The 57512-nt window shown below is 72.5% G+C and carries 48 protein-coding genes (1 of these 48 cut by a window edge); 22 read left to right on the forward strand and 26 right to left on the reverse strand.

Annotated features, from left to right (window positions below; all coding sequences use genetic code 11):
• The 5 genes from FHR36_RS12315 to manA all read left to right on the forward strand — a co-directional run.
• Positions 1-503 carry the end of an ABC transporter substrate-binding protein gene (locus FHR36_RS12315; RefSeq protein WP_253796367.1) on the forward strand. The gene continues 757 nt to the left of window position 1, outside the view, so only the last 503 of its 1260 coding nucleotides appear in the window; the start codon falls outside the window, past its left edge; it ends in the stop codon at positions 501-503.
• Positions 504-586: 83 nt separating this feature from the next.
• Complete coding sequence (locus FHR36_RS12320) at positions 587-3481, forward strand: ATP-binding protein (protein WP_253796369.1); 2895 nt, start codon at positions 587-589, stop codon at positions 3479-3481.
• 256 nt (positions 3482-3737) lie between these two features.
• Positions 3738-4751: a LacI family DNA-binding transcriptional regulator gene (locus FHR36_RS12325; protein ID WP_253796370.1), complete on the forward strand. Its 1014-nt coding sequence runs from the start codon at positions 3738-3740 to the stop codon at positions 4749-4751.
• A gap of 2 nt (positions 4752-4753) precedes the next feature.
• A complete protein-coding gene (locus FHR36_RS12330; RefSeq protein WP_253796372.1) occupies positions 4754-5674 on the forward strand; it encodes an ROK family protein in 921 nt (306 codons plus the stop codon).
• A gap of 151 nt (positions 5675-5825) precedes the next feature.
• Entirely contained in the window at positions 5826-6992 is a 1167-nt protein-coding gene (manA, locus tag FHR36_RS12335) for a mannose-6-phosphate isomerase, class I (RefSeq protein WP_253796765.1), read from the forward strand.
• A 104-nt stretch (positions 6993-7096) separates the two neighbouring features.
• Here the strand turns inward: manA and FHR36_RS12340 are convergent, their stop codons facing one another.
• Both FHR36_RS12340 and FHR36_RS12345 read right to left on the reverse strand, forming a co-directional pair.
• A complete protein-coding gene (locus FHR36_RS12340) occupies positions 7097-8335 on the reverse strand; it encodes a hypothetical protein (protein ID WP_253796373.1) in 1239 nt (412 codons plus the stop codon).
• Positions 8336-8683: 348 nt separating this feature from the next.
• On the reverse strand, positions 8684-8860 hold the full coding sequence (locus FHR36_RS12345; protein ID WP_253796374.1) for a hypothetical protein: 177 nt from the start codon (positions 8858-8860) through the stop codon (positions 8684-8686).
• Between the two features lie 356 nt (positions 8861-9216).
• Between FHR36_RS12345 and FHR36_RS39865 the strand changes: the two genes are divergently transcribed.
• The 4 genes from FHR36_RS39865 to FHR36_RS12365 all read left to right on the forward strand — a co-directional run bounded on the left by FHR36_RS39865 (position 9217) and on the right by FHR36_RS12365 (position 18388).
• Positions 9217-12099 carry an ATP-binding protein gene (locus tag FHR36_RS39865; protein ID WP_253796376.1) on the forward strand — a complete coding sequence of 961 codons (2883 nt, stop codon included), beginning with the start codon at positions 9217-9219 and terminating at the stop codon, positions 12097-12099.
• Positions 12100-12566: 467 nt separating this feature from the next.
• Positions 12567-14714 carry an alkaline phosphatase family protein gene (locus tag FHR36_RS12355; protein WP_253796379.1) on the forward strand — a complete coding sequence of 716 codons (2148 nt, stop codon included), beginning with the start codon at positions 12567-12569 and terminating at the stop codon, positions 14712-14714.
• Positions 14715-14867: 153 nt separating this feature from the next.
• Positions 14868-16835 (forward strand): glycoside hydrolase family 5 protein, encoded by a 1968-nt coding sequence (locus tag FHR36_RS12360; RefSeq protein ID WP_253796381.1) that lies wholly within the window; start codon positions 14868-14870, stop codon positions 16833-16835.
• 395 nt (positions 16836-17230) lie between these two features.
• Complete coding sequence (locus tag FHR36_RS12365) at positions 17231-18388, forward strand: GDSL-type esterase/lipase family protein (protein ID WP_253796382.1); 1158 nt, start codon at positions 17231-17233, stop codon at positions 18386-18388.
• 92 nt (positions 18389-18480) lie between these two features.
• Here FHR36_RS12365 and FHR36_RS12370 read toward each other — a convergent pair whose 3' ends face one another.
• The 4 genes from FHR36_RS12370 to FHR36_RS12385 form a co-directional block, all read right to left on the reverse strand.
• Positions 18481-18888, reverse strand: a complete 408-nt coding sequence (locus FHR36_RS12370; RefSeq protein WP_253796384.1) for a recombinase family protein — start codon at positions 18886-18888, stop codon at positions 18481-18483.
• Between the two features lie 15 nt (positions 18889-18903).
• A complete protein-coding gene (locus tag FHR36_RS12375; RefSeq protein ID WP_253796385.1) occupies positions 18904-19377 on the reverse strand; it encodes an ATP-binding protein in 474 nt (157 codons plus the stop codon).
• A gap of 347 nt (positions 19378-19724) precedes the next feature.
• Positions 19725-20003, reverse strand: coding sequence for a MarR family winged helix-turn-helix transcriptional regulator (locus FHR36_RS12380; protein WP_301330192.1), 279 nt, complete (start codon positions 20001-20003; stop codon positions 19725-19727).
• 35 nt (positions 20004-20038) lie between these two features.
• On the reverse strand, positions 20039-20899 hold the full coding sequence (locus FHR36_RS12385) for an NAD(+)/NADH kinase (RefSeq protein ID WP_253796389.1): 861 nt from the start codon (positions 20897-20899) through the stop codon (positions 20039-20041).
• A gap of 209 nt (positions 20900-21108) precedes the next feature.
• On the opposite strand from FHR36_RS12385, the gene FHR36_RS12390 reads away from it, so the two are divergent.
• On the forward strand, positions 21109-21468 hold the full coding sequence (locus FHR36_RS12390) for a UBP-type zinc finger domain-containing protein (RefSeq protein WP_253796390.1): 360 nt from the start codon (positions 21109-21111) through the stop codon (positions 21466-21468).
• Between the two features lie 12 nt (positions 21469-21480).
• Here the strand turns inward: FHR36_RS12390 and FHR36_RS12395 are convergent, their stop codons facing one another.
• Complete coding sequence (locus tag FHR36_RS12395) at positions 21481-22425, reverse strand: DUF5996 family protein (protein WP_253796392.1); 945 nt, start codon at positions 22423-22425, stop codon at positions 21481-21483.
• A 159-nt stretch (positions 22426-22584) separates the two neighbouring features.
• Here FHR36_RS12395 and FHR36_RS12400 point away from each other — a divergent pair, with 159 nt between their 5' ends.
• Positions 22585-24423, forward strand: coding sequence for a glycoside hydrolase family 15 protein (locus tag FHR36_RS12400; protein WP_253796394.1), 1839 nt, complete (start codon positions 22585-22587; stop codon positions 24421-24423).
• Here the strand turns inward: FHR36_RS12400 and FHR36_RS12405 are convergent.
• Positions 24398-24940: a MarR family winged helix-turn-helix transcriptional regulator gene (locus FHR36_RS12405; RefSeq protein WP_253796397.1), complete on the reverse strand. Its 543-nt coding sequence runs from the start codon at positions 24938-24940 to the stop codon at positions 24398-24400. The genes FHR36_RS12400 and FHR36_RS12405 overlap by 26 nt on opposite strands.
• Positions 24941-25070: 130 nt before the next feature.
• Here FHR36_RS12405 and FHR36_RS12410 point away from each other — a divergent pair, with 130 nt between their 5' ends.
• Positions 25071-25646 carry an NADPH-dependent FMN reductase gene (locus tag FHR36_RS12410; protein ID WP_253796399.1) on the forward strand — a complete coding sequence of 192 codons (576 nt, stop codon included), beginning with the start codon at positions 25071-25073 and terminating at the stop codon, positions 25644-25646.
• Positions 25647-25803: 157 nt separating this feature from the next.
• On the forward strand, positions 25804-27105 hold the full coding sequence (locus FHR36_RS12415; protein WP_253796400.1) for a cation:proton antiporter: 1302 nt from the start codon (positions 25804-25806) through the stop codon (positions 27103-27105).
• Positions 27106-27127: 22 nt separating this feature from the next.
• Here the strand turns inward: FHR36_RS12415 and FHR36_RS12420 are convergent, their stop codons facing one another.
• Together FHR36_RS12420 and FHR36_RS12425 are read right to left on the reverse strand one after the other, a co-directional pair.
• Positions 27128-27397: a P-loop NTPase family protein gene (locus FHR36_RS12420; protein WP_253796401.1), complete on the reverse strand. Its 270-nt coding sequence runs from the start codon at positions 27395-27397 to the stop codon at positions 27128-27130.
• A gap of 61 nt (positions 27398-27458) precedes the next feature.
• Positions 27459-28082, reverse strand: a complete 624-nt coding sequence (locus tag FHR36_RS12425; protein ID WP_253796402.1) for a TetR/AcrR family transcriptional regulator — start codon at positions 28080-28082, stop codon at positions 27459-27461.
• 268 nt (positions 28083-28350) lie between these two features.
• Here FHR36_RS12425 and FHR36_RS12430 point away from each other — a divergent pair, with 268 nt between their 5' ends.
• From FHR36_RS12430 to FHR36_RS12440, 3 genes are all read left to right on the forward strand, one after another.
• Positions 28351-28980, forward strand: a complete 630-nt coding sequence (locus FHR36_RS12430; protein WP_253796403.1) for an HAD family acid phosphatase — start codon at positions 28351-28353, stop codon at positions 28978-28980.
• Between the two features lie 111 nt (positions 28981-29091).
• Positions 29092-30024: a sugar kinase gene (locus FHR36_RS12435; protein ID WP_253796404.1), complete on the forward strand. Its 933-nt coding sequence runs from the start codon at positions 29092-29094 to the stop codon at positions 30022-30024.
• 77 nt (positions 30025-30101) lie between these two features.
• Entirely contained in the window at positions 30102-30824 is a 723-nt protein-coding gene (locus FHR36_RS12440) for an aminoglycoside 3'-phosphotransferase (protein ID WP_253796405.1), read from the forward strand.
• A 17-nt stretch (positions 30825-30841) separates the two neighbouring features.
• Here the strand turns inward: FHR36_RS12440 and FHR36_RS12445 are convergent, their stop codons facing one another.
• The 6 genes from FHR36_RS12445 to FHR36_RS12470 form a co-directional block, all read right to left on the reverse strand.
• Positions 30842-31216, reverse strand: coding sequence for a hypothetical protein (locus FHR36_RS12445; RefSeq protein WP_253796406.1), 375 nt, complete (start codon positions 31214-31216; stop codon positions 30842-30844).
• A gap of 51 nt (positions 31217-31267) precedes the next feature.
• The gene (locus FHR36_RS12450) at positions 31268-31789 is read right to left on the reverse strand and encodes an ATP-binding protein (protein WP_253796407.1); all 522 of its coding nucleotides are present in this window, start codon (positions 31787-31789) and stop codon (positions 31268-31270) included.
• Positions 31790-31923: 134 nt separating this feature from the next.
• Complete coding sequence (locus FHR36_RS12455; protein ID WP_253796766.1) at positions 31924-34332, reverse strand: ATP-binding protein; 2409 nt, start codon at positions 34330-34332, stop codon at positions 31924-31926.
• A gap of 113 nt (positions 34333-34445) precedes the next feature.
• Positions 34446-35231, reverse strand: coding sequence for a L,D-transpeptidase family protein (locus FHR36_RS12460; RefSeq protein ID WP_253796408.1), 786 nt, complete (start codon positions 35229-35231; stop codon positions 34446-34448).
• A gap of 631 nt (positions 35232-35862) precedes the next feature.
• Entirely contained in the window at positions 35863-37665 is a 1803-nt protein-coding gene (locus tag FHR36_RS12465; protein WP_253796409.1) for a sensor histidine kinase, read from the reverse strand.
• Complete coding sequence (locus tag FHR36_RS12470) at positions 37665-38354, reverse strand: response regulator transcription factor (RefSeq protein ID WP_253796410.1); 690 nt, start codon at positions 38352-38354, stop codon at positions 37665-37667. The genes FHR36_RS12465 and FHR36_RS12470 overlap by 1 nt, the downstream gene beginning before the upstream one ends.
• A gap of 477 nt (positions 38355-38831) precedes the next feature.
• On the opposite strand from FHR36_RS12470, the gene FHR36_RS12475 reads away from it, so the two are divergent.
• Both FHR36_RS12475 and FHR36_RS12480 read left to right on the forward strand, forming a co-directional pair.
• Positions 38832-39746 (forward strand): C1 family peptidase, encoded by a 915-nt coding sequence (locus tag FHR36_RS12475; protein ID WP_253796411.1) that lies wholly within the window; start codon positions 38832-38834, stop codon positions 39744-39746.
• A 350-nt stretch (positions 39747-40096) separates the two neighbouring features.
• On the forward strand, positions 40097-42253 hold the full coding sequence (locus FHR36_RS12480) for a DUF5054 domain-containing protein (RefSeq protein WP_253796413.1): 2157 nt from the start codon (positions 40097-40099) through the stop codon (positions 42251-42253).
• Here the strand turns inward: FHR36_RS12480 and FHR36_RS12485 are convergent.
• The 6 genes from FHR36_RS12485 to FHR36_RS12510 form a co-directional block, all read right to left on the reverse strand.
• Positions 42243-42962, reverse strand: a complete 720-nt coding sequence (locus FHR36_RS12485) for a GntR family transcriptional regulator (protein WP_253796416.1) — start codon at positions 42960-42962, stop codon at positions 42243-42245. The two genes, FHR36_RS12480 and FHR36_RS12485, sit on opposite strands and share 11 nt — an antisense overlap.
• A 91-nt stretch (positions 42963-43053) precedes the next feature.
• The gene (locus tag FHR36_RS12490) at positions 43054-43683 is read right to left on the reverse strand and encodes a bifunctional 4-hydroxy-2-oxoglutarate aldolase/2-dehydro-3-deoxy-phosphogluconate aldolase (RefSeq protein ID WP_253796417.1); all 630 of its coding nucleotides are present in this window, start codon (positions 43681-43683) and stop codon (positions 43054-43056) included.
• A 17-nt stretch (positions 43684-43700) separates the two neighbouring features.
• Positions 43701-44741 (reverse strand): sugar kinase, encoded by a 1041-nt coding sequence (locus FHR36_RS12495; protein WP_253796418.1) that lies wholly within the window; start codon positions 44739-44741, stop codon positions 43701-43703.
• A gap of 148 nt (positions 44742-44889) precedes the next feature.
• Positions 44890-45840: an aldose 1-epimerase gene (locus FHR36_RS12500; RefSeq protein ID WP_253796420.1), complete on the reverse strand. Its 951-nt coding sequence runs from the start codon at positions 45838-45840 to the stop codon at positions 44890-44892.
• Between the two features lie 7 nt (positions 45841-45847).
• Complete coding sequence (locus tag FHR36_RS12505) at positions 45848-46711, reverse strand: SMP-30/gluconolactonase/LRE family protein (protein WP_253796422.1); 864 nt, start codon at positions 46709-46711, stop codon at positions 45848-45850.
• A 34-nt stretch (positions 46712-46745) separates the two neighbouring features.
• Positions 46746-47516 (reverse strand): SDR family oxidoreductase, encoded by a 771-nt coding sequence (locus FHR36_RS12510; protein ID WP_253796424.1) that lies wholly within the window; start codon positions 47514-47516, stop codon positions 46746-46748.
• A 120-nt stretch (positions 47517-47636) separates the two neighbouring features.
• Between FHR36_RS12510 and FHR36_RS12515 the strand changes: the two genes are divergently transcribed.
• The 3 genes from FHR36_RS12515 (at position 47637) to FHR36_RS12525 (ending at position 50141) form a co-directional block, all read left to right on the forward strand.
• A complete protein-coding gene (locus FHR36_RS12515; protein ID WP_253796427.1) occupies positions 47637-48356 on the forward strand; it encodes a GntR family transcriptional regulator in 720 nt (239 codons plus the stop codon).
• 70 nt (positions 48357-48426) lie between these two features.
• Positions 48427-49044 carry an SDR family NAD(P)-dependent oxidoreductase gene (locus FHR36_RS12520; protein WP_253796429.1) on the forward strand — a complete coding sequence of 206 codons (618 nt, stop codon included), beginning with the start codon at positions 48427-48429 and terminating at the stop codon, positions 49042-49044.
• A 62-nt stretch (positions 49045-49106) separates the two neighbouring features.
• Complete coding sequence (locus FHR36_RS12525) at positions 49107-50141, forward strand: mannonate dehydratase (RefSeq protein WP_253796432.1); 1035 nt, start codon at positions 49107-49109, stop codon at positions 50139-50141.
• 61 nt (positions 50142-50202) lie between these two features.
• Here FHR36_RS12525 and FHR36_RS12530 read toward each other — a convergent pair whose 3' ends face one another.
• The 4 genes from FHR36_RS12530 to FHR36_RS12545 all read right to left on the reverse strand — a co-directional run bounded on the left by FHR36_RS12530 (position 50203) and on the right by FHR36_RS12545 (position 54688).
• Positions 50203-51504: a Gfo/Idh/MocA family protein gene (locus FHR36_RS12530; protein ID WP_253796433.1), complete on the reverse strand. Its 1302-nt coding sequence runs from the start codon at positions 51502-51504 to the stop codon at positions 50203-50205.
• A gap of 35 nt (positions 51505-51539) precedes the next feature.
• Positions 51540-52394: a carbohydrate ABC transporter permease gene (locus tag FHR36_RS12535; RefSeq protein ID WP_253796434.1), complete on the reverse strand. Its 855-nt coding sequence runs from the start codon at positions 52392-52394 to the stop codon at positions 51540-51542.
• The gene (locus tag FHR36_RS12540) at positions 52391-53311 is read right to left on the reverse strand and encodes a carbohydrate ABC transporter permease (protein WP_253796435.1); all 921 of its coding nucleotides are present in this window, start codon (positions 53309-53311) and stop codon (positions 52391-52393) included. Before FHR36_RS12540 ends, FHR36_RS12535 begins: the two co-directional genes overlap by 4 nt.
• A gap of 81 nt (positions 53312-53392) precedes the next feature.
• Positions 53393-54688, reverse strand: coding sequence for an ABC transporter substrate-binding protein (locus FHR36_RS12545; protein WP_253796436.1), 1296 nt, complete (start codon positions 54686-54688; stop codon positions 53393-53395).
• Between the two features lie 257 nt (positions 54689-54945).
• Here FHR36_RS12545 and FHR36_RS12550 point away from each other — a divergent pair, with 257 nt between their 5' ends.
• Positions 54946-57384, forward strand: coding sequence for a SpoIIE family protein phosphatase (locus tag FHR36_RS12550; protein ID WP_253796437.1), 2439 nt, complete (start codon positions 54946-54948; stop codon positions 57382-57384).
• Positions 57385-57512: the final 128 nt, after the last annotated feature.

A 57512-nucleotide genomic window follows, 5' to 3' on the forward strand; every position in this document is an offset into this window, starting at 1 on the left:
CTCCCTTCATCCAGGGCGCCGTCGCCATGCAGTGGTGCGGCCTGTGGGCGATGCCCGCCATCGACAAGCAGCTCGAGGACGACTACGGCGTCCTCCCCTGGCCCGCCTTCGGCACCTCCGGCGCGCCCGTCACTCGCGTCGGCGGCTGGTACCAGCTCGTCAACGCCAAGAGCGCCCACCTGGAGGAGGCCAAGAAGTACGCCGCGTGGCTGTGGCTGCAGCAGAGCGCCATCCAGAAGGACTTCTCCGTCAGCTACGGCTTCCACGTCCCCGCCCGCTCCACCGTGGCCGCCACCACCGTGCAGCTGGTCAGGAACGCCGCCGCCGACAACACCGTCGACCTCGCCCGACGCTACGGCCGGTCCTTCCCCAACATCTGGAACGCCGGCGGGACGGCCTTCGACACCGCCCTCACCGCCATCGCAGCCGGCTCCGACCCGGCCGGAGAGCTGTCGAGAGCCTCGGCCTCATGCCAGACCGACCTCGACCGCCAACAGGGCTGACCGCCGCCCCGCCGACGTCGCGCCGACCGGGCTGCGACGGACGGTCCGGGGGCCGGAGCCAGCGTCGGACGACAACAGGTCAGGTGATCGCAGTGCCGGGCGCGTACGCCCACCCCGCAGGTCGACCGGGAGCCATCCGGTTCGTCGGCCGTCGAAGAGAGCTCGACCTGCTCCTCTCCGCCCTGCGGCATCCCCCCGCGGTGGTGCTGGTCGAGGGCGAGGCGGGCATCGGCAAGTCCCGTCTGCTCAGCGAGGCGACCGCCGTGCTCCGCGACGAGGGCCGCCCGGTACTGACCGGCTTCTGCCACCCGCTGCGCGAACCGCCGCCCTACGGCCCGGTGGTGGACGCCCTGCACAAGTCCGCCCCCGGGCCGCCCGCGACCTTCCTCCCGCCGGCCACCGGCGCCCTCGCCCGGCTGCTGCCCGACCTCGCGCACCTGTGGCCGCCCGCGCCCCCGTCCGCGCAGAGCGCCCGGTCCGGGCAGGACGCCTGGGCCGAACGCCGCGAACTGCTCCAGTCCGTCCGCTCCTACCTGACCGCGCTCGGATCGGCGGTCCTCGTCGTCGAGGACGCGCACTGGATCGACGGGTGCAGCCGGGACCTGCTCCTCCAGCTCGCCCGCGACCTGCCCGAACGGCTCGCGCTGGTGATCAGCTACCGCGCCGAGGACCTGCCGCCGAACACCCCGGTCCTCGGCACCGCCTACCGCCACCAGCCCGGCACCGGCGGAACGACCCTCCGCCTCGGCCCGCTCACCAGGGCCGACGTACGGGAACTCGCCACCGCCGCACTCGGCCACCCCGCCACCCCGGCCCTGAGCGCGCTGCTGTACGAGCGCAGCGAGGGGCTGGCGGTGGTCGTCGAGGAGGATCTGATCACCCTTCGGGACCTCCCGGACGGCCCGCTCACCGGGCCGGAGGCCTCCGCCCGGCTCCGGGAGGCCGGTGTCCCGCGGGGCCTGATCGAGGCCGTCGTCGAACGGTGCTCCGGGCTGTCGCCGGCCGGCCGGGCGATCGTCTCAGCGGCCGCGGTGCTGGCGGTCCCGGCACCCGAGGCGCTGGTCAGCGCGGTGGCCGGGCTCGATCCCGAGCCCGGTGCCGAGGGCCTCGTCGAGGCGCTCCAGGCCTCGCTCCTGCACGAGTCCGGCAACCAGCAGTACGCCTTCCGGCGCCACCTCGCCCGGCAGGTCGTCTACCACCGCATCCCCGGCCCGCGGCGGTCCCGCATGCACGCCCGCGCCGTCGCCGAGCTGGAGCGCCTCGGATCCGCGCCGTCGGCCCAGCTCGCCCGGCACCAGCTGGCGCTCGGCGACCGGCAGAGCTGGCTGCTGCGCGCCCGCGAGGCGGTCGACCACGCCGTCGCCACCGGCGACCTCGAGGCCGCCGCGCCGCAGCTGCGCCGGATCCTGAGGCGGCCGGAGACCGATCCCGCGCTCCGCTCGCACGCCGCGACGGCGCTGGCGAGGCTCACCGCCTGCGGCACCGCCCACGAGCCCGACCTCGCGCTGCTGCGGCAGATCCTGGCCGATCCCCGGCTCCCCACCGAGGTCAGGGGCGAGATCCGGCTGGGGCTCGGCCTGTTCGAGGCGAACCGCGCCGGGGTGGCGGCCGGGTCCCGCGACCTCGCGACGGCCGTCGAGGAGCTGGCCGACCGGCCGGCGCGGGCCGCGCGGGCCATGATCGCGCTGGCTGTCGACGAGCGGACCGATCCGGCCGTCCGTCGCGGCCGGCTGGAGCGGGCCGAGCGGGCCGTCCGCGACACGCCGGACGGCGCCGAGGCCGCCGCCGTCCGGGCCACCGCGCTGACGCTGCGGGCCTGGCAGGCGGACCCGTCCGTGTGGGCCACGCTGGCGCGACTTCCCCGGCAGGCCGCAGACCTCGCCGTCCTCCAGCAGACCGCGCGGGCCCTGCACAATGCCGCCGACGCCGCGACCGAGCTCGGCCACGACCGGCGCGCCGCCGATCTGCACGCCGAGGCGATCCAGCTGGCGAAGACCGCCTCCTACCCCGTCGTCGAGTCCTACGCGGAGGTCGGCCTGCTCCGCCTGGACGCGCTGGCCGGCCGCTGGGACGGCCTCTGCGAGCGATATGCCGCCGTCGTGGACCACCAGCCGGCCGCCGCCCTCGCCCGGGCCGAGGACGCGCTGTTCCGCGGCGTCCACGCCGCCGCACACGGTCGGCGCGCCCGCGCGGTCGAGTACTTCGCCCGGGCCGCCGAGGCCGGCCGGTACCGGCACACCCTGAGCGTGGCCACCCGGGCGGCGGCCGGACTGGCCGGCCTCGAACTCGCCCGCGGCGCCGCCGACCGGGCCCGGGCCGTCGCCGACCCGGCCCTCGCCGAGGTCCGCCGCGCCGAGGCCTGGCCGAAGGCCGGCGGACTGGTCCCCGTCGCCGTCGAGTCGGCGCTGCTGCACGGCGAACCGGAGGCGGCCCGGCGGCTGGTCGACGAGGTCGAGCGGAGCCTGGCCGGCCGGGACGCGCCCGCGGCCACCGCCGAACTGCGCCTGGCCCAGGGCCTGCTGCGGGAACTCGCGGCCCCCGACGCGGCCGCCGAGCACTTCGCGGCCGCCCGCCGGATCTGGCAGGAGATGGGCCGCCCCCACCAGGCGGCCCGCGCGGCCGAACTCCAGGCCCGCGCCATCGCCCGCACCTGCCCAGAGCGGGCCGCCGAGCCACTCGCCGCAGCCGTCGACGGCTACGCCGCGCTCCAGGCCACCGCGGACCTCGCCCGGACCCGCCGAATGCAGCAGCAGCTTGGCCTCGCCCGGCCTGCGGCCACCGGCCGACGCGGCTACGGTGACCAGCTCTCCCCGCGGGAACGCGAGGTCGCGGCACTCCTCGCCCAGCACGCCACCAACCAGGAGATCGCCGACGCGCTCTTCCTCTCGCCCCGGACCGTGGAGCAGCACGTCGCCAAGGTCCTCAAGAAACTGGACACCACCCGGAGTGCCATCGGAACCACCCCGCCCAGCACCTGATCACCGTCCGAGCCGTGGCCCTGGTATCGATACCATCCGGCGACCGAAAGAGGAGCTGCCTCCCAGCATGACGCTGCAGGTACGGCCAACCCCGGGGGTGCGAGGAACTGCGCGACCAGCCCGGCAGCACGTGGTTGCACGGCTGGTCGCGCAGTTCCTCGCGCCCCTGAGTGGGTGGCCGCACATCTGCCCTCTTGGTAACGTTACCGAACGCGCCACTCGGCCCGCGAGGACGACGAAGGGGGTTGGCACCACCATGGCCACCCGGCCCACGATGAAGGACGTCGCCGCCGAGGCGGGTGTCGGCGTGATGACGGTCTCCCGGGTCGTCAACGGCGACCCCGGGGTCGCCCCGGCGACCGCCGCCCGGGTGGAGGAGGCCGTCCGCAAGCTCGGCTACCACCGGGACGACGTGGCGCGCCAGCTGCGCCGCACCAACCAGCTCAGCCAGACCATCGGCCTGATGGTGGACCATGTCGCCGACCCGTTCATGGCCGCCATCGCCTCGGCCGCCGAGGACGTCGCCCGCCAGCACGGGAGCGTGGTCCTCATCGGGTCCAGCCGCGACGACCTCCGGCGGGAACGCGAGGTCGTGGCCGCCTTCACCGCCCGCCGCGTCGACGGCATGGTCCTCACCCCCGTGGTCGGCAGCCACCGCTTCCTGCGGTCCACGATCGAGCAGGGCACCAAGGTCGTCTGCGTGGACCGTGCCGCTCCCGGACTGGACGTGGACACCGTGGTCGTCGACAACTTCGACGCCGTACGGGACGCCGTCCAGCGGCTGATCGCCAACGGCCACCGGCGGATCGGATACCTCGGCGACCGCCAGGAGATCTGGACGGTCGGCGAGCGCCACCGGGGGTACCTCGCCGCGCTGGAGGCCGCCGGTATCGACGCCGACCCGGCGCTCGTCCGGCACGGGCTGCGCTCCGGCCCCGAGGCGGCCACCGCCGTCACCGAGCTCCTCGCAGCACCCGAACCCCCCACCGCCCTCCTGGCCGGCAACGTCGTCGTCGCCATCGGCGCCCTGGCGGTACTGCCACCGGACATCGCGTTCATCGGCTTCGACGACTTCGCCCTCGCCGCGCGGATGACGCCTCCGGTGACGGTCATCGCCCAGGATCCGGTCGCGATCGGCACGACCGCGGCCCACCTGCTCTTCGCCCGCATCCACGGGGACACCTCCCCGCCCCGCACCGTCGTCATGCCCACCACCCTGATCCCGCGCGGTTCCGGCGAGATCCCCGGGCCCTACGCACAAGGAAGCTGACCATGGCTCCACTCGACCACTACCTCGCCGTCGACATCGGCGGCACCAAGCTCGCCGCAGCCGTCGTGACCGGCACCGGCCAGGTGCTGCACCACCACGAGGTGCCCACCCCCTCCGCAGGCCCCGACCAGGAGCGGCTCGCCGGCCGCGCCCTGGTGGCACTGGTCGAACAGGTCACCTCCGCCGCCGACGTCGCCGAAGGGCCGGCCGGAGTCGGCATCGCCTCCGCCGGCCCGATCGACATCGCCCAGGGCACCATCAGCCCGGTCAACATCCCGGCCTGGCGCGACTTCGACGTCGTCGGCGCCGTCGCCGGGGCCATCGGCGGACCGCAGCCGCGGCTGATCCACGACTCCACCGCCGCGGCGCTCGGCGAACACTGGCTCGGCGCCGGACAGGGCAGCAGCGCGCTGCTGGGAATCGTCGTCTCCACCGGCATCGGCGGCGGCCTCGTCATGGACGGACGGCCGATCGCCGGCGCCGCGGGCAACGCGGGATTCATCGGCCACATCACCGCCGACCCGGCGGGCGAGCGCTGCGCCTGCGGCCGGATCGGCTGCGTGGAGACCGGAGCCAGCGGGCCGGCCATGCTCCGCTGGGCCCGCGCCAACGGCTGGGCCGGCGACACCACGCCCGGACTCGCCGAAGCCGCCGCCGACGGTGAGGCCGTCGCCCTCGCGGCGTTCCGCCGGGGTGCCGACTTCCTCGCCGGCGCCATCGCCACCAGCACGATCCTGCTCGACCTCGACCGCGTCGTCATCGCGGGCGGCGTCTCCGCCGCGGGCGAGGTGCTGCTCGGTCCCCTGCGGGAGGCACTCGCCCAGCACGACTGCGCCGCCGTCCGCAGGCTCACCGTGGTCCGCGCCGCCCTCGGGCGCCGCTCCGGGCTGATCGGCGCCGCCCGCCACGCGATGCTCCCCTGATCCACCGGTCCCACCACCGGCATCCCGAGCAACGGCGCTCGCCTGCCCGCCGTCCCCGGCCCGCCCGAACGGCAACCGCCCCTTCCCGCGCCAGGCCGCCCCAGAACCGGCCGCGCGGGCCTGCTCGCCCTCCCTGGAAGCGCCCATGACGCTGTTTCGCCTCCACAACCCCATCCGCGACTACGCCTGGGGATCCCGCACCACCCTCGCCGAACTCCAAGGCCGCCCCGCACCCACCGCCGAGCCCGAGGCCGAACTCTGGATCGGCGCCCACCCCACCGCGCCCTCCCTCATCGACGGCGGAGGCGGCACCACCCTCCTCGACCTCATCGGCTCCGATCCGACCGGAACGCTCGGCCCCGACCTGGACCGGCTGCCCTTCCTGCTCAAGCTCCTCGCGGTCGAACGCCCGCTGTCTCTCCAGGTCCACCCCGACGCCGCACAGGCCGCCGCCGGATTCGCGGCCGAGCAGGCCGCCGGCGTCGCGCCCGACGACCCGCACCGCTCCTACCACGACGACCAGCCCAAACCCGAGTTGATCTGCGCGCTGACGCCGTTCACCGCCCTGTGCGGCTTCGCCGACCCGGCGCAGTCGGCCGCCCTGCTCGGCTCCCTGCACATCGACGCCCTCCACGGCGTGGTCCAGTACCTGCGAACCGGCGACCTCCGCGGCGCGGTCACCACCCTGCTGAACTGGCCGGAAGCCGAACGGGCCGGTCTGGTCGCCCAGGTCCTCGCCGCCTGCACCACCCGCACCGGCCCGCGCGCCGCCTGGACGGCCGCCCTCGCCCGGGCCTACCCGCACGACACCGGCGTCATCACCTCGATGCTGCTCAACCTGGTGGAACTGCGGCCCGGCGAGGCCCTCCACCTCCCCGGCCGCACCCTCCACGCCTACCTGTACGGCACCGGCGTCGAGATCATGGCCGCCTCCGACAACGTCCTGCGCGGCGGCCTCACCTCGAAGTACGTCGACATCGGCGAACTGCTGACGATCACCGACTTCCGGGCGACCCCACCGGGGCGCATCCACCCCGCTCCCACCGCGAACCACGGCGAGACCTACCCCGCCCCCGCCCCGCAGTTCCGCCTCAGCCGCTACCAGGTCCGCCCGCAGCGGCCGATCACGCTCCACCGGCCCGGCCCCGGCGTGCTGCTCTGCCTCGGCGACGAGATCACCGTACGAAGGGACGCCGACGCCACCACCTTGACCCCCGGCCTCTCCGTCTTCCTTCCCCACCGGGGCGGCCCCGTCGAACTGACCGGCTCCGGCGTCGCCTACCACGCGACCCCTGGCTTCCACGGCGCGCACACCTGATTCAGTGCAGGTCGTGGGCGGGAAACCGAAGGCGCGGACCGCCGCTGAGGCGGTCCGCGCCGTTTCAAGCCGTCGGGTCAATCCTGCCCGGCCGCCCGGCCGCCTTACCGGGTGGCGTGCAGCAGCCGCTGTTCCCGGTTGTAGATGGTGAACGGGAGGTCGCGCTCGAACAGGGTGGCGCCCATGATCTTCAGGCGGGCCAGCAGCGAGCCGCCGATGTTCAGGCCGCCGTACATGTCGACCGACCCGCGGAGGCTCTCCACGGTGCCGTCGTAGTCGAGGACGGCGCGGCCGGAGATGACCGTGCGCAGGTAGGGCTCGACCCCGACCTTCACGCCCAGGCTGTTGTAGAGCGCGATGGTGCCCTCGGTGAGGAGGCCGGTGTGGATGTCGCCCTTGCCGGAGACGGTTCCGGTGGCCGGGTCGTGCGTGGTGGAGCCGCTGTCGGTGCTCTTGGTCCAGCCGCCCTGCTTGGTGTAGTCGGCGTGCACGCCCCAGGAGCCGTCGTAGCTGTCCTCGGTGTCGACGGTGACGGTGCCGTTGGCCGAGATGTGGGCGTAGAGCGTGAGGTCGACGTTGACGACGACCGGGATCGGGCCCGCCCAGACCACCGGCGCGGCGTTGAGGCTCGCGATCGGGATCTTGATGTCGCCGGTGCTGCCCTTGAAGGTGCCCTGGACGTGCCAGTCGGCCCTGGCGTCGGTGGTGAAGCCCACCCGGGCTTGCTTCAGGTCGAAGGCGGTGCCCGTGTAGTCGAAGTCGACGCCCGCGTCCAGCTCCATGGAGCCGGAGAAGGCGGCCGACGTGCCGTCCGGCAGGTCGAGGTCGGTGTCGGCGTTCAGCTCCAGTCCGGCCGAGGCCGAGCCCGACGCACCGTCGATCCGCGGCTTGTAGGTCACCTTGAGCCCCGGCAGCTGCGGGGTGACGGCGATGCTGGAGGGCGCCACCTCGGTGTGCAGGGAGGCGGTGTTGGCACCCAGCAGTTCGTTGACGGCGGCCGGGCGCGTGCTGACGGCGACCTGGCCGTCGGTGGCCTTCTGCACGCCGGTGACCATGAGCAGCGCGCCCTTCGGCGCCACCGCGGAGGGCAGGCTGTCGATCACCTGGCCGACCTTGACGGCACCGGCCGCCGAGCCGGAGCCGCCGGTGGCGACCACGGCCTGGCCGGTCGCCGGGTCGTACGAGGTCAGCCGGGCGCCGCCGGCGTCGGTGACGACGGGCGCGGCGGGCGGGGTCGATCCGCCGGCGTCGGCCGCGCTCGCCGAGGGGGCCGCGCCCAGGCCGCAGAGTACGAGCAGCGAGGTGGCTGCGAGGGCGGACGCGGTCTTTCTGGTTGTCGACATGACGGTGGGATCCACTTCGGGTGGGGGGTGGATTGGGACGGCGCGTCGTACCTGACGGACGGGCCGGCGGAGCATCACTTCGCGGACGGGACCGGCCTTCGAGCGGGAGGGGCAGACAATCGGCCGTCCTCCGCGTTGCACCGCCGCCACATCATCGGAGGCGAACCATCAGGGTTGCCATCCGTGGACCGGTCCGCCGCCTACGTAGAAATGCTTCCGGCACCACGTAATGACGGATCATCAGCTGACATGTACGCACCGGACCGGGCAGGGTGGGCCACACCCGCCGGGCACGGCAGACGCCCCCCACCGTCTGCCGCGCCGGCGGCCCATCGCGTGGCGGGCCCGCTAGCCCAGCAGCGCCATGACCTCGGTCAACCGGCGGCGGGCCCAGTCGTACTGCGCGGTGTCGGTGTGGCCGCGGTAGGAGGTCTCGATCACCATGACGAGCACCAGGTGAAGGCAGTACAGGCGGCGGCGGACCGTCTCGGTCCCGGCCAGTGGGGGGTGTCCGTAGCCGTGCATGAAGCGCGTGGAGTCGCCGAACGCGCCGGCCCGCGCCGTGCTGCGCCCACCGTATGCTGCTGGTGCCCCGGCGCCGGGTGCTCGTCGACAGCGAAGTCCTCGTCCACCTCGCCGTTCGCGTGCTCACCGCGGCCGGCGGCGGCCGCATCCCCGTGCGGCCCGCTCCCGGAGGCCCGTCTCGGCCGGGCCCGGCCCGGCAGGCCGCACCACCGGCCCGGCATCCCGTAGCGGCGACGCCACCCGCCCTCTCGATCAAGGGCGCCGTAGCATCGACATCAGGGTGCCGGCCCGTCCCGTACCTGGACCGCCGGCCGGCCGGACCGGCTCGGCACCGCACTGCAGGAGGCTGACTTTTCGTGACGAACGTCCTCGCGCACGGCACCGCCCGACCGGACCGGGATTTCCCGTTCGTGGGCCGTCAACGCGAGCTCGACCTGCTGCTGGCCGCGGTCCGGCACCCTCCGGCGGTCGTGCTGGTCGAGGGCGAGGCCGGAATCGGCAAGTCCCGGCTGGTGCACGAGGCGGCACTCGTCCTGTCCGGGGAGGGGGAGCGGGTCCTCACCGGCTCCTGTCAGCCGCTGCGCGAGCCCTTCCCCTACGGCCCGGTGGTGGACGCGCTGCGCAAGGCGGGCGACTGGCTGCCCGCCACTGGCATCCCGCCGACGGCCGGCGCCCTCGCCCCGCTCCTTCCCGACCTGGCCGACCGCCTGCCTCCCGCCCCCGCCCGCGTCGAGGACCCGCACACCGAGCGCCACCGCCTGGTCCAGGCCGTCCGGTCGTTCCTCGCCGCGCTCGGTCCCGCCGTCCTGATCGTGGAGGACCTGCACTGGGTCGACGAGGCCACCCGGGATCTTCTCCTGCTGCTCGCCCGCGACCTGCCCGACCGACTCTCCCTCGTCCTCACCTACCGGGCCGAGGACCTCCCGCCCGGCACGCCCGTACTCGGCGCCGCCTACCGCCACCCGCCGGGGGTCAGCGGGACCACCGTCCGCCTCGGCGCGCTCACGGAGGAGGACATCCGCGAACTGGCCACCGCGGCCCTGAGCCATCGCACGCCCAAGGCGCTGGGCCGGGCACTCCACCAGCGCAGCGAGGGGCTTCCGCTGGTGGTGGAGGAGGACCTGATCTCCCTGCGGGAGCAGGTTCGGCAGCGGGACTTCGACGAGGCCGTGCAGCGGCTGCACCGCTCGGACGCACCGCACGGCCTGCGCGAGGCCGTCACCGAGCGGCTGGCCGTGCTGTCGCCTTCCGCTGCGGCTGTCGTGGACGCGGCCGCGGTGCTCGCCGTCCCGGCCTCGGAACCGTTGCTCGCCAAGGTCACCGGGCTCGGGCCGGACGAGACCGCCGACGGGATCACCGAGGCGTTGGCGGGATCGGTCCTGCGCGAGTCGGACCCCGGCCAGTACGGCTTCCGGCACGTGCTGGCCCAGCAGGTCGCCTACCGGCACGTTGCCGGGCCGCGCCGTCGGCGGCTGCACCAGCGCGCGATCGAGGAACTCGAGGCCCGGCAGCCGGTGCCACTGGTGCAGGTCGCCCACCACACGCTCGCCCTCGGCGACCGGGAGGGGTGGCTCCGGCGGACCGAGGAGGCCGCCGACCAGGCCATCGCCATCGGCGACACCGGAACCGCGGCCACCCTGCTGCGGCAGATCCTCGAAGAGCCGCAGCTAGACGACGACCTCCGCTCGCGGACCGCACTCGCGCTCGCCCGGATCGCCACCTTCGGCGCCGACTACACCGCCAACGCCGCGCTGCTGCGCCGCATCCTGTCCGACCCCCGCCTGGCCGAGGCCACCCGCGGCGAGGTCCGGCTCGGCTTCGGCCTGCTGATGGCCACCCAGGCGGGCGACCGCGCCGGCTTCCGGCAGATCGAGCGGGCGGCGACCGAACTGGCGAGCCGTCCGGAGCGGGCGGCCCGGGCGATGGTGGCGCTCGCCATGAACGAGTGGGACGGCGAGGTCGAGCACGCCGAAATGTGGATGGAGCGGGCCGAGGCCGCGGTCGCCGAGAGCCCGGACGAGGGCATGCGGGCGGCGGTCCGGGCATCCCGGATCACCCTCATGGCGCGGGAGGGCGACCCCGCGCTCTGGTCACTGCTGGAGCAGCTGCCGCTGGAGTCGGACGACCAGGAGATCGAGCGGCAGACCGCCCGCGCCGTGCACAACGCCGGTACGTTCATCTCCGAACTCGGCCACGACGCCCGCGCCCGGCAGCTCCTGGCCGGCAACCAGGACCGTGCCGACCGCTCTGGCATCCCCTACCTGGGGGTCTACGGACGCACCACCCTGCTGACCCTGGACTTCACGGGCGGCCGCTGGGACGGCCTGGAGGAACGGCTGGCCGGGCTCGCCGACGAGTACCCCGACCTCATCCTGGTGAACGTCGAACGCGCCCTCATCCTCGGCGGACTGGCCGCGGCCAGAGGTCAGAACAGCCAGGCCGTCGAACACTTCGGGGCCGCTGCCGCGTACGGCGACATCCACTCCGAGGTGAGCGTGGCCCTGCGGGCGGCCGCCGGGCTGGTCGGCCTCCGGCTGGCCCAGGGAAGCCCGGAGGAGGCGGCGGCCACGGCCGTGCCGGCGGTCGCCCTGCTGCGCGAGACCCGGGCCTGGCCGCGGAACGCCGGCGTGGTGGCGGCCGCGGTCGAGGCCGCCCTGGCCGTCGGCAACCGCGGTGACGCGGAGCGGCTCGCGGACGACGCGGAGCGCGAGCTGTCCGGTCGGCAGACGCCCGCCGCGGACGCCGGTGTCCACCTCGCCCGTGGACTGCTGCTGAGCGACGCCGCGCCCACCGAGGCGGCCGACCGGTTCGAGCAGGCCCGCCTGACCTGGCGGGAGATCGGCCGCCCGTACGACGCGGCCCGCGCCGCCGAGCGGCTGGGCCGCATCGAGACGGTCACTCGCCCCGGCACCGATCCGCGGCACCTCGCCGAGGCACTGGAGACCTACACCCGGCTCGGCGCCCTGGCCGACGCCGCCCGCTGCCAACACCTGCTGCGCGAACTCGGGCTCGCCGGGACGGCGTCCCACGGCCGCCGCGGCTACGGCGACCGGCTCTCCCCGCGCGAACAGCAGGTCGCCGAGCTGCTGTCCAAGGGGGCGACCAACCGGGACATCGCCGGAGCGCTCTTCCTGTCGCCCCGGACCGTCGAGCAGCACGTCGCCCGCGTCCTGCACAAGCTCGGCGCCACGCGCAAGGCGGTGGGCGAGGCGCTCCGCGACCTGGAGGACCGTCTCTGACCCCGGACCGCGTGCTCTGCCCGGAAGTGACGGCCCGTCGGCCGCTCCGGGTACGTATCCCGTCCTGCGGCGCCGACTAGGGATACGTATTTCAGCGGCCCTTATTGTCCCCCTGAGGTCAAGAACGGAATATTCGGAGCCGTCGCGTTCACACCACCCACGTGCAGGACTCGCCAGGAGTCGACACCACTCGCTTCTGCGCGCCCGCCCGGCTCACGCGTCAACCCCTCCCCGCCCTGCCCGACGCCAGTCCGCCCGTTCCGCCTGCGCAGGCACGCATCACGCCCGCGCCGGTACCGGTTCGAGCACCCGGGTTCCCTGTTCCTCCTGACCGCCTGCCGACGGCCTGCCCCCCGATCAGGGCCGCCGGCGCGGCCGACCCCCCACGTGGCAGCTGCTCCACCAGCAGATCCGTCCGTTCTTGTCGCCCCCCGCACGGCGACTCGACTCACCGGAAGACATCCACGATGCGACTCCGCCCCATCCCGCTCCCCTCCTCCCGCGCCGTCGCGAGAGCCGCCGCCTTCCCCGCGGCCGCCCTGCTCCTCGCCGCGCCCCAGCTCGCGGTCCCCGCCGCACACGCAGCCAGCAACTCCGAGGTCGTCAGCGGCAACCTGCTGAAGAACGCCGGGGCCGAGGACGCGGACCACTGCACCAACAACGGCACCGACTCGATGTCCGTCAAGGGCTGGACGATCACCTCCGGCGCACCCAACGTGGTGTGCTACGGCGCGAACGACTACCCCGACGCGTCGTCACCGGGCTCGCCCAACCGTGGCAAGCAGTTCTTCGCCGGCGGCGGCGAGGGGGACTCCCAGCTGTCCCAGACCGTCGACGTGTCGGCGGCCCACGCCGCGATCGACCAGGGCGAGGTGCCGTTCAAGCTCTCCGGCTGGCTCGGTGGCTACTGGAACCAGAACGACCGCGTCGGCGTGACCCTCACTTACCTCGACGCCAACGGCGACCAGATCGAATCCGACGGCATCGAACCCGTCACCAGCAGCGACCGCGGCAACAAGGGCGGCATGCTCTACCGCGAAACGACCGGATACGTTCCCACCGATACCCGGAAGATCCGCGTGGACCTGGACTTCACCTGGACCTCCGGTAAGACCACCGACGGCTTCGCCGACGACCTCTCCCTCGTGATCGGCGCGAAGCTGCCGACCCCGAAGCCGCCCGTCACCAGCGCGAACCTGCTGCAGGACCCCGGCGCCGAGGACACCGCGGAGTGCTCGAAGTGGGGCAAGGACGGCATGACGCTTCCCGGCTGGACGATCACCTCCGGTGAGCCGAACGCGGTGTGCTACGGCGCGCCCGACTACCCTGACGCGTCGTCGCCGCGCTCCCCCCACTCCGGCAGCCGGTTCTTCGCCGGCGGCGGCACCGGGGACTCCGGGCTGTCCCAGACCGTCGACGTGTCGGCCGCCCACACCGCCATCGACCAGGGCGGCGTGCCGTTCAAGCTCTCCGGCTGGCTCGGCGGCTACTGGAACCAGAACGACCGCGTCGGCATGACTGCCACCTTCCTCGACGCCAACGGCGACGAGATCGAATCCGACGGCATCGAACCCGTCACCAACGGTGACCGTGGCAACAAGGGCGGGATGCTCTACCGCTCCGCGACCGGAGAGGTTCCCACCGGCACCCGGAAGATCCTTGTGCAGCTGGACTTCACCTGGACCTCCGGGAACACCACCGACGGCTTCGCCGACGACCTCTCCCTCACGATCGGCGCCAACCTGCCGGCCCCGAAGCTGACCGCCCCGGTCTCCAAGGTGCCCGGCTTCGACCACGTGTTCGTGGTCTACCTGGAGAACCAGAACTACGAGGACATCATCGGCAACACCTCCGATGCCCCGTACATCAACAGCCTGCTGCGCTCCGGCACCTCGCTGACGGAGTCGTACGCCACCACCCACCCCTCGGACCCGAACTACGTCGCGCTGGCGGCCGGTGCTCTCCACGGCCTGTACGACAACAGCATCGGCAGCACGCGGATCAACGCTCCGCACATCGGCAACAGCGTCGACGCCGCCGGCAAGACCTGGAAGGCCTACGTCGAGGACGCCAACGGCAACTGCGACGTGAACTCGCACGGCGAGTACTGGGCCGACCAGCTCCCGTTCAACTACTTCACCAACATGCGCGACGACACCTCGCCGGGCGGCTACTGCGCCCAGCACGAGCAGCCGCTGACCCGGATGTTCTCGGACCTGAAGTCGACCTCCACCACGCCGAACTTCGCCTGGTTCGAGGCGAACGAGTGCCACGACATGGAGGGCTGCGGCACCCGCGCCGGCGACGACTGGCTCAAGAACACCCTGCCCGCCATCCTCAACTCGCCCGCCTGGACCCAGCAGAAGTCCCTGGTGATCGTCACCTTCGACGAGGGCCGGAGCAAGTCCTTCGGTCCGGGCTACCCCAACAAGGTGCCCACCATCCTGCTCGGCTCCAAGGGCACCGTGAAGGCCGGGTACGAGAGCTCGCAGCGCACCGACCAGTACGGCCTGCTGCGCACCATCGACCGGGCGCTCGGCCTCAAGCCGCTGACCAACAACGACGCCTACGCCGCGACGGTCAACGACGCCTGGACGCACCCGGCCGCCGGCTAGCCGAACGCGCCGGCAGCGAGGTCCGCCGTCTCCTGGACCGGCTGCTGCCGGTTGCTCCGCGGGGCCCCGGATCCCTTCCCCGGGGTCCCGCGGGGCGTACATCGCCACTCGCCCACATGAACGGCTTCACGTCCCCCACCCTGGAGTGAACCCATGCGATCCACCATGCCCAACCGCTTCCTCGGAGCAGCCGTCGCCCGGGCCCTGCCCGTGACGCTGGCCGCGGGAGCCCTGCTGATCGGCGCGATCCCCGGTCCGGTGGCCGTCGTGACCCCGGCGGCCGCGGCCGGCAGCGCCCCGGTCGCGCTGACCGGCAAGCAGCTGGCCGCGTCCTGGACCGGCCCGCTCTCCACCCGCGGCCGCTACATCGTCGACGCCAAGGGCAACCGCTTCAAGCTCAAGGCCGGCAACTGGTCCGGCGCCCAGGGCACCTGGGAGGGCAGCGGCAGCGAGAGCGACGTGAACAACCACCAGGCCCACCAGATGTCGAACAACATCCCGCTCGGCCTGGACCGCACCCCGATCAAGCAGATCCTCGCGGACTTCCACGCGCTCGGCCTCAACGCCATCCGGCTGCCCTACGCCGACGCGATGATCAACGACGACTCCACGGTGCCGAACTACGCCGTCGCGGCCAACCCGCAGCTGGAGGACAAGACGCCGCTCGAGGTGTACGACGCCGTCGTCAAGGCGCTCACCGACGACGGCTTCGCCGTCATCCTCAACAACCACACCACCACCTACCGCTGGTGCTGCTCCCTGGACGGAAACGAGCGCTGGAACACCAGCCAGTCCACCGAGGACTGGATCGACAACTGGCTGTTCATGGTGAACCGCTACAAGTCCAACAAGCGGGTGGTCGGCGCCGACCTGCGCAACGAGGTCCGTCGCGACTGGAACGACAACCCCAACTGGGGCTGGGGCAACGACAAGGACCTGTACGAGGCCTTCCAGCAGGCCGGCAACGCGATCCTCGAGCAGAACCCCAACATGCTCATCATCATGGAGGGCATCAACTGGCAGGGCATCCCGTCGGGCATCACCTCCCACGGCCGGCCGATGCTCACCCCGGTCCGCAACCTCTCCAACACCCTGATCAACTCCGGCAAGCTGGTCTACTCCGCCCACTTCTACGGCTTCACCGGGCCCAACCACACCGGCGCGTCCGGCGGTTGGCAGAACGGCGAGACCAACGACCCGCGCTACCGCGACCTCAGCCCCGAGACCCTCGAGAAGGCCGTCAACGACGAGGCCCTGTTCGTCACCGAGTCCGGCCAGCACTTCACCGCACCCGTGTGGGTCAGCGAGTTCGGCACGGGCGGGCGCGGCCAGACCGACGCCAAGGAGAAGGACTGGTTCAACCGGTTCACCGACATCCTGGTCAGGAACGACACCGACTTCGCCGTCTGGCCGCTGGTCGGCTGGACCACCAACGGCAAGCCCAACGACAACTGGGCGATGATCTCCTACGACCAGAACGGCAAGCGCACCGGCATCGAGGACGGCGGCGACTGGCGCGCCCCCGCCTGGAACAAGCTCGTGAACGCCACCGGCAAGACCGGAAAGGTCTCCCAGGTCAACCACTGGAACATGCTCGACCTCGACTACGGCGACCAGATGTTCTCCCTCGACCTGGGCCGGACGATGGAGTGGAGCGAAGGCAACCGCAAGGGCGTCTGCCCCGACGGCCAGCACGTGGTCGGCCTCGCCCGCAGCAACAACCGCGGCCTGTGCACCGACTCCAACCAGCCCCCCACGGTCTCCGGCGACCCGATCACCGTCCACGACGAGAGCACCGTCACGACCGACTGGGCGAGCGGTTACAACAAGCTCGAGTGCCCCGCGGACACCTTCGCCATCGGCTACAGCGTCAACGGCAACTCGATGGTCGCCCTGCTCTGCAGGCCCTCCACCCGCTCCTTGTCCACCGACAACCGCCTGATCTGGTTCGACCACGGTGACAACAAGCCCTCCAGCGGCGGCTCCACCGACAGCGACTGGGCCCCCGGCGCCTACAAGGGCCAGTGCCGCGACGACGAGTACCTCGCCGGCGTCGCCTTCACCTGGAAGTGGAGCCACGGCGGAGCCCCCGACGCCCTCCTCTGCCGCCCCCTCGACTGACCCGGCCGATACCGCCCGGCCGAGGCATCCCGGCGGACCACCGGCGCCCGTCCGGTGGTCCGCAGGACCATGGCCGCCGTAGGCATCGGACTTGTCCCGGAAGGCCTCTCCGACCCGTTCTCCACGCAACTCGGCCGGGAGCGGAACCGGCCACCGACTTCTGCGCACGCCGGCCGACCGGCCGACCGACCGGCCGACCGGCCGACCGGCCGACCGGCCGACCGGCCGACCGGCCGGCGCCCTTCCCATGCGGTCGGACCCGCGCCGCCGGCAGCGGCCGGGGCCACCCCACCTGATGTCCCGGCCGTTCCTGGGCCGGGAGCGCTCCACCCTCACACCCCCCACCCATTGCGCCTCCCCGCCCCTGCGGAGGCGGGGACGAACCAGGAGCCCAGATGAACCGCACACGCGTCCCGGCCGCATCGCGCCGCCGCGCACGCCTGATCGCCACTGCCCTCGCCCTCCCGCTGGCCGCCGCCGGCCAGCTCAGTGTGGCGGTGCCCGCCCACGCGGACACCAAGATCGCCGTCTCGTTGGGAGACAGCTTCATCTCCGGCGAGGCCGGCCGCTGGAAGGGCAACAGCGACACGTTCACCGGCAGCCGGGCCGGTACCGACCGCGCGTACTCCGGGTCGTACGACGCCACCCGGGTCTACGGCGCCAGCTACGCCGACGGCTGCGACCGCTCCGACTCCGCCGAGGTGAACAGCGCGTTCGGCAGAGCCAAGGCGGTGAACCTCGCCTGCTCCGGCGCGAAGACCGAGAACATCTTCCGCGCCGGCCACGGCGGCGTCGACTTCAAGGGCGAGAAGCCGCAGGCCGACCAGCTCGCCGCCATCGCCTCCAAGCGGACCGTCGGTGTCATCGTGCTGTCCGTGGGCGGCAACGACCTCGGCTTCTCCGACGTCATCGCCAAGTGCGTCGCGGACTACGAGGTCTGGTCCTCGTGCCGGGAGGACCAGCAGGAAGCGGTCGACTCCAGGATCGACGACGCGATGGACAACGTCGGCAAGTCCATCGACGAGATCCGCGCCGTCATGGACCGCGCTGGGTACCGGCGGTCCGCCTACCGGATCGTGCTCCAGTCCTACCCGTCCCCGATCCCGCGGGCCTCCGAGAACCGCTATCCGGCGTCCGGCTGGAGCCGCACCAACAACGGCGGCTGCCCGGTCGGCAACAACGACGCGGACTGGGCCCGCGACCGGCTGGTCCCGCAGATGTCCAGCCGGCTGTCCGACGTCGCCGCCGACCGCGGCGTCCAGTTCCTCGACCTGCAGGACCTGCTGCAGGGCCACGAGGTGTGCTCGAAGAGCACCGCCCTGGCCACGTCGAGCAACGGTCCCTCGGAGAGCGGCAGCGAATGGGCCCGCTTCCTCACCCTCGGCGTGAGCCAGGGCATCCGCCAGGAGTCCATGCACCCCAACTACTACGGTCAGTTGGCACTCGGTCGCTGCCTCTCCCTGATCAGCGCCCAGCCGGCCGACCGCAACTTCACCTGCCTCAACACCCCGGGGGAGGACACCGACGGCGTCTACCTCGACGAACTGGACTGACGGGACGGGAAGTCCCGTCGCCGACCGTAGGACACCGCCGCAGGAGGACCACTGGTCCGCCTGCGGCGGTGCGGCTCAGTCGGACGGGGGGCTCAGTCGGCTCCGTCGGGTGCTTCGTCGTCGATCATCCGCCGCAGGCGGGCCGATTGGCCGGGGGCGGGGAGCACGAGAATGCGGCCGCAGCCGGCTGCGTGCAGCACGTGGACCGCGAGCCGGGCGCGGACCTCGCCACCGGAGAACACCCAGGGCCCAGGGATCAACAGCAGACGGTGGGAGCCGTCCAGCACCGCGTGGACGAGCGCTTTGAACTGCGGCGGGCAGCGGATGGCATCCGCACCAGGGCTCGTCCGGTCCTCGTAGAAGACGGGGGTGGGGACGCCGAGGCGGGCGGCGAACCGCCGCAGGGCCTCGCGCTGACCGCGTACGGCCGACCCGTCGAGGCGGCGCCGCAGGTAGGCGGCGGGCGGCAGGACGATGGGAGCGTCGGGTGTGATCGTCATGGCTCTGTCCTCGTTTCAGACAGTCTGCGGATGAACGGCCAGGCAGGCGACGACGCGGGTGCCCAGCGGGGAGAGGAAGGCGCGCCACCAGGTGCTGGAGCGCTCGACCAGGTCCAGGCCCCGCCCGCCGGTGACGCCGTCCTCCGCGATGCGGCGGGCGGAGCGGCGGCTGCGCCACATCCCCGTGTCCTTGACCTCGACGGTCACCACCGCGCCGTCGAACTCGATCGCGACGGCGACATCGGGGCTGTCGCTGTGCAGCACCGCGTTGGTGACCAGTTCGGTGACCACCAGGGCCACCCGGTCGACGGCCTCGTCGGGGAGCTCCCACAGCCGGGCCGCGTCCCGGGCGAAGCACCGGAGGACGGGGACTGCAGCCGGTGACGACGGAGCGTCGCGGAGCGTGACTGCCCGTGGACGGCAGTGAGGCGGGCGGGACGGGTCCAGGTCGTGCTCGGCCGGGTTGATGCGAAGTGAGGAAATGGCCATGTCAGCTCCTGGAACGGTCCCCCGCCGGTGGCGCGTGTACGAGGTACTTCCGACACTGCCGCCGTCGAAAGAGGGGGACAATCAGGGCCGGCCGAAGTACGTATACGTAACCGTGGGTGGGCGCCGCCGATCGTCGACTACGGGGCGGAGTGGGCAGGGCGCCACGTCGGGGTGATCGGAGACGCGGACGGTGTGGCCGATGGGCAGCTGGTTCCAGCAGCCGTCCCGCGTGGGTCCGCTCAGGAGCGCAGCGTCCTCGTTGCCGTCGGCCATGCCTCCGATTCGACTTGAATGCTCAAGTCATGGAGGGGTTGGACCGGGGTGAGCCGAGCGCGCGTGGGGGCTTTTCAGCGGGCGGGGGAGTCGATGCGCTGCAGGATGCGGTCCGCGTCCTGTCCGAGCCGGCGCAGGCGCTCGGCGGAGAGGTTGTCCACGACGAGGCGGCGGACGTGGGCGACGTGCCCGGGGGCGGACGCCTCCAGCTTGGCCATGCCGTCGGGCACCAGGACGGCGTTGGTGAAGCGGCCGTCGCACGGATCCGGCTCCCGCCGCACGTAGCCACGGTTCTCCATCCGCTTCACCAGGTGCGACAGGCGGGACCGTGACGTGCTGGCGCGATCGGCCAGGACGCTTACTCACGTCAGGCGGGCGCGCGCGACGGTCAGGCGTGTTCCGCCGAGCCGGTGAGCCGGAGTTTGCGCTGGGCCCGCTGGTAGAACGTGGTGCGGCCGAGCCGTACGACGTGTGCGGCGGCGGGCAGCATGGTCACCGCCACGACGTCGCCCGGTGAGACGTGGCCGACCAGGAGGCCGTCGGCCTCGATGGCGAGGTCACCGCTGTGCGGCAGGACCTCCAGGTCGAGCCGCTCGCCGCTGGAGAGGAACACGGAGCGGTTGAACGCGGCATGCGGGGCCACGGGCGTGATCAGCAGACCCTCCGCGTTGGGGGAGACGATCGGGCCGCCGGCGGAGAAGCTGTACGCGGTGGAGCCGGTCGGCGTGGCGACGACCACCGCGTCGGCGGTGTACGCCACGAAGGACTCGCCCTGGACCCGTACGGCGACCGCCGCGGACTTGTGCCCCGGGCTGCGCAGCAGCACGACGTCGTTGAGCGCCGTCTCCCGGGCGTCCCCGAAGCGGGCGTGGACGGCGGAGCGGACCTCCACGGTGAAACGGTGGGCGTCGATGGCATCCAGCGCGGCGGGCAGCTGCGGGATGTCGACCTCGGCCAGGAAGCCCAGGCGTCCCACGTTGACGCCCAGCACCGGCGCGTGGCCCCCGGTCGCGAGGCGCATGGTGCGCAGCATGGTGCCGTCCCCGCCGAGGCTGATCAGCAGGTCGGCGCTGGTGGTCATCTCCTCGGCCTCGACCGGAATGGCCTCGCAGCCGATCCGGGCCACCTCGGCCGCCAACCCCAGGACCTTCGTCCCCCGGGCCCGGCTCCACCGGACCACGGCGTCCACAGTGGGCGCGCAGGTGCGTTCCGGGTGGAGTACCAGCCCCACCGTGCCGATGAATCCCATCCTGGGCACCTCGATGTCGGCCGTGCCGCTGTTCCTCCCTCCAGTCACGCACAGCCCGCCGCCGGCTTCAAGGTCACCGCCGGGGCCCCGCAGCCGCGCCGGCCGCGGAATCTCCGTACGCGGCGACTGGTTGGGGTTCGGAGAGACAGTCCGACGGCTTCGGCGGCCGCACCGGCGCCCGGCCGAGCCCTCGTCGGGAGGTGGATCCGATGGCTGACAGCGAGATCCGGGGGATCGATCCGTCCGTACGGCCGAGCGGGGACGGGTGCGTGGAGTGCCTGGCGGGGGAGGGGCCGGGGTGGTGGTTCCACCTGCGGCGGTGCGCCGCGTGCGGGCACATCGGCTGCTGCGACTCCTCGCCCTCACAGCACGGCACGCGCCACGCCCGCGAGGCGGGACACCCGTTCCTGGCCAGCTTCGAGCCGGGTGAGGAATGGCTGTGGAACGTCGAGACCGAGGAGTACTACGAGGGGCCGGAACTGGCGGCGCCCGCCGCGCACCCGCTCTCGCAGCCGACGCCGGGACCGCTGGGCAAGGTCCCTGCCGACTGGCAGGCGCACCTGCACTGACCCGGTCGGAGGTCAGAGCGGCGAACCGGGCAGGTGCGGGTCGGTGACTCCGCCCGGGCAGGCGAGGCTTCCGACGTCCCAGCCGGCCCGGACGGCTCCGGCCCGGTACGCGCTCTCGAAGAAGGCGAGGACGGCCGCCCTCGGATCGGCCTGCGTCCGGGCCTCCGCGTAGCGCAGGACGGCCAGGTGGCTGTCGCCCAGCACGGTCCACTCCGCGGATGCGGGTGTGAGCGGGTCCTCGGTCAGATGGGCCGGTTCGGGGGCCGTGTACGAGTAGAAGGCGGGTTCGCCCAGGGTGTCGTCCCCGAACCAGAACCCGAAGCTGATCAGCTCCCGGGAGTACGCCTCGCGGGTCACCGGGTCCACCTGAGGAGGCTGGTCCACCGCGCGTCCGGAGAACCGGCTGTGCGCGAGGTCGTACGAGTGCCAGAACAGGTGAACGGGGCTGACCTTGCCCGAGAAGCGCGCCGCGAACTCCTCCAGCACCAGGGCGACCTGGCTGAGCACCTGCCAGTGGCGATTCGCCCACACGGGGTCGTAGGCCGCGTGCTCGACGTCCTCGGCGAACGGCCGGTCGGCGTCGGCCAGCCGGTAGGGCCGGGGCGCCTTGATCTCCGCCCGGACGCCCAGCGCTGCCAGCGCCGCCATGGTCTGCCGGTGGAACGAGGCCACCGACTGGCCGACGAGCGGGAAGGACTCCGTCCCGCCGTCCGCCGTCACGACGATCAGCCGGTGGTCGACGAAGTCGAAGTCGATGGTGAAGATCGGGTTTCCGTCGACCTGGCCCATGGGCCGCGTGGTGATGCCGCGGCCGGTGAGGTGGAAGGGGACGTTCCACCAGTGGTTGCGCCGCACGCTCGACGCCAGTCGGATCTTGCCCACCACCTGCGCGAAGCGGTGCACCGTCTCCTTCGTGTCCCGCCACTCGGCGAGCGGCATCGGCGGGAACAGCTCCATCGCGTGTGCCTCCCTCCTGCCGTTCGGCCTGCCCGTTCGGCCGCAATTCCAGGATGAGCGCGGCGGTCCGAACCCGCGCTGTCGACCATGGGCGCGGCCTCCGGCTTAGCATCAAGAGGTTCGGCTCGATGCCCCGTACCACCGGGTGAGGAGGCCGCCATGGCGCAGGACGGCAGCGGCGGATTCGGACAGCTGAACGGGTCGCGGTACCCGCCGATCTCCGAGCACGGCCTGATCGGTGATCTCCGTACCGCCGCGCTCGTCGCCACCGACGGCACCATCGACTGGTACTGCTGCCCGCGCTTCGACGCACCCAGCGTGTTCGCGTCGATCCTCGACGCCGACCGGGGCGGCTGCTTCGAACTGGCCGCGGACGTGCCGGCCCGGACCCGGCAGTTCTACTTCCCCGACACCAACGTCCTGATTACGCGGTTCTTCGCCGCGGACGGGGTCGCGGAGATCCAGGACTTCATGCCGGTCGTCGACGAGTCCCGCGAGGCGGACCGCCACCGGCTGATCCGGCGGGTGATCTGCGTCCGCGGGACGCTCCCGTTCCGGGCGCGGATCGCCCCGCGCTTCGGCTACGGCGCCGAATCGCACACCGTGCACCTCGAGGACCACCAGGCCGTCTTCCGCGCCCCGTCGCTGACGCTCGCCCTGACCTCCACCACACCCCTGGAGAGCGACGGCCCGGACGTGCGGTCGCAGTTCAAGCTGTTGGAGGGCGAGTCCCAGGTGTTCGCCCTCGACCGGATCGGTGACGACGTCCCGACCCGGGCGTGTCCGCGCGCCGAGGCACAGGACCAGGCCGAGGCGACCGTCCGGTTCTGGCGCCACTGGCTGTCCGGTTCCCGCTACCACGGGCGGTGGCGGGAGATGGTGAACCGCTCCGCGCTCGTGCTGAAGCTGCTCACCTACGCGCCGACCGGCGCGATCATCGCCGCGCCGACCACCAGCCTCCCCGAGCGGATCGGCGGTGAGCGCAACTGGGACTACCGGTACGTCTGGGTCCGCGACGCCGCCTTCTGCATCTACGCCCTGCTGCGCCTCGGCTTCACCTCCGAGGCCGAGGCGTTCATGGGGTTCCTCGGCGAGCGCGGCATCATGCGCGGCACCGGTGCGGGCGGCCCGCTGCAGATCATGTACGGCATCGACGGGCGCAGCGAGCTGCCCGAGTACGAGCTGCCGCACCTGGAGGGTCACCTCGGCTCCGCACCGGTCCGGGTCGGCAACGCCGCCACCGGCCAGCTCCAACTGGACATCTACGGGGCCCTGATGGACTCCGTCTACCTGTACGACAAGTGGGGACAGCCGCTCAGCAGCGACGGCTGGGAGGCGGTCGGCGCGGTGGCGGACTGGCTCTGCGACCACTGGGACCAGCCCGACGAGGGCGTCTGGGAGACCCGCGGGGGCCGGCGGAACTTCGTCTACTCGCGGCTGATGTGCTGGGTCGCGCTGGAACGGGCGATCCGGATCGCGAACCGGCGCGGCCTGCCCGCCGACCTGCCCCGCTGGCGGCAGTCCCGCGACGCGATCTACCGGCAGATCATGGCCCGCGGCTGGTCGGCCGAGCGCGGCGCCTTCGTCCAGGGCCTGGACGACCAGGTCCTCGACGCGTCCCTGCTGATGATGCCGATGGCCAAGTTCATCTCGCCCACCGACCCCAAGTGGCTCTCCACCCTGGACGCGCTCACCTCGGACCTGGTCTCCGACTCCCTGGTCTACCGCTACGACCCCGAGGCCAGTCCGGACGGCCTCCACGGCTCCGAGGGCACGTTCTCGATCTGCTCCTTCTGGTACGTCGAGGCGCTGGCCCGAGCGGGCCGGCTGGAGGAGGCGCGGCTGGCCTTCGAGAAGATGCTCACCTACGCCAACCACGTCGGCCTGTTCGCCGAGGAGATCGGCCGGACCGGCGAGCAACTCGGCAACTTCCCCCAGGCGTTCACCCATCTCTCGCTGATCAGCGCCGCTTTCAACCTGGACCGGGCGCTGGGCTGACGGTGGTGTCGTCGCAGGGGTCGGCATCGACCTCGCAGGAGGGACCGCCCGGCTCGCCGTCCGCGGCCGTGCGGGCGAGCCGGACGAGCAGGGTACGGAACACCTCGCGTTCGTCCTCCTCGAGGCCAAAGAGCAGCCCGTCCTCCGCCGCCCGCACCTGTCGCTGCAGGTCACGGAGGGTGTCGACGCCCCGGCGGGTCGCCACGATCCGGCGCCGACGACGGTCGGCCGGGTCGAGCCGCCGCTCCACCAGGCCCGCCGCCACCAGGTCGTCGAGCAGGTAGGTCATCACCGTGCGGTCGATCCGCAGGTAGCCGGCCAGCGTCACCTGGTCCGGCCCGTCGCCCTCGACCACGGCTGCGAGCGTCTGAAAGCCGCGGGCGCCCTGGGCGACTCCCGCGAGCACCGAGGAGACGGCGGTCCGGTAGGCGTGCGCCACCGCCATGAGTGAGAAGCCGAAGTCCTCCGCGAGGTCGGCACACCCGGTGACCGGCACGGTCCGTGGCTCGCTGCCCATACCAGGAATGATACGCAGCGGCCCGCTGTTGGGAAGATTGTCTGCTCAGCAGACGATCTGCCGGGCAGCACAACTCCGCAGGTGCCCCCCATCACACCGAGCACCGCGTACGAGGAAGGCCAAGCCCGTCATGTCCAAGATCGGCATCATCCTCGGCAGCACCCGCCCCAACCGCAACGGCGAACAGGTGGCGAAGTGGGTGCTCGACCTCGCATCGCGCCGCGACGACGCCGAATTCGAACTCATCGACCTCCGCGACCACCCGCTGCCGCACCTCGACGAGCCGCTGCCACCGTCGCTCGGCCAGTACCAGCACGAGCACACCCGGCAGTGGGCGGCCGAGATCGCGTCGTACGACGGGTTCGTCATCGTGACACCCGAGTACAACCACGGCATTCCCGCCGTACTCAAGAACGCACTCGACTTCCTCTACGCCGAGTGGAACAACAAGGCGGTCGGCTTCGTGTCCTATGGCGGTGTCGGTGGCGTCCGAGCCGTCGAGCAGTTGCGCCTGGTCGCCGCCGAGCTCCAGATGGCCGACGTACGCCAGCAGGTCGCGCTGTCGATGATCACCGAGTTCGAGAACTACAGCGTCTTCAAACCCGGCGACTACAACGTGCCCGCCCTGAACACGATGCTCGATCAGGTCATCGCCTGGAGCGCGGCACTGGCGCCGCTGCGCGTCCCGTCACCCGTCGCGGCGTGAGCGGACCGGACGACCCGTAGCGGCGGGCCGGACCCGGCGGGGCCGTGTCGCTCGCGGTGCGGTGCTGCCCGGTGCCGCACAGTGGGGGACCACGGCACCTACGGACAGCGAGCGGCGATGGGACTTCGGGTCGGACGCGGCGGATGCGCGCGGTGGCATGAGTGACAACGCGTGGACCGGCGCGGCGGTGGCCGGCGTCGTGGCCGCGTACGCGCTCGGGTCGGGCCGACTGGCCCGGTCACCGGTGTCCGCCGCGATGGTGTTCGTCGGTTGCGGGATCCTGATCGGGCCGGTCGGCCTCGACCTGGTGACCCTGGAGACCGACGGCGGGCCACTGCTCACGCTGCTGGAGGCCGCCCTCACCCTGGTGCTGTTCACCGACGCCATGTCGGTTCGCCGCGGGGACCTGCGCACCGGCGGAGCGCTCCCGGGTCGGCTGCTCGGGATCGGGCTGGTGCTCAGCATCGGGGCGGGCTGGCTGCTGGCCTGGCCGCTCCTGCCGGGACTCACCGGCTGGGAAGCGGCGCTCGTCGGCGCGATCCTCGCACCCACCGACGCCGCGCTCGGCGCGAGTGCCGTCTCCGACCCGCGGGTGCCGAGGCTGGTGCGTCAGACGCTCAACGTGGAGAGCGGACTGAACGACGGCATGGTGCTGCCCCTCTTCGTCCTCTTCCTGGCGGCCGTCCCGGGCACGTCCTACGCGGCCGAGGGAGCTTCCGGGACCCTCTGGCGGGCGCTCCTGCTCAGCACCGCGCTCGGCCTGGCCCTCGGCTGGGCCGGCGGCCGGCTCCTTCGACGGGCGACGGCGCGCGGTTGGGTCACGGCCGAGTGGCGCCAGATCTACGTCCTCGCCGTGGCCGCCGGCCCCTACGAGCTGGCCGTGGTCGCGGACGGCAGCGGCTTCATCGCCGCGTGGGTGGCGGGCTTCGCGTTCGCGCAGGGGCTGGGGACGGCCGAATCCGCCGGCCGCGACGAGCACACCACCGATCTGGCGGAGTACCTGGGCGGCCTGCTGGCCATGCTGAGCCTGCTGTTCTTCGGCGCGGTGCTGCTCGGCCCCGCGCTGGAGCACCTCAGCTGGCGGCTGGTCGGATACGCGGTGCTCAGCCTCACCGTGGTCCGCCTGGTGCCGGTCGCCCTCGCCCTCGCCGGCAGCGGACTTCGCCTGCCCACGGTGGCCTACATCGGCTGGTTCGGACCGCGCGGACTCGCCTCGATCGTGCTCGGGCTGCTGGTCGCCGAGGAGCACGTCAACGGGGTGGAGACGATCGCGCGGGTGGTCGCGATCACCGTCGGCCTGAGCGTGCTGCTCCACGGCATGTCCGCGGTGTGGGCCGCCGGCCGCTACGGCGCGTGGTACCGGCGGGCCGCCGCTGAACCCGGACTGCGGGAGAGCGCCGCCGTCCCGGCCGTGCGCGGGCGCCGCAGGATCGCCCTGCTCCACCGATCGGACAGCTGAGCCGAGAGGTGCGGACCGGCGTTCAGGGACGGGGTGTCCAACCGGGCGGGGTGAGGGCGGTGTCGGTGAGGATCCGTTCGACCGTGGCGTCGAGGGTGCTCTGCTGGCCGATGACGTGTTCGAGGCCGGAAGGCAGGAGGTCGTGGGCCCGGTACCAGCCGGCCATCTGCTCGGGGGAGACCACAGTGGCCAGTGGACGGGTGGCGTGCCGTCGTACGGTTTCGTCGAAGTCGACGTCCAGGTAGTACAGGTGGCTGCTCCCGTGGTGGTCGGCGGCGAGCCGGGTCAGCATCGGCCCGTAGCGGTCGGCGGCGAGGATGCCAGGGGCTGTCTGCCGCGTCGTTGACGGACGGTCAGCCGGTTTCCCCGGCCTGGAGGTCGTGCAGGGTCTGGCGGAAGCTGCGGAGCAGTGCGGCGAGCCCGGTCTCGAAGGCCTGCTCGCGGAAGTCGGGCGGGGCGCTGCGCAGTGGTTCGAGGCCGGGTGGGAGCGTCTCGTCCGTCCAGGCCGTGCCGTGCGGGTGGTCGAGGTGGAGTGCGGAGCCGATCAGGAGGTACTCGAGGGACTGGACGATTGGGAGGATGTGGTCCTCCGGCCAGCCGGCCTGCCGCAGCATGGTGAAGGCGCAGGCGTAGGCCTGGAGGGCGGCGAGGGACCGGGTCGGCCGGGAGGCGAGAAGCGGCACCATGTTCGGGTGGCGGGTGAGGGCGGCGCGGTAGGAGCGGGCCCAGGCGTCCAGGGCGGCGGTCCACGGCTGGACGGTCGGGTCGAGGTCCATCTCGGCGACGATGAGGTCGCTGACTCCGGCGATGATCTCGTCGCGGCTGGAGACGTAGTTGTAGAGCGAGGGCCCCTTCACGCCGAGCCGGGCCGCGATGCGGGTGGTGGAGAGCGCGGCGGCGCCCTCCTCGTCGACCAGGGCGAGAGCGGCCCGCATGATTCCGTCCCGGGTCAGCAGCGGCCGTGACGGCCTGCCCATCTGTTCGTCCTCTCGCCTGCTGTTTGTTACCCCCGGGTATTGGCGCTCGCCGTTCACTAGTGTACGTTCTCGCTCAGGCAAAACTACTGGTTCTAGTTTTAGGGTCGACCTTCCGGCGGCATCCCTGTCCGCCGTGTGCCGAAGGCGGCCCTCCCTCGCCGTGGACGGAGCCGTGCCGGTGGGGGGTCGCGAGTACCGCCGCACGAGCCCGAGCGCCGCACCCACCACCTGACCGGCCATCCACCAAGTCGAAAGCGGAGTTCCTCCCATGAGCATCAGGACCAAGCTCGCCGTCACCGCGACCCTGACGGCCGCGATCACCGCCGGTCTCGCCGCCCCCGCGGTCGCCGCGCCGGCCGCCCCCGCGCCTGCCGTCGCCCCCCAGGGCACTGTGGCCAGCAGCGGCAGCACGGTGACGGAGCAGCAGTGGCTGGCCGACGTCGCCGCCGCGATCGCACCCGCCCGCGCCTACGTCGAGCAGCGCACGGCCGAGCCGACCGACGGGACGCCCGCGATCGTCTTCGACATCGACAACACCACCCTGGCGACGCACTTCCACCCCCTCACGATGCCGGGCATCTCGCCGGTGCTGGAGCTGGCGCAGTACGCCCACGAGCGCGGCGTCGCGATCATCTTCGTCACCGCCCGGGTGGACTTCATCGAGCCGGTCACCCGGTACAGCCTGGACAAGGCGGGCTACACCGTGGACGAGCTGCACGGGCGCGGCCTGTGCGATCTCTTCAAGTCGGTGCAGCAGTACAAGACGGACGAGCGGATCGCGGTCGAGAACGAGGGCTACACGATCATCGCCAGCGTCGGCAACAACTGGACCGACCTGGACGGCGGCCACGCCGAGCGGACCTTCAAGCTGCCGGACTACAACGGCCTGCTCTCCTGACCCACTTCGCAGGGACGCACGTCGAACCGCCCGGGGCCGGCAGACCTGCCGACCCCGGGCGGGGTTCGGTCCCACGTTCCCGCTGCACAGCACCACCCGAGGAGCAAGACCGTGACACGAGTCGGCGCCACCACCGGCCGGCCGCCCGAAGTACTGTGCCTCGGCGAGTCCATGGCCGCTCTGCTGCCCGGCACCCCGGGTCCGGTCAAGACGGTCGACACCTTCCACCTCGCCTTCGGCGGCGCCGAATCCGATGTCGCCTGCGCCCTCGCCGGTCTCGGCGTGCCGAGCGCCTGGATCAGCCGGGTGAGTGACGACGGCCTCGGACGACGCCTGCGCAGCGAGATCGCCTCGCGCGGCGTCGACGTGTCGGCCGTCGCCACCGATCGGCTCCGGCACACCGGGCTCTACGTGAAGGAGACCGGCGCGACCGGCCGACCGCACTCCTACCGCTCCGGATCCGCCGCCTCCGCCCTCGGCCCCGAACTGCTCGACGACCCGGCCTTCCGGCGGCTGCTCCGCGGGGCCCGCGTACTCCACCTGTCCGGCATCACCCCGGGCCTGTCGGACAGCTGCCTCGCCCTGGTCCGTGCTCTGTTCACCGTCCGGCGTCCGGACCTGCTGATCAGCTTCGACCTCAACTGGCGCCCCGCGCTGTGGAGCCACCGCGATCCGGCGGTGCTCCCCGAACTCCTCGACCGGGCCGACCTGTTGCTGCTCGGAGCCGACGAGGCCGCGGCCGCGTTCGGCACCGGCGACCCCGCCGAACTCCGCAGGCTCCTCCCGTCCCCGGGCACCATCGTGGTGAAGCACGCCGACCACCACGTCACCGCCCTCGACCGCGACGGGACCGCCGTCACCGAGCAGGCACCGCACGTCGAGACCGTCGAGCCCGCCGGCCTCGGCGAGGGCTTTGTCGCCGGCTATCTCGCCGCAACGCTGCGCGGGCTCGACCGGCGCGCCCGGCTGCGCCTCGGCCACCTCGCCGCCGCCCGCGAAATGGTTGGCCGGCCGGCGGCCGCTCCGGTGAGAATGAGCGGATGATCGCCAGTTCGCCCCAGGGGCCTCTCCAACATCCGTCTGTCGTAGCCGAGTTCGCAGCGGGGCGCCCGGTACGGGCCGTGTGGCAGAACGAGCGCGGCGGGTTGACGTTCCAGGTCGGCTCGGGAGGGACCCGGCAGTTCGTGAAGTGGACACCGGTCGACAGCGGTATCGACCTTGCGGCCGAGGTGGCCCGCCTGCGGTGGGCGGCGAGGTTCACCGTGGTGCCACGGGTCCTCGGTGAGGGCGCGGACGAAACGGGGTCCTGGATCATCACCCAGGGCGTGCCCGGACGCATGGCGGTGGACGACCACTGGAAGCGCGACCCCGGCACCGCGGTACGGGCGATCGGCTCCGGGCTGCGCGCGCTCCATGACGAACTGCCAGTCGCGGACTGCCCGTTCGACTGGTCGGCCGAAGCGCGAGTGGAGCGCGCGCGGTCACGAGCGGCGGCGGGACGGACCGATCCGGCGGACTGGCACCACGACTTTCAGCACGTCGGCACGGTCGAGCGCGCGCTCGATCTGCTCACCGACATCCCGCCCGTCGACCGGCTCGTCGTCTGCCACGGCGACGCCTGCGCTCCCAACACCCTGGTCGGTGACGACGGCACGTGCACGGGACACGTCGACCTCGGCGCGCTCGGTGTCGCCGACCGCTGGGCCGACCTCGCCGTCGCCACCTGGAGCACGCAGTGGAACTACGGGCCGGGATGGGAAGAGCCACTGCTCGAAGCCTACGGAGTCGAGCCGGACCCGGAACGGATCGCCTACTACCGGCTGCTGTGGGACCTGTCGGACTGAGCGCCGCAAGCCGCGGGTCAGGTCGCGATGCGGCGCCGGACCGGCCTCAGGGCGGCGGGGAGCGTGATGATGCGGGCGCAGCCGGCGGCGGTGAGGAGGCGGACGGCGATGCGGATCCGGGCTTCGCTGCCGGCCAGGGTCCAGGGGCCGGGGACGAACAGCAGGCGGTGGGCGCCGTCCATGATGGCGCGGGTGAGGTCCTCGAAGCGGGGCGGGCTCAGGGCGGGGTCGGTGTCCGGGCGGATGCGGTCCTCGTAGAAGACGGGCGCAGGGACGGCGAGGCGGACGGCCAGGCGGCGGAGGGCCTCGCGCTGGTGGGGCAGGGCGGCCGCGTTGCCGTGGTGGCAGCGCAGGTAGGCGGCGGGCTGCAGGGTGACGGGGGTGGTGCTCATGGGACTGTTCCTCGCATCGGGTGGCAGGCGAGTGGATGGGGACTGCGGAGGTCAGGGGGCGGACAGTTCTGCCCAGTAGGTGGTGCCGAAGGGGTGGGCGTGGCTGCCGTGGCGGGTGGCGGTCAGGTCGACGATGTCGTTGCCGCGGCCTCGTTCCTCGGGTCGGCAACTGGTGGTCCAGGCTCCTTCGCGGGTGGCGGGGCCGCCGTCGTGGACCTCGATGCGGACGGTGGCGACGGCGGGGTGGTGCACGCGCAGGACGATGGGCGGCTGGGCGTGCTCGATGGCGTTGGTGACCAGTTCGGAGACGACGAGCAGGGCCCGGTCGACGGTGTCGCGGTCGGTGCCGCGGCAGCGGAGTGCGGCCTCGACGATGCGACGGGCGGCGCCGGCGGACTGCGGGCGGTGGGGCAGGATCCAGATGCTCGGGCGCTGGGCGGTCCGGATGCCGCGGGCGCGGCGCATGCGGGGCAGGTGGGGCATGCGGGGCGCGGCAGGCAGGGCCGGGATGGGCGCCGGCACCGGCCCGGTGGGGCCGGTTCGCAGCTGTGGGGCGGTTGCGATGGCGTCCATGGGGGGCTCCCGGGTGCTGTGGGTGCGGAGCGGTCTTCTTCCACGCTCCGTGACCACCGCCGTGACGACCACGGGGAAACTACTCAGATTCGGTACCCGTCGTGCGGGGCGACACCGACTGCCGTCACCAGGTGTTACGGACGGTCCGCCGCGTGTTGCGACACCCAGACCGCGACCTGCGTCCGGGAGGAGAAACCGAGCTTGGCGAGGACGTGCTCGACGTGGTTCTCGACGGTCCGCAGCGAGATCACCAGGTCCGCGGCGATCTCCTTGTTGCTCATGCCCTGCGCGACCAGCTTCGCGACCTGCAGCTCGCGCCGGGTCAGCCGGGCCCCCGGCGCGCCGACGGCGGTCGGGGCCGTCTCGTCCCGCAGGATGTCCTCGACGATCTGCTCGGGGGTGAGCCGGGCACCGCGTTCGGAGGTCTGTTGGAGGGCCCGGCCTCCCAGGGCCTCGCGCACCTGTGCCACGTACCGCTCGTGCCCCTCGATCATGAACGGGACGGACTCCTCCAGCGAGGCGCCGAGCCCTTCCCACAGGGCGTGCAGGGCGCCCAGGAGGTAGGCCGCGCGGTCGTAGTGCCCGTCCTCGGCGGCGGTCCAGAAGGTCAGCTCGACGCAGAGCGCCAGCCCCCACCGGTCGTGGAAGGACTGCTTGAGCTTCACCGCCTCGCGCACCAGGGCGGTGGCGGCCGCCCGGTCCCCGTTCCGCCAGGTGGCCAGGGCCATGGAGAAGATCGCGTAGGAGCGGACGAACGACTCGCCCGCGGCGTCCGAGAGCGACACCGCTTCCCGGCTCAGATCCAGGGCCCGGCCGACATCCCCGATGAGGGCTTCGCCGATCGCCTGCATGAAGAGGTCGGAGGTGAGCCCTTCCATGTCGTCGAGTTCGCGGTGGCCGGCGGCCGCCCCCTCGAAGAACGTGATCGCATTGGTGTCGTCGGGATTCGCGAAGCCCATCGCCGCGCCGATGTACTGGAGTGCCCAGGCCGTCTCGGACGCGTCGGCCAGCCGCTCGGCGCGCTCCACGTGCTGGGTGAGCAGCGGCTCGGCCTCGTTTTCGTTGCCCTGCAGCACCGCGAACCAGGCGTTCAGCCCCATGGCCCGGGTGCGCACCGGGCCGCTGTCGTCCGGGGCAGCGGCCAGCAGACGGGTCAGCCACTGCCGGCCCTCCGCGAGCGAGCCCACGGCGACCCAGTAGTCGCGGGGCGTCGAGGCCAGCGCCAGTCCGGTGTCCGCCTCGCCCGGCTCGGTCACGCAGAACTCCAGCGCCGCCCGAAGATTCGCGTGGTCGGCGCGCAGCCGGTCGAACCACACCACCTGGTCGGCGCCGAACCAGTGGGCCTGGGCCTGCTCGGCCAGCCGGCCGAAGTGGTCCCGGTGCCGGCGGCGGATCTCCGTGCTCGCCCCCGTGTCCTCCAACCGGCCGTACCCGTACTCGCGGACCGTCTCCAACAGCTGGCACCGCACGCTGCCCGAGGTCTCCTGCCGGATCAGGACGGACTTGTCCACCAGCCCGGCCACCAACGCCAGCACGGCCGACCTGGGGATGCCGTCGCCGGAGCACACCGCCTCGGCCGCCGCCAGGTCGAAGCCGCCGGAGAAGACCGACACCCGTTCCCACAGCAGCTGCTCCTGCGGCGAACAGAGGTCGAAACTCCAGTCCATCAGCTCCCGCAGGGTCCGCCGGGCGGGCTGGGCCGCCGCCACCGCGCCGGTGTCCAGCAGCGCGAACCGGTCGGTGAGGCGGTGCAGCACCTCGTCCACGGGGAGCACACGCAACCAGGACGCCGCCAGCTCGATCGCCAGCGGGAGCCCGTCGAGTGCGGCGACCAACCGGGCCACGGAATCGGCGTTGGTGTCGGACACGGTGAATTCCGGCAGCACGGCGGAGGCCCGCTGCACGAAGAGGCTCACCGCCTCGTACCGCAGCAGCGCGCGCGGGCCGGGCAGCCGGTCACCGGCCGGCACCCGCATCGGCGGGACGGTGAACAGGTGCTCGCCGATCACCCCCAGGGCCTGCCGGCTCGTGGCCAGGACCGTGAGGCCGGGCGCCGCCCGCAGCAGGGTCTCCACCAGGTGCGCGGTGGGGCCGGCCAGGTGCTCGCAGTTGTCGAGCACCAGCAGCAGCTCGCGGTCGGCCAGGTGGGCGGACAGCACCTCGGCCGCCGACCGGTCGGAGCGGTCCTGGACGTCCAGGACGTCCACCACGCTCTGGGCCAGCAGCAGCGGGTCCCGCAGCCGCGCCAGCTCGACCAGCCGGACCCCGTCGCGGAACGACGGCTCCGCGGCGGCGGCCGCCCGCAGCGCGAGCCTGGTCTTGCCGACGCCGCCCGGGCCGACCAGCGTCAGCAGCCGCGAGGAGGCGAGCAGCCGTCCGATCTCGCCCAGCTCGCCGCGCCGGCCCACGAAGCCGGCGACCTCTGCGGGCAGCCGCCCGGTGCCGACGGCCGGCACGGCCACCGGGGTCGTGCTCCGATCCCGGACCTCGGCCGGGCTGCCGGTGGCGGACGTCGGGTTGCCCATGTGCGGGATCGCCTCCATCACGATGTGACCCCCACCTCAGTATGGGTGCCGGACCGATCTTCCACTCACCCAGGACCCGCCGGTGGCACCGGTGTCAGCCGCCCGCGGCGTCACCACGGGCATCAGCACTGTCAGCCGGCGAGGGAGGCCGCGTCGCCCATCACGATGACGGGGTGACGACCGGGGTCCAGACGGCGAAGGAGTTCGGCCATGGTGTCGGCGGGCAGGCTGACACAGCCGTGGGTGGGTCCGCCGTGGTCGGCGTGGAGCCAGATCCCGCCGCCGCGGGCCTCGCCGAGGGGCTTGGTCGTGTCGAGGGGGGACGTACCGGGCTTGCGGTTGTAGTCGATGGCGATGACGTAGTCGAAGGAGCCCTGCAGGTCTTCGCCGTTGAAGCCGGAACCGTCGATGGTGAAGGCCGAGGACTGCGTGTAGGGCAGCTTGGTGCCGGGGTTGGGCCGCAGGCCGCCGGCGTCGGTGAGGGTGAACACCCCGACCGGTGACCGGAGGTCGCCGACATGGTGGTCGCCGGTCCAGCCGCGCAGCGCGTTGTGGGCCTGCCAGAGCGGGCCGGCCGGGGTCCAGCCGGCGGCCGTGCGCTCGTAGAGCTGGACGGTGGTGGTGGAGGAGTTCTTCTCCTGCCCGGTGGCGAGCACGACCTGCTGGGCGTCGGCGGGGATGGCGGCCGTGGTCCTGGGGCCGAGGCCGGGCAGGGCGCCGGGGGCCGATGTGGCGGGGCTCGGAGCGGCGAGTGCGGAACGCATCGGGTCGGCGGCGATGGTCGCAGCGGCGGAAGCGCCCGGCGGTGCGGCCGCCGGCGCGGTGCCGGGTGCGGCGCAGCCGGTCAGGAGGAGGGCGGCCGCCGTGAGGACCGTGCCGCAGCCGAGGCGGCGGGGGGCAACGTGGGTGACAGGCATCGGTGTCCGCTTTGCTGCTCGTCGGGAGGGGAGAGCAGCGGAACCGCCGGGCAGCGCACGAGGGGGTGTGCGCCTGGGCCGCGCGGCGGCTCCGCTGCTGGGACGAGTCTGGTGCGAGGGCGTTGGGAACCTGTCAGGAATCCGGATCGGGATGGCCTCGTCACGGAAGGGGGTGTCCCCACCGAAGAGCGGCGTGACCGCACCTGATGAGACGGGCCACGCGGAAGCCGACGGAGCCCGGCGTCGGGAGAGCGGCGGCCGGGAGGGAGGCGATCTCCAGCCGGTGTCCTGAGTCGCTGATCGGATGCCCTGCCCGTGAACAGCCCGGGTATGTCAGCGGAGCCTGCGGAGTCGGGGAGACGGCGAACCAGAGGGCCATCGCGATGGAGGTGGCGGTGATGGCGAGCAGCCCGAGGCCGGGTAGCAGGCGAGCGAGCTGTTCGGCGGGGCGGGGGAGCAGGCCTCGGCGGACGCGGTGGGTGGGCTGCATGGCTCGGCCTCCGGGGCGGGGTGCGGAGCAGCCGGGCCGGGGCGCGCCGGGGTTGCGTGGCCGGGGCTGCGGGGGGCCTTGAGCCTCGCTGACGGGTGTGTGGAACCTGTCAGCCCCGACCGGACAGGGGCGTGAACCGGTTCACACGAGACCGCCGGGGGCCTGCCCGGAGTGGCGGGGCAGCCGCAGCGTCATGGTGGTGCCCTCGCCGAGGGTGCTGGCGGCGTCGATGGTGCCGCCGTGGGCGTGGACGAGCTGGCGGGCGATCGCCAGGCCCAGGCCGCTGCCGCCGGTGCGGCGGCTGCGGGACTTCTCGGCGCGCCAGAAGCGGTCGAAGACGTGGACCAGGTCGTCCGGATCGATCCCGGTGCCGGTGTCGACCACGGTGATCTCCACGGTGTCGCGGTCGCCGCGGCAGGCCAGGGTGATGTGCCCGCCGGGCGGGGTGTGGCGCACGGCGTTGGAGACGAGGTTGCCCAAAACCTGCCGCAGCCGGTCGGAGTCTGCGACGAGGTCCAGGTGCGGCGTCGCGTCGAGGCTGATGTCCAGGCCGTTGGCGGTGGCCTCGGCACGGTGCGCGGCGGTCACCTGGCGCAGCAGGTCGCCCGTGTCGAGCGGGGCGGGGTGCAGGCGCAGGGTGCCGGCGTCGGCGCTGGCCAGGTCCTGGAGGTCCTCGATGACGCGCTGCAGGACGAGTGCCTCGTCGTGGAGCGATCCGATCAGCTCCGGGGTGGGCTCGACCAGGCCGTCGCGGGTGACTTCCAGCCAGCCGCGGATGTTGGTCAGCGGCGTGCGGAGTTCGTGGGCGATGTCGGCGACCATCGCCTTGCGCTGTTCGTCGGTCTGCCGGCGCCTTTCGGTGAGGTGGTTGAAGGCCACCGCGAGGTAGCCGGTCTCGTCCCGGGTGGTGACCGGGGCCAGCGCGAAGTCGTCGGGATCCTGCCCGGCGGTGTGGATCAGCGCCCTGAGGGGCCGCACCAGGCGCCGTCCCACCAGCGCGGAGACCGCGAGGGTGACGAGCAGGACCAGCGTGGCGGTCCAGGCGACCTTCGCGTAGTTGTCCGCGGTCATCTCGAAGCGCCAGCCGTCCGGTGCGCCGGTGTCGACATACAGCTGCGCGGCGGGAGCGGCGTAGGGCTGCAGCTGGGCGCGGCGCGCCTGCATCAGGCACTGGTCGCCCTGCGTGGCCAGCTGGTCGGGCTGCCGCAGGTCCGCGCCCATCAGGGCGAACTGGGCTGTGACGGTCAGGTACGGCGGGACATGAACGCCCGCGCGCTCCAGGCACGCGGCGGTCGCCGAGGTCAGCTCGTCGAGAGGCGGCTGTTCGCCGGCCGTGGCGTCGCCTTCGTCGAACATGCCGCAGTACCCGAGCATGAGCGCCTCCCGGTCGCTGGAGGTGACGGTGTACCGGCCGGAGGGCAGCTTCACGGCCTTGGCCCGGACTCCCCGGTTCGCCAGGCACGTCACCCTCCGGTCGGCCGTGGAGCGCTGCTGTTCGGATTCCTCCGCGGTGAGCCGGTAGGGCCCGACCAGGCGGGGGTCGATACCGGGGCGCTGCGCGCCCGGCTCGGTGTAGGTGTCGAAGTGCAGCGGGTCGACGCCGGCCATCGCCATGGTGGGCAGCCCGGCGGTGCTGGTGCTGGAGGAGGCGATGCGGGTGCCGTCGCTGCCGACCAGGGTGATGCGCATGCCGCTGCCGGAGGCGAGCTGCTGCAGCAGCGGGCCGATGCCGCTCCAGTCCGTGTGGGTGGCGGCGTAGCCGCTGAGTTGGGTGAGGATGTCGGCGTCGGCGGCCAGGGTCTGTCCCTGCTTGCGCGCCAGGGCCTGGGAGGTGGTGGAGGTCGTCAGCCAGGCGGTGGCGGCGATCGCGCAGGCGGCGATCAGGCAGGACGCGGCCAGCAGTCGTACCAGCAGGCTGCGGCGCAGCGGGATCGGCGCGGCCATCAGCGGGGCTCGGCGAGTTTGTAGCCGACGCCGTAGACGGTGACCAACCGGGTCGGCCGGGCCGGGTCGGTCTCGACCTTGCGGCGCAGGTTCATGACGTGGACGTCCACCGTGCGCTCGGTCGAGGCCCGGTCGAAGCCGCGGGTGTGGCGCAGCAGCTGCGCCCGCGTGAAGACCTGGCCGGGCCTGGCGGCCATGGCGGCGAGCACCGCGAACTCGTCCGGGGTGCACACCACCGGCTGCCCGGCGCAGGTGACGGTGCGCGAGGCCGGGTCCACGAGCAGGTCGCCGACCCGGTGCACCGGTGTCCTGGCGGTGGCGACGGTTCCGGCGCGGCGCAGGACGGTGCGGATCCGGGCGACCAGCTCGCGCGGGCTGTACGGCTTGGTCATGTAGTCGTCGGCGCCGACGTCGAGCCCGGCCAGCACGTCGTCCTCGGTCGAGCGGGCGGTGAGCATGAGCACCGGCAGGTCGCCGCTCTCGCGAAGCCTTCGGCACACGGTGACTCCGTCGACGCCGGGCAGCATCAGGTCGAGCACGACCAGGTCCACGGGGGCGGCCTTCATCTGATCCAGGGCGGCGAGACCATCGTGTACGACCTTCACCGTGTGGCCCTCGGACTCCAGGGACACCCGGATCAACTCGGCCTGTTTCACGTCGTCCTCGACCACCAGGATGTGCGCGTTCACCTGGCCGACTGTAGGGCCATCCGGCGCAGGTGAACAAGCAATCGGCGAACCTCACGGGTTTCTGACAATTCGCTTTCCGGGGCGTTCCCGGAATCCGTGGAAACAGCGTCCGGAGCCGATTCGCTCACCGGGTGAGTGGCTCCGGGTGCAGGTGGGGGCAATTGTGGTGGGCGCCGCAACACGTGTGCGGATGCGCTGCCCAGGGGCGCCGCCCGGCCGTCGTCCTGCTGCGGGGTCAACTGCTACTGGCCATTGCCGAGTTGAGTCGACTTGGCAGTGATCATGGCGAGTTCACGCCACTAGCAAGGCAGCGCGTGACATATGCATGACAACTCCTCTACGGTGATGCTCGTCCGCCTGACAAACCGTCACGTCAGGTCGGCCGTCCCCCCACACCGGTCCGCGTACCGCCGCCCCCACATGCGGCCACGCGCGGCATGACTGCCTGCTCACGCGGCAGCCCCAAGGAGTCCATTCATGCGCATCACCACGGCGGTCGGCATTGCCACCGCCCTCGCCGTCACCTGCCTGACCACCGCAACCACCGCCACCGCGGCGACCGTGGTGACCAGCGGAGGCAGCCCGGCCGTCCACCAGTCCCACCAGCAGCACGGCCTCGGCCTCGACCTCGCCGGTGTCAAGGCCCACAAGCACTCCCTCCAGCTGATGGCCGCGCCGGACCTGAGCAAGATCGCGCCGGTCGCCCGCGTCGGTGCCGCCCCGGCGAGTGCGGACCTGACCCGCTACACCCTCCACCCCGGCGACCAGGGCCAGGTCGGCTCCTGCGTCACCTGGGCCACGGGGTACACCGGCTACGGTGTCCTGATGAACGAGCAGCACATCGGCGGTGGCCCGATGGCGCCGATGTTCATCTACTCGCAGATCGCTCGCGGCAGCGACGACGGGACGTACGCGAGCGTCGCGCTGCCGATGGAGAAGTCGCAGGGCATCGACACCAAGACCGACTACTGGCAGGGCGACTTCGACTTCACCACCCAGCCGGACAGCCACGAGCGCAGCAGCGCCGGGCACTACAAGCTCTCGGGCTTCGCCGCGCTGCCCACGAGCGGCGCCGCGGCCAAGTCGGCCATCAAGGACGCGATCTCCCGCGGGATGCCCGTGCCGATCGGGTTCGAGGTCCACCAGAGCTTCATGGACCTGGACGGGCAGAGCGCATCCGACTACAGCTACCTGCCCGGCGATTCCGACGACGACCCGGTCGTCGGTGGCCACGAGGTGACCATCGTGGCCTACAACGCCAAGGGAGTGAAGATCGAGAACAGCTGGGGAAGCGGCTGGGGCGCCGGCGGCTTCTTCACCGTGCCGTGGAGCTTCTTCGACTCCGGCTCCGTGATGGAGATCCACGCCATGGGCAAGATCGCCCAGAGCTGACACCGGCACCACGCCGCGGGCAGCCCACCGACCCCTCCGGTGGGCTGCCCGCCCGGCCGCACGGGGTGGGAGTGTCCCGCTGCTCGGGCCGGCCCCGATCTCCTTTGGCATGGCATCGCATCCTTCTTGAGCCATCGGTTGTCGGTCGGGTGGCGGCTTCGAGCATTCCGTCCTTGGTCTCAGGGGAACAATCGCGGCAGCTGAAATACGTATCCCTAATCGTGCCTCCGCCCGTGCAGGGCACCTTGTCGGCCGGACAGCTTGTATGCAAGCGTGCTGGAAGCTGGAGCCGGTCGAGCTCGCGCCGTGCCCAGCCGCCGTAAGACCCCAGGACTAGATCTAGGACCGTCATGCTCCGAGCCCGCCGCGTCGCGCAAACTCCCGATCCTGCGGCCCGCGCCGCTGCCGCCGCCGGGCTGACCCGGGTCCACGTGGTCTTCAAGACCCATCTCGACCTCGGGTTCACCGACCTCGCGGTCAACGTCCTCAGCCGGTACCGGGACGAGTTCATCCCCGCAGCCATCCGGCTCGGACGCGATCTGCTGGACTCGACCGGACGGCGCGAGTTCATCTGGACCACCGGGTCCTGGCTCATCGCGCACGCGCTGGAGCACGGGACCGCGGCCCAGCGCGCCGACCTCGACGCGGCCATCCGGGACGGGATCGTCGCGTGGCACGCCCTGCCGTTCACGTCGCAGACCGAACTCATGACCCGGGCCACGATCGAGCACGGCCTCGAGGTGTCGAGGCGGCTGGACGCGCGGTACGGCCGCGAGACCTGCGCGGGCAAGATGACCGACGTCCCGGGCCACACGATCGGGCTGGTGCCGCCCATGGCGGCGGCGGGCGTGCGGTACCTCCACCTCGGCGTGAACCCGGCCTCGCCCGTGCCAGACGTGCCGGACCACTTCGTGTGGCGTGCACCGGGCGGCGACGAGATCGTCGTGTCGTACGACCCCGGATACGGCTCGGAGCCGGAGACCGCGCTGGTGCGACGGTTGCCCGGCTCGGACGAGGCACTGTTCCTCGCCTTCACCAACGACAACCACGGCCCGCCCACCCGCGAGGGCGTGGAGCACCTGCTCGCGGTGCTCCGCGAGCAGTACCCCGATGCCGAGGTCGGCGCATCGACCCTGGACGCCTTCGGCCGGGTGGCCTGGGCCGCCCGCGACCACCTGCCGGTGGTGGACCAGGAGATCGGTGACACCTGGATCTACGGTGCCGCGGCCGACCCGATCCTCACCTCCCGGCTGACCCGCCTTCAGCGGCTGCGCGACCGATGGCTCGCCGACGGCCGGCTGGCACGCCACGGACAGCTGGACTGGGCGCTCGCGGACGAGCTCGCCGTCGCCGCCGAGCACACCTGGGGCTGCGACGTGAAGCGGTATCTGCCGGACTACACGGTCTACACCAAGGCCGACTTCCGAGCCGCTCGGGAGCGGGACAAGATCGACCTCGACCAGAGCGTCCCGCCGACCCTGGGCCACCTGCGGCAGTGGGCGCCCGGGCCGTTCGGATACGCGGTGACCCTCGCCTCGTTCGACGAGAAGCGCGCCTACACGCAGACCGCGCTGGACCTCCTCCCGATCGGCCTCCGGGCCGAGGCCGACGCCGAACTCGTAGTGGCACCCGCCGCACTGCCGGCCGACGCCACCGAGGTGCACGGCCGTGCGGTGAGCGACGACATCGAGCTGGAGATCGACGCCCACGGCGCCCTCATCGCCCTGACGGTTGCCGGGCGCAGGCTTCTCGCAGCCGACCCGACCGATGCTGATCCGCGCAGCCACGGTGAGGTGGGCGCGTACTCGTACGTCGCGTACGGCGCGAGCGACGAGCAGCGCTGGTTGCGCGAGTACGTGCGCGAGCCGGAGCGGCACGCGGAGTGGGCGTTCCCCGACCTGGGGAAGCCGGGGCTGGACCTGGTACGCCCCGAGCGGGTGACCGAGGTGTTCCGGCCGACTGCGCGGACGGCGCACAGCTGGACCGATGCTGACGGTTCGACGGTGCTCCGGGTCACGGCCGGCATGCCTGCGCGGGCCGCGGAGGAGTTCGGGGCGCCCCGGGCGGTCACCCTCGAGTACCGGGTGTCACGGGGAGATGCGCTCCGGCTGGGGGTCACGGCGTACCTGCAGGACAAGGACGCGTTCTACGGTCCTGAAGCATCCTGGCTGCACCTGCGACCGATCGTGCCGACCCCGTCCCGCTGGCGGTTGCTGAAGTCGGGCGTGCCGGTGAACCCGCTCGACGTGGTGCGCGACGGCGGGCGGGCGTTGCACGCGGCTCACGGACTGGAGTACGCCGACGCCCAGGGGTCGGTACGGATCACGCCGCTGGACACGCCGGTGCTGGCCGTCGGAGGTCCGCGGATGTTCTCCCATGACAACACGTTCGGAGACCCGGGCGAGGGGTTCGGCTTCTGCCTTCACAACAACGTGTGGGGCACCAACTACCGGCAGTGGTTCGAGGAGGACCAGCGCGCCGAGTTCGTGCTCGAATTCAGGAGCTGAAGTACTCGGGGTACTGGGCCTGGAGGGCGGGGGCGGTGTTCTGCACCCGGCGGGCGTGGCGGATCAGGTGCTCGCGGCCGCCCGCCGCGTCGCCGGCCTCGAGCGCGTCGACGATCGCGGTGTGCTCGGCGATCAGCGCCTGCACGGTGTGCGGTTCGGGGAGGCTGAGCCGGCGCAGCCGGTCGAGGTGCATCTTCATGGGCTGCATGACCTGCCAGGCCCCGAGGTATCCGCTGATGGCGAAGATCTGCTCGTGCAGGGCCTCGTCGGCTGCGAAGAAGGCGTCGATGTCGCCCCGTGCGTGGCAGCGTTCCTGCTCGGCGAGCAGGTCGCGCAGTGCGCTGACGTCCCGTACGGGCTTGGCGCAGGCCTCGGCGAAGGCGGCGGTCTCCAGGCTCTCCCGGACGAAGCGCGCCTGCTCCACGTCGTCGAGCCGGATCAGCTCCACCCGGGTGCCCACCTGGGGGACGACCGACACCAGGCCGGTCTCGACCAGGCGGACGATCGCCTCCCGCAGCGGAGTGCGGCTGACGTGCAACTGCTCTGCGAGCTCGGTCTCGGACAGCGACGCCCCTGGCGGGATGCGCAGGTCCCGGATGGCGGAGGCGAGCTCCTCGTACACTCGGTCGGAGGTGCGCTGCCGGGGGCGGGTCCTGCCCACCGAAGCGAGCACCCGCGAGGCGCCCGGACGGTCTCGGTCTGGTTTCACGAACGAATCGTGGCACACCGCCATACTTGTATTCAAGAATTCCAGCTTCGGGGGCTCGTGGCGGTGTGCCGCGTAGGGCCGGCAGAGCCGGTCAAGGCCGGCCGAGAGCCGCAGTGAAGCGGCGGGCGCACTCCGTGATGGTGGCCCAGTCCCCGTCGGCCACGGCGTCGGCCGGGACGACCTCGGTGCCGGCGCAGACGGCGACGGCGCCGTGGTCCAGGTAGTCGGCGGCGTTGCCGGCGTTGATGCCGCCGGAGGCGACCAGGGGGACGCCGGGGTAGGGGCCGTGGAGGTCCTTGAGGTAGCGGGGGCCGAAGCCGGAGGCGGGGAAGATCTTGACCGCCGCGGCGCCCAGGTCGACCGCGTCGGCGACCTCGGTCGGGGTGAGCGCACCCAGGACGACGGGAAGGCCGGCGCGGTGCGCGGCGTCGGCGACCTGCGGACGGCAGCCGGGAGTGACCAGGAAGCGGGCGCCAGCGTCCGCGGCGGCCTCGGCCTGCCCGCGGGTGAGGACGGTGCCGACGCCGACGTGGGCGCCGGTGGCGGCGGCGCGGGCGAGATGCCGGGTCACGTCCGGGGTCGTGAAGGTGAACTCGACGTGGTGGACGCCGCCTTCGGCGAGTGCGGCGCACAGGGCGGCCGCGTCGGCGATCCGCGGCGCGCGGACGACGGCGACCACGGGATCGGCGGTGAGCGCGGTGAGGAACGGTGCGGGAGTCATCGGAGATTCCTTGGGGGTCAGCGTGCGGCTACGGCGGGGAGAGCGGGCGAGTCGATACCGAGGGCGGTGACCCGGGTGGCGGCCCAGTCGGCGGCGGAGGCGGCGAGCAGGGCGTTGATGACGGGGTCGGGCGCCGGCGTGGCGTGGTCGCCGTGGGTGGTGAGTGCGGCTGCGGCGCTGAGGTGCCCGAGTCGCAGCCGTGAGCGCTGGTCGAGGCCGCGCACGGTGCCGGCCAGGTAGCCGGCGGCGAAGGCGTCGCCGGCGCCGGTGGGCTCCACGACCTCGACGGTCAGGGCGGGTTCGGTGACGGCGGTGCCGTCCTCGTCGAGGGCGGTGACCCGGTGGCCGGAGTCCTTGACGACGATCGTCGCGGGGGAGGGGAACATCCGGCGCAGCGCGGCGGGATCGCCCGTGCCGAACGCGGTCTCGGCCTCGTCGGCGCCGAGGAACAGCAGGTCGGCGGCGTCGAGAAGCGCCGGGAGGACCGCCGGGTCGCGGTCGAGCCACAGGGCGGGGCGCCAGTTGAGGTCGAAGCTGATCAGCAGGCCCGGTCGGCGCCGGGCGAGCAGCGCGCGGACCAGGTCCAGACAGCTGTCGGACAGGGCCGGGGTGATGCCCGACAGGTGCAGAACCCGGGCGCCGTCGAGGAGTTGGAGGACCGCCGGGTCGTCGAGGAGTTCGCGACCGAGGGCGGAGGCGGCGGATCCGGCCCGGTAGTAGTGCAGGCGGCTGCTGCTCGTACCGGTCTCCTTGAGGTACAGGCCGGTGCGGCGGAGCGGGTCGGTGGTGACGGCGGAGACGTCGACCCCGCGGGCGGCGATCTCGGCCGTCAGGCGCCGGCCGAGGCCGTCGTCGCCGACGCGGCTGATCCAGGCGCTGGTCACGCCCAGGGCGGCGAGGCCGCAGGCGACGTTGGACTCCGCTCCGCCGAAGGCGACGCGGAAAGTGTCGACCGCTTCGAAGGGGCCGGGAGGGTCGGGCAGGAGGACCGCCATGGACTCGCCCAGGCAGACCACGGCGAGGGTGTGTCCGGACGTGGAGGCGCCGTCACTGCTCATGGGTGCGTGCTCCTTTCCTCCGTGTTCGACGGAGGGTCGGCTGATGGGGCGGCTGGTGGGGCGGGGTGGGCGGATGATCGAGAGGGCCGGAGCCATGGCCCGTGCGGGCTCCGGCCCTCTCCCCGCGACATCGCCGCTCGCCGACCGGTCAGGGCAGGTCGGTGACGGTGACGGAGATGTCGCTGGTCCAGGTGGCGCCGCTCGGCAGCAGCGGAGTCTCGCCACGTTCCGGGCAGGTGGGGGAGGGATCACCGGGCAGGACGTTGGCGGGTTCGACGGCGACGACGTAGGCGCGGCGGTGCCAGGGGAACCCGCTGCTCGCGTGGCACTCCTGCCACAGCCAGGCGTGGGGCAGCACGGTCGGGTCCCACTCGACCCGGATGCCGAAGCCGACGCTGGGGCTGTCGATGGTGTACCAGCCGCTGTCGAAGTCGGTGAGGCAGGCGAAGACCGAGCGTCCGCTGTCCGGTCCGGGGCAGGGGCCCAGGTCGAGGGTGTCGCCGTGGACGGTGGGGGCGAGCGGGAACGGTGCGCGGGTGTCCGGGGCGAGGATGTTGCCGGGCTGTTCGGCATCGGTGAGGACGGTGCGGGCGGCGGTGGTGAGTGTGGCGTGCTCGTCGATGAACGGGTGGCCGAAGCCGGGATGTTGAACCCACATGACGGGGACGGGTTCGTCGCCGGTGTTGTGGATCGTGTCCCGGACGTGCAGGGTCGGGCCGTCCAGACGAAGGGTGCGGGTCAGGCGGAGCGGGGCGGTGATCAGGTCGGTGGTCAGGACGGTCAGGGTCTGGTCGGCGACGGCCGGCGTCCAGGCGACGACGGCGGCTTCCCCGTGGTAGCCGCGCCGCACACCGTCGACGGTCCGTTCGGCGCCGGCGTTGGGGACGAGTTGCTGCCAGCCGCCCCCGTACCGGGCGAGCCAGTCCGTCCGGCTGTCACCGGTCACCGGGGCGCCGGCCAGGTCTCGGCGCCCCCAGGGGGTGCGCCACAGGATGTCGACGACGGTGCGCCGCTCGACGATCGACGTGATGTCGGCGCCCTTGTCTGGGCGGATCTCGACCGAGAGCCGGTCGTTGTGCAGCCACAGGGACGAGGTCATGGGCGGGTCAGCCTCCGAATCGGTGGGCGGGCAGGCCGCGGACGCCGAGGCCCCGTACGGCCAGGACCGATCCGTCGACGGAATCGGGCCGGAGAGCCAGCCCTTCGCGGGCCGTGGTGACGTAGAGGACGTCGCGGTCCGGGCCGCCGAACGCGCAGGAGGCGGGCTGGGCCACCGGAACGGCGATCTCGGTGAGGACCCGGCCCTCCGGGGAGACGCGGACGATCCGGCCGCCGCCCCACAGGGCGATCCACAGGCAGCCGTCGGCATCCACGGTCAGCCCGTCCGGCTCGCCGCCCCGGTCGGGGAACCGGGCGAGCGTGCGCCGGTTGGCGGGGGCGAGCCGATCGGGCAGCACGTCGAAGGCGTTGACCTCGCGGGCGACGGTGTCGACCAGGTAGAAGGTGCGCCCGTCGGGGCTCCAGCCGAGGCCGTTGGGCTGGGTCAGCTCGCCGTCGAGGAAGCGCTCGGTCTGCCAGCCCGGTGACAGGACGTGGAGAGCGCCGCCGGACGGCGCGAAGTCCATTGCGCAACTGCCCGCCCACAGCCGGCCCGCAGCATCGCACTTCGCGTCGTTCATCCGCTGGCCCGGCGGGAGGACGGCCCGGCGGGTCGTCCAGGTTCCGTCCGGCGCGAGGTCGGTGAACCCCTCGGTCGTGGCGGCGACGAAGCCGCCGGACGTCTTCGGGACGGCCGCGCCGACCAGCGTCGGCAGGGTGAACGTGCGCACGTGGCGGGTGGCCGGGTCGGCGGTGTGGACGGTGCCGCCGAGGATGTCCACCCAGCTGAGCCGTCCGCTGTCGCCGTCCCAGAACGGCCCTTCCCCGACCCGGGCCTCGCTGGGGACGGCGACGGTGATCTCGATGGCCAACTTCCCTCTCCTGGTGGTGCGCGATACCGGGGGGCTACTCGGGCAGGGCGACGGCCAGCTGGGCGAGGAGGCCGCCGTCCACGGGCAGGGCGATGCCGGTGATGAAGCTGGCGCGGTCGCTCGCCAGGAAGGCGATCGCCTCGGCGACCTCGTCCGGTCGGGCCACCCGGCCGAGCGGGTGGCTGCGGCCCCAGGCGGAGACGAGCCGATCGGCCTCATGGGCGTCGCCGGCGAAGCCCGCGGCGGCGGTGCGCAGCATGGGGGTGTCGACGGATCCGGGGCAGACGGTGTTGGCGCGGACGTTGAACGCGGCCTCGTCGACGGCGATCGAGCGGGCGAGAGCGTTGAGGGCGCCCTTGCTGGCGGTGTAGGCGGCGACGTTCTTCTGGGTCACGAACGCCTGGACGGAGGAAACCAGGACGATCGAGCCGGCGCCGGAGCCGCGCAGGGCGGGCAGGGCGTGCTTGACGGCGAGGAAGGCGCCCTCGACGTTGACCGACATCACCTGCTGCCAGGTGGCGGCCGTGGTGTCGGCGGCGGTGCCGTAGCGCTGGATGCCGGCGCAGGCGGCGAGGATGTCGAGCCGGCCGGTGCGGCGGACGGCCTCGTCCACGGCCGTGGCGATCGACGCCTCGTGGGTCACGTCCGCCCGGAGGTGGATGATGCCGTCGCCGGTGTCCTCGGCGGGCGGGGTGTTCGAGACGCAGACCACCTGCGCGCCTCGGGCCGCGAGCAGTTGTGCCGCGGCGAGGCCGATGCCGCTGGATCCGCCGGTGACGAGCGCGGACTTTCCGTCCAGTTCCATGGGTCTCGCGTCCTTGCTGGATTGGGGGTGGTGCCCCGGGGCCGCGGGCAGTCGGCCCCGGAACGCTGCGTCAACGCGGATACTTGCATACAAGAGCGCCAGTGTGCAAGGATTCGAGCCGTGAAGCCAGACCGACACCTTCCGAACGGAACGCGGGCCCTCGCCTCCGTCGGGCGGGTCCGCGTCCGCGAGCGCACATCCGATCGGGTCTACGCCGAGCTCGCCTCGGCCATTCGCGACCTTCGGCTGCCCCCGGGCGCGTCCCTGTCCGAGACGGACCTGGCCGAACAGTTGCACGTCAGCCGCACGCCACTGCGCGAGGCCATCGCGCGGCTGGTCGAGGGCGGCCTGGTGTCCGTCGTTCCCCAGGTGGGCACCCGGGTGGAGCTCATCCGGCTCAGCGACGTCGAGCAGGCGCGTTTCGTCCGGGAGAGTTTCGAGTCCGCCGCGTTCGAGGTGGCCTGCGAGAACCCCGTCCGCGACGTCACGGTGCTGCGGACGCTGCTCGCGGAGCAGGAGCGCTGCTGGGGCATCCACGATCCGGACGGGTTCTTCGCTGCGGACGAGGCGCTGCACGAGCAGATCTTCACCATGAGCGGCTATCGGGGCGCGTGGCAGGTGATGCAGCCGATGAAGATGCATCTCGACCGCATCCGGCGGCTCAGCCTGCCCGAGCCGGAGACGTTGCGGCTCCTCATCGACGAGCACACGGCCATCGTGGACGCGCTGCAGGCGGGGAACGTCACCGCCGGCCGCGCACATATCAGTCGCCATGCCCGACGAGTGCTGCAGACCGCTCCCGCGCTACGGGCCCAGCATCCCGGCTTCTTCGCCGATTGACGACACACCAGGCCGGAAGGCCGGAAAGGCGGGCATCGTGAACGCCGCCCTCAGCGGCAGGAGCGTCGTCGTGACCGGCGCTTCGTCGGGCATCGGGTTCGAGATCGCGAGGCGCATCCGCGACGAGGGTGCCCGCGTCTACGCCGCGGACTTCTGTCCCGCCGCTGTTCCCGAGGGAACGTCACCACTGCACATGGACACCTCGATTCCCGGCTCGGTCTTCGGAGCCCTGGCCCGCGTGGTCCGTGAGACCGGCCGACTCGACGTGCTGTGCAACACCGTCGAGACGCCACCCATCGCTGATCCGCTGCGCCGGTCGTTCGAGGACTGGGAGCGGAGCCTGGCCGACACCGTCAACAGTGTCTTCCTCGGCACCCGCTTCGCCATTCCGACGATGCTCGCCCAGCAGTCCGGCGTGATCGTCAACGTGGTCTGCGGAGACCCGGACGCGGGTCACCTGGAGCGCGGGGCCTACTACGCCGGAATGGCCGAAGTCGTCGAGTTCACCCGCACGGTGGGCGCCCGGTTCGCCGGTGCCGGGATCAGCTCCCACGCGATCCGGCCGGGCACGCTCGGCTCACCCGGCACCTCCGCGATCGCGACGGCCGCGGTCTGCCTCGCCTCGGGCGTCCAGGACCCGGCCGTCATGGCCGAACTGGTCGTCGACGGTGCATTCCTGGCCGCCTGACCCCTCCCGGATCGACCTCGGATCGACGGCTTCGGCCGACCCAAGCAGAAGGCGATACACGCATGCCCATCCGGCTCTCCCTCGGCCACATCGACGTCTACGACGACCGAACCGCCACCTTCGCCCACCAACTCGGCCTCACTGGAGTCCAGTTCCACACCCCGAACCTGTTGCCCGGCGAGAACGGCCACTGGAGCCTGGAGGAACTGCGCGCCCTGCGTGAGCGCTGCGACCGGGACGGCCTGCGGATCGACGGCCTGGAGAACGTCCCCCTCGCGCACTTCTGGAAGGTCCAGCGCGGCCTGCCCGGGCGCGACGAGCAGATCGAGAACTACTTCAGGACCATCAGGAACATGGCGGCGGTCGGCATCGACATGCTCGGCTACAACTGGCTGCCGACCTTCGTCTGGCGCACCGACATGGACGTGGCCGGCCGCGGCGGAGCCAAGGTCACCGCCTTCGACCTCGCCGAGATCGGCGCCGGCAACGCGCTCGCCTCCTATCGGCTCTCACCCACCGAGCCGCTGGCCGAGCCGATCTCCGTCGACCGGATGTGGGCCAACCACCAGTACTTCCTCGATGCCGTCCTCCCGGTCGCCGAGGAGGCCGGGGTACGGCTGGCGCTGCACCCCGACGACCCGCCGGTGGACGAGCCCCTCGGCGGCGCGGCCCGCATCTTCAACACCCCCGCCGCCCTCGCCGCCGCCCACAAGCAGGCGAAGGCCAGCCCGGCCTGGGGGCTGGACTTCTGCCTCGGCTCGGTCTCCGAGATGGGCGGTGAGGACGCGGTCAATGAGGTCATCGACACCCTCGGCCCGGTCGGCGCGATCGCCTACGTCCATTTCCGCGACGTCCAGGGCACTGTTCCGTCCTTCCGTGAGTGCTTCCTCGGCGAGGGCAATTACAACCCCGCCCGGGTGATCCGGCGTCTGCACGAGGTGGGATTCGACGGCTTCATGATCGACGACCACGTTCCGGCCGTGATCGGTGACCCCGACACCTGGATGGACATCTCCTCCGATGCCTACTGCAGCCGCGGCCGCGCGCACGCCCTCGGCTACCTCCAGGGCGTCCTCAACGGACTCGGCCTGGACTGACGGCACTGCCGTGGACGGGCGCTGCCGGTAGCGGATCCGGGTCGGCGGGCTCGTCGGCGGATCAGAGTTCGACGACGGTGCCGGTCCGGCGGGCCCGTTCGGCGGCGAAGACCACCCGGTGGCTGGCCAGGGTGGCATCGAGGCCGGTGGTGATCCGCTCGGTCTCGCCGCTGCGCAGTGCGTCGACGAAGTCGTCGAACAGGCCGGTGTCGCCGCCGGCGTGGTCGTCGGCCACGGAGCCCGCGGCAGCGGTGTCGATGCGGACGGTCCGCTCGCTGCGGAAGTCGTACACCTCAATGTGGCGTCCGTCGCCGGTGAGTTGGCCGCGGGTGCCGAAGACCTTGGTGCGCCGGTCCTCCATCGGGGTGAACGCGGTGAGGGTGAAGGAGGCGGTCACGCCGCCCTCGTACTCCAGGTTGACGACCTGGTGGTCCACCACGTCGTTGTCCGCGTGGTAGACGCACCGCCCGTACGGCCCCTCGGTCAACGCCTGGGCCACGGCGTCCTCGGTGAGTTCGCCGCCGGTGACCACCCGGGTGAAGTACTCCTTGGGGCCGCCGACCCGCAGGCCCTCGCGGTAGAGGCGCACCGCCGAGTAGGCGCAGTCGGGCTCCAGCGGGCAGTCCACGCAGCGGTCCGCGGCCCGCGGCGGTGCCTGGTCGGGGCGGAAGTGGGTGAGGCTCCCGAACGAGGACACCCGGGTGACGGAGCGGCCCACCACATGGCCGAGCCAGTCGATGTCGTGGCACGACTTGGTCATCAGCAGGAAGCTGGACTCGCTCTCCCGGCGCCAGTACCCGCGGACGAAGGAGTGCGCGAAGTGGTAGTGGCCGACCGGTTCCAGGTGCTGGACGGAGACGATGTCGCCCACCGCGCCGTCGGTGATCAGCTTCTTCAGCGCGATCGTGTAGGGGGTGTGGCGCAGCACGAAGGCGACCGCCAGGGCGGTGCCGCTCCGCCGGGCCGCGTCGGCGACCTGTTCGCATCCCGCCTCGGTGGTGGCCATCGGCTTCTCCAGCAGCAGTTGGTAACCGAGGTCGGCCAGGGCGGTGGCGGCGGGGAGGTGGTCGGCGTCGGGCAGGCAGACCACCGCGACGTCGGCCAGTCGCGGCCGGGCGGCCAACTCCCGCCAGGTCGCGTACCGGGACTCGGGGGCGACGTGGTGCCGATCGGCGAAGGCGGTCCGGACCCGCTCGCGGGGTTCGGCGACGGCGACGACCCGGGCGCGGTCCGGGTGGGCGGCGGCGAGGTGGGCGTACGCCTCGCCGCGCGCGCCGGCGCCGAGCACGGCGAGGGTGAGCGGGCGGTCCAGTGGTGCACCGCTGCGGCCGGTGACGAATCCCTGGGCGTCGGTACGTGGCATCGGGGTGCCTCCGGAGGCTGGGGCGAGGTGGCGGTTCATCGGCCGGCTCCGCCGGTGAGGCCCTTGACGAACTGCCGTTGGAAGGCGAGGTAGAGGATCAGCACCGGCAGCACCGCCAGGAACATGAAGGCGAACACCGCCCCGAAGTCCGACTGGTGCTCGCCGATGGACCGGTAGACGCCGACGGTGACCGTGGTGCCGGTACCCGGGCCGAGGATGATCAGCGGGTTGAGGAAGTCGTTCCAGATCCACACGCCGAGGAAGACCACCACGCTCGCGGTCGCCGGGCGCAGCAGCGGGAAGACCACCTGCCAGAAGGTGCGCAGCAGGCCGGCGCCGTCGAGTCGGGCCGCCTCCTCCAGCTCCACCGGGACGGTGCGGACGAAGCCCATGAAGACCAGGACGCCGAACGGCACGTAGTAGCCGATGTCGACCAGGACCAGGCCGGGGACGGTGGTCATCAGCCCGACGGCGTTCAGCACCTTGGTGATGGGGGTGAGGATCACCGCGGGCGGGACCATCAGGCCGCACAGCAGCAGGACCAGGAGCGGCGTGGCCCAGCGGCCGGCGCAGCGCGCGAGGTAGTAGCCGAGCATGGCCGACAGCACGGTGGCCGCGGTGGTGGCCAGGGCCGTGACCTCGATGCTGTTGATCAGGCCGTACCAGAAGAGCCGGTCCGGGCGGGAGGTGACGGCGGTGATGTTGGCCAGCGTGGGCGGCAGCGGCAGTGCGGCCGGGTGCGGCACGATCTCGTCACCGGGCTTGAAGACGTTGACGAGCAGCAGGTAGAGCGGGAGGAAGAACACCGCGCTGACGAAGACCGCGACGAGCGGCCGCAGCCAGGTAGCTGTGAGCGCGGGGCCGAGGCGGCGGAGCGCCGGATGGTTCACAGGGTCACCTCGCGCCGCTGGAGCAGCCGCAGCGCGGCGACGGAGGCGAGCGCCACCAGGACCAGCATCACGGTGGCCATTGCCGAGGCGTAGCCGATGTGGTCGTCGGTGAACGCGGTGTGCACGATGTCGAAGGAGACCGTGCTGGTGGTGCCTTCGCCCGGCCCGCCGTTGGTGATGACCTGCACCTGGTCGTAGACCTTGAACCCGGTGATCAGCAGCATCACGGTGTTGATGGTCAGGGCCGGGGCGATCATCGGCCAGGTGACGTGGCGGAAGCGCTGGAGGGCGTCGGCCCCGTCGAGCGCCGCCGCTTCGTGCAGTTCCTGCGGCACGCCCTGGAGGGCGGCGAGGTAGACGACCACGCAGAAGCCCAGCACCTGCCAGGTGATGATCCAGGCGAGGCTCCAGAGCGCGAGGTCGGGGTCGGAGAGCCACCCCGGCGGGTGGTCGACGCCCAGCGTGCGCAGCATCGAGTTGATCAGACCGTCGTCGGTGAGCAGCGCCTGCCAGATCACGCTGACCACGACCGCGCTGAGGATCACCGGTACGAAGAACACGCCGCGCAGCGCCCGGTAGAGCCGGCCGGCCCGGTCCAGCAGCAGTGCGACGAGCAGGCCGCCGAGGTTGGCCGCGACGGTGACGACGGCCGTGATGACGGCGGTGTTGCGCAGGGAGTGCAGGAAATCCGGATCGTGGGCCAGCCGGGTGTAGTTCGCGGTACCGACGTACCGGGTGGGCGGATTGAACGGGTTCTGGTTGGTCAGGCTCAGGTAGCACGTCATGGAGACCGGGACGAGGACGAACAGGACGTACAGCGTGAGTCCGGGCGCCGCGAGGGCTCCGAAGTGGCCGAGGCCCCGGACCGCGCGGCCCCGTCCGGGGTGGGGGCCGGGGCTTTTCGGGGCCGATCGCATGCGTGTCTCCCGTGGTGGGGTGGGAACCGCGTCCGCGCCGAGCGGCGGGGGAGGAGCGCGGACGCGGCGTCGCGGTGGGAGCTACTGCGTGGCCTGGGTCCACTGCCGGTCGAGGAAGGCGGCGAACTGCTCCGCGGTCTGCTTGCCGTTGATCAGATCCTGCATTCCCAGCGCGGCCTTGTCCACGACCCCCGGCGGCAGCGAGCCGTCGCCGCTCTCCACCGTGAAGGCGTTGACGATGCCGTTGCGCTGCACGGCCTGCTGGTAGAGGTCGACCGTGGCCCGGTACACCGGACCCATGGTGCTGGGCGGGGTGTAGCCCTTGATGGCGATGATGGAGCCGTCCGCCTTGACCGAGGCGTCCAGGTTCTCCTTGTCCTCCATGAAGGCCGCGGCCCACTTCTTGGCGAGCGCGACGTCCGGGGCCTTGGAGGAGACCGACAGGCCGCCCCCGGTGTAGGCCGGGACGACCAGCTTCCCGCTGTCGGTCGGCCAGGCGAACACGCCCACGCCGAACGCGGGCGGCTTGGCGTCCGCGGAGGCGGCGAACCAGGAGCCCATCGGATACATGGCGCCCTTGTCGTCCCGGAACGCCTGCTCGGTGTCGGCGTACGAGCGCGACAGGCCGGCGGGGTCGATGTAGCCGGCGGCGGCGAGCGCGGACACCTTGCGGACGGCTCCGACGAAGAGCGGGTCGGCGAACGTGGTCCGGCCGGCGGAACGGTCGGCCAGCCAGGACGGGTGCCCGGCGTAGACGTCGGTGCCGACGTCGGCGATCAGCGGGTACATGTCGGCCCAGGTGTCCTGGCCGCCGCCGCCCACGACGAAGGGGTTGATGCCTTTTGCCTTGAGCGCCTTGGCGTCGTCGACCAGTTGGGCGTACGTCGACGGCGGGCCGCTGATCCCGGCCCGGGCGAAGTCGGCCTTGTTGTAATAGACGAGCGGCGTCGGCTGGGTGTTGTACGGCAGCACATATTCCTTGCCGGCGATCGGATTGGCTTTCGGTACGACGTAGTCGGCGAGTTCGTCGGCGGTCCACGGGGCGAGCTTGCCGGCCTGGGCGAAGCCGTCCGGCTTCACCGCGATCATGATGTCCGGCAGCTGGCCGGAGGCGTCGAGCTGCTTGGCGTAGGCGGTGCGGTCGACCGTGGGGGCGACCAGCTTCTTGATCGTCACGCCGGGCACCTTGGCGGACGCCCGGGCGATGGCCGCGTCCCAGTAGGAGGCGTTGAGGTTGGGCGTCTCGAAGGTGAGGAACGTCAGTGTCGTCCGCCCGCCCGCGGCGCCGGGTCCTGTCGCACCGCCGCCGACCGCGCAGCCCGCGAGGACTGCGGCCGCGACCAGGGTGAGAGCGCCGTGGAGCGCGATCTTGCGCATCGGATCGGTTCCTTCCCGGGCGGGAACAATGCCGAGGGCGATAATTCAAAATGAGACTTTTCACAGCCTGCCCTCGGCGGCAGTAACGCACAGTTTCGGCGAGCGGGTCAAGGCTGCTATATCCGAGTGGACGGCCCGTTTCCATTTATGCCGGCTACCGGATATCGGATGGCCGCGGTGGGCGGTGGCACCGGGCTGCCGGCCGGATGAGAATGGCAGCTGAGCACAAGGGGGCCGTCCGTCACGGGAGGTCCGCGATGCCCCGTCCCGCCCGATCGGGGGCCGCCGACGGGCCGCCGGTGGACCTGCTGGACACCGCCACCGCGGTGGTGGACGGCGAGGGCGTGGTGGTCGCCTGGTCGGAGGCCGCCGAGCGCCTGCTCGGCCACCGCGCCGCGGAGGTTCTCGGCCGGCCGGCCGCTGCGCTGCTCGCCCGGGACGAGGACGGCGGGCCGGACCTCCCGGACAGCTCCGACACGACCGGGACGGTCCGGGTCCGCCACCGGGACGGGCGGACGCTCACCCTGGGACTGCAGGTCGACGCCCTCACCGACCTCTCCGGCGAGCGGCGCTGGCAACTGGCCGCCGTCGACCTGGCCCGGGCGCCGTGGTGGGAGGTCAGCCGCTCGGTGCTGGAGCGGTTCCTGACCCGCTCGCCGTACGGGATCGCCGTGCTGGACACCGATCTGCGCTACGTCTGGCTGAACCGGGCCCTGGAGGAGATGGCTGGCGTCGGCATGGAGCAGCGGCTCGGCCGGACGATGGGCGAGGTGCTGCCGAAGCTGTCCCCGAACCGGCTGGAGTCGGTGATGCGCCAGGTCCTGGAGACCGGCGTACCGGTGCTCGACTTCGAATACCGCGGTCACGTCCCGGCCGATCCAGACCGGGAGCACACCTTCTCGACGTCCTTCCTGCGCCTGGACGACGCCGACGGGCGGGTCATGGGCCTGTGCTACATGGGCGTCGACATCACCGAACGCCGCCGCACCCGCGAGCGGCTGACCCTGCTCACCGACTCCGGCGCCAGGATCGGCACCACCCTGGACTTCACCGTCACCGCCGACGAACTGGTCGAGGTCGCCGTCCCCCGGCTGGCCGACGTCGCGGTGCTGGACCTCTTCGACGCCGTCCTGCGCGGCGAGGAGCCCGGCTACCTGACCGACCCCGTCGCCTCCCTCGTCCGGATGGCGCACCGGTCGACCCGCACGGGCAACCCGGACCTGGTCGGAGTGGTCGGGCGCGCGCCGGGCTACTCGATCTCCTCGCCCATGGCCAGGTGCCTGACCGAGGGCGTGCCCCTGCTGGAGACCGACCTCGCCGGCGAGGAGCCGGCCTGGCTCCTCGAGGACCCGGCCCGCCGGGAGACGGTCGAGCGCTGGGGAGTGCGGTCGCTGATCGTGCTGCCGGTCCGCGCCCGCGGTGTCGTGCTCGGCCTCGCGGTCCTGCTCCGCCTGAGCACCTCGGAGCCGTTCGAACCCGAGGACGTCTCGCTGGCCGAGGAGCTGGTCTCCCGGGCCGCCGTCTGCCTGGACAACGCCCGGCGCTACACCCGGGAGCGGCACGCCGTCCTGGCCCTGCAACGCAGCCTGCTCCCGCAGGCGGTCCCCGCGCCGTCCGGCCTGGAGGTCGCCCACCGCTACCGGCCGGCCCACGCCGCCGGTGTGGGCGGGGACTGGTACGACGTGATCCCGCTCTCCGGGGCCCGGGTGGCCCTGGTCGTCGGGGATGTCACCGGGCACGGCATCGAGTCGGTCGCCGCCATGGGCCGGCTGCGCACCGCCGTGCACACCCTGGCCGACCTCGACCTGCCCCCTGACGAGCTGCTGGCCCACCTCGACGACCTGGTGCTGCGCCTGGTCGACGAGCAGCCGGCCGGCCGCACCGGCGGTGCCGGGGCCGCGGCCCTGGGCACCACCTGCCTCTACGTGGTCTACGACCCGGTGGCACGCCGGTGCAGCGTGGCCCGGGCCGGTGCGCTGCCGCCGGCCGTGGTCGCCCCGGACGGCGCGGTGACGTTCCCCGAGCTGCCGGCCGGACCGCCGCTGGGCATCGGGGCGCTGCCGTTCGAGGCGGGCGAGTTCGACCTGCCGGACGGCGCCCTGCTCGCGCTGTTCACCGACGGCCTGCTGCTCGGCTACAGCTCGGACGCGGACCGGGCGATGGAGCGGCTGCGCCACGTACTGGCCGATGCCGGGCCGGGGCCGGAGGGCGCCTGCGACGCCCTGTTCGCCGCACTGCGGCCGAGCAGCCACAGCGACGACGTCGCGCTGCTGGTGGCCCGTGCGCAGGGTCTGGCGCAGGGCCAGGTGGCCGAGTGGAACCTGCCGGCCGCCCCGTCGGTCGTGGCCGAGTCCAGGTCCCTGACCGTCGGGGCGCTGGCCGCCTGGGGCCTGGAGCACCTCGCCTTCACCACCGAACTGGTGGTCAGCGAACTGGTGACCAACGCCATCCGCTACGGCGCCGAGCCGATCACCTTGCGGCTGGTCCGGCACTCCGTGCTGATCTGCGAGGTCTCCGACGGCAGCAGTACCTCGCCGAGGCTACGGCATGCTCGCACCACCGACGAGGGCGGGCGCGGCCTGTTCCTGATCGCCCAGCTCACCCACCGCTGGGGCACGCGCTACACCGGCAACGGCAAGACCATCTGGACCGAACAGCTGCTGACCGGCGAGAACGACGAGTCCTGGCCGCCGTGACCGCGGTGGCGGGCGGTGGTTCCGGAACGCGAGTGCGGCCGGTGGGCTCGTCGTCGGCTTGGAGCCGCGAGCCCACCGGCCGCTGTCGAAGGGCGGCGAGGGGGTGCCGCCCGTCGACCCGGGCCCGG

The organism is Kitasatospora cinereorecta (assembly GCF_024172095.1).
Lineage (GTDB): Bacteria > Actinomycetota > Actinomycetes > Streptomycetales > Streptomycetaceae > Kitasatospora > Kitasatospora cinereorecta.

Excerpts from the sequence above, each read along its gene's own strand:
- FHR36_RS12325 (WP_253796370.1), top strand. The coding sequence starts at position 3,738 with ATGGCCACCCGGCCCACGATGAAGGACGTCGCCGCCGAGGCGGGTGTC.
- FHR36_RS12330 (WP_253796372.1), top strand. The coding sequence starts at position 4,754 with ATGGCTCCACTCGACCACTACCTCGCCGTCGACATCGGCGGCACCAAG.
- FHR36_RS12340 (WP_253796373.1), bottom strand. The coding sequence starts at position 8,335 with ATGTCGACAACCAGAAAGACCGCGTCCGCCCTCGCAGCCACCTCGCTG.
- FHR36_RS12345 (WP_253796374.1), bottom strand. The coding sequence starts at position 8,860 with ATGCACGGCTACGGACACCCCCCACTGGCCGGGACCGAGACGGTCCGC.
- FHR36_RS12355 (WP_253796379.1), top strand. The coding sequence starts at position 12,567 with ATGCGACTCCGCCCCATCCCGCTCCCCTCCTCCCGCGCCGTCGCGAGA.
- FHR36_RS12360 (WP_253796381.1), top strand. The coding sequence starts at position 14,868 with ATGCGATCCACCATGCCCAACCGCTTCCTCGGAGCAGCCGTCGCCCGG.
- FHR36_RS12365 (WP_253796382.1), top strand. The coding sequence starts at position 17,231 with ATGAACCGCACACGCGTCCCGGCCGCATCGCGCCGCCGCGCACGCCTG.
- FHR36_RS12370 (WP_253796384.1), bottom strand. The coding sequence starts at position 18,888 with ATGACGATCACACCCGACGCTCCCATCGTCCTGCCGCCCGCCGCCTAC.
- FHR36_RS12375 (WP_253796385.1), bottom strand. The coding sequence starts at position 19,377 with ATGGCCATTTCCTCACTTCGCATCAACCCGGCCGAGCACGACCTGGAC.
- FHR36_RS12385 (WP_253796389.1), bottom strand. The coding sequence starts at position 20,899 with ATGGGATTCATCGGCACGGTGGGGCTGGTACTCCACCCGGAACGCACC.
- FHR36_RS12390 (WP_253796390.1), top strand. The coding sequence starts at position 21,109 with ATGGCTGACAGCGAGATCCGGGGGATCGATCCGTCCGTACGGCCGAGC.
- FHR36_RS12395 (WP_253796392.1), bottom strand. The coding sequence starts at position 22,425 with ATGGAGCTGTTCCCGCCGATGCCGCTCGCCGAGTGGCGGGACACGAAG.
- FHR36_RS12400 (WP_253796394.1), top strand. The coding sequence starts at position 22,585 with ATGGCGCAGGACGGCAGCGGCGGATTCGGACAGCTGAACGGGTCGCGG.
- FHR36_RS12405 (WP_253796397.1), bottom strand. The coding sequence starts at position 24,940 with ATGGGCAGCGAGCCACGGACCGTGCCGGTCACCGGGTGTGCCGACCTC.
- FHR36_RS12410 (WP_253796399.1), top strand. The coding sequence starts at position 25,071 with ATGTCCAAGATCGGCATCATCCTCGGCAGCACCCGCCCCAACCGCAAC.
- FHR36_RS12415 (WP_253796400.1), top strand. The coding sequence starts at position 25,804 with ATGAGTGACAACGCGTGGACCGGCGCGGCGGTGGCCGGCGTCGTGGCC.
- FHR36_RS12420 (WP_253796401.1), bottom strand. The coding sequence starts at position 27,397 with ATGCTGACCCGGCTCGCCGCCGACCACCACGGGAGCAGCCACCTGTAC.
- FHR36_RS12425 (WP_253796402.1), bottom strand. The coding sequence starts at position 28,082 with ATGGGCAGGCCGTCACGGCCGCTGCTGACCCGGGACGGAATCATGCGG.
- FHR36_RS12430 (WP_253796403.1), top strand. The coding sequence starts at position 28,351 with ATGAGCATCAGGACCAAGCTCGCCGTCACCGCGACCCTGACGGCCGCG.
- FHR36_RS12445 (WP_253796406.1), bottom strand. The coding sequence starts at position 31,216 with ATGAGCACCACCCCCGTCACCCTGCAGCCCGCCGCCTACCTGCGCTGC.
- FHR36_RS12450 (WP_253796407.1), bottom strand. The coding sequence starts at position 31,789 with ATGGACGCCATCGCAACCGCCCCACAGCTGCGAACCGGCCCCACCGGG.
- FHR36_RS12455 (WP_253796766.1), bottom strand. The coding sequence starts at position 34,332 with ATGGAGGCGATCCCGCACATGGGCAACCCGACGTCCGCCACCGGCAGC.
- FHR36_RS12460 (WP_253796408.1), bottom strand. The coding sequence starts at position 35,231 with ATGCCTGTCACCCACGTTGCCCCCCGCCGCCTCGGCTGCGGCACGGTC.
- FHR36_RS12465 (WP_253796409.1), bottom strand. The coding sequence starts at position 37,665 with ATGGCCGCGCCGATCCCGCTGCGCCGCAGCCTGCTGGTACGACTGCTG.
- FHR36_RS12475 (WP_253796411.1), top strand. The coding sequence starts at position 38,832 with ATGCGCATCACCACGGCGGTCGGCATTGCCACCGCCCTCGCCGTCACC.
- FHR36_RS12480 (WP_253796413.1), top strand. The coding sequence starts at position 40,097 with ATGCTCCGAGCCCGCCGCGTCGCGCAAACTCCCGATCCTGCGGCCCGC.
- FHR36_RS12490 (WP_253796417.1), bottom strand. The coding sequence starts at position 43,683 with ATGACTCCCGCACCGTTCCTCACCGCGCTCACCGCCGATCCCGTGGTC.
- FHR36_RS12495 (WP_253796418.1), bottom strand. The coding sequence starts at position 44,741 with ATGAGCAGTGACGGCGCCTCCACGTCCGGACACACCCTCGCCGTGGTC.
- FHR36_RS12500 (WP_253796420.1), bottom strand. The coding sequence starts at position 45,840 with ATGACCTCGTCCCTGTGGCTGCACAACGACCGGCTCTCGGTCGAGATC.
- FHR36_RS12510 (WP_253796424.1), bottom strand. The coding sequence starts at position 47,516 with ATGGAACTGGACGGAAAGTCCGCGCTCGTCACCGGCGGATCCAGCGGC.
- FHR36_RS12525 (WP_253796432.1), top strand. The coding sequence starts at position 49,107 with ATGCCCATCCGGCTCTCCCTCGGCCACATCGACGTCTACGACGACCGA.
- FHR36_RS12530 (WP_253796433.1), bottom strand. The coding sequence starts at position 51,504 with ATGCCACGTACCGACGCCCAGGGATTCGTCACCGGCCGCAGCGGTGCA.
- FHR36_RS12540 (WP_253796435.1), bottom strand. The coding sequence starts at position 53,311 with ATGCGATCGGCCCCGAAAAGCCCCGGCCCCCACCCCGGACGGGGCCGC.
- FHR36_RS12545 (WP_253796436.1), bottom strand. The coding sequence starts at position 54,688 with ATGCGCAAGATCGCGCTCCACGGCGCTCTCACCCTGGTCGCGGCCGCA.
- FHR36_RS12550 (WP_253796437.1), top strand. The coding sequence starts at position 54,946 with ATGCCCCGTCCCGCCCGATCGGGGGCCGCCGACGGGCCGCCGGTGGAC.